The sequence below is a fragment of the Vibrio sp. EJY3 genome, assembly GCF_000241385.1.
Classification (GTDB): Bacteria; Pseudomonadota; Gammaproteobacteria; order Enterobacterales; family Vibrionaceae; genus Vibrio; species Vibrio natriegens.
The window spans coordinates 1,208,951-1,266,621 of the sequence record NC_016614.1; the positions used below are offsets into that span (position 1 = coordinate 1,208,951).

At 42.9% G+C, this 57,671-nt stretch carries 49 protein-coding genes and 1 tRNA gene (2 of these 50 running past the window's edge); 13 read left to right on the forward strand and 37 right to left on the reverse strand.

Annotated elements, in window-relative coordinates; translation table 11 throughout:
- Positions 1-263, reverse strand: partial view of a hydrogen gas-evolving membrane-bound hydrogenase subunit E gene (gene mbhE, locus VEJY3_RS21290; RefSeq protein ID WP_041170488.1) — the start only. The gene continues 2,344 nt to the left of window position 1, outside the view; the window shows 263 of its 2,607 coding nt (coding positions 1-263); the start codon lies at positions 261-263; its stop codon lies off the left edge, out of view.
- Between the two features lie 560 nt (positions 264-823).
- Positions 824-1,759, reverse strand: a complete 936-nt coding sequence (locus tag VEJY3_RS21295) for a universal stress protein (RefSeq protein ID WP_014234496.1) — start codon at positions 1,757-1,759, stop codon at positions 824-826.
- A 377-nt stretch (positions 1,760-2,136) separates the two neighbouring features.
- Here VEJY3_RS21295 and rnb point away from each other — a divergent pair, with 377 nt between their 5' ends.
- Positions 2,137-4,137 carry an exoribonuclease II gene (gene rnb / locus VEJY3_RS21300; protein ID WP_014234497.1) on the forward strand — a complete coding sequence of 667 codons (2,001 nt, stop codon included), beginning with the start codon at positions 2,137-2,139 and terminating at the stop codon, positions 4,135-4,137.
- 76 nt (positions 4,138-4,213) lie between these two features.
- On the opposite strand, the gene VEJY3_RS21305 is transcribed toward rnb, so the two are convergent.
- Entirely contained in the window at positions 4,214-4,567 is a 354-nt protein-coding gene (locus VEJY3_RS21305; RefSeq protein WP_014234498.1) for a DUF3024 domain-containing protein, read from the reverse strand.
- Positions 4,568-4,793: 226 nt separating this feature from the next.
- On the opposite strand from VEJY3_RS21305, the gene VEJY3_RS21310 reads away from it, so the two are divergent.
- On the forward strand, positions 4,794-5,621 hold the full coding sequence (locus VEJY3_RS21310) for a phosphate ABC transporter substrate-binding protein (protein WP_014234499.1): 828 nt from the start codon (positions 4,794-4,796) through the stop codon (positions 5,619-5,621).
- Positions 5,622-5,680: 59 nt separating this feature from the next.
- Here VEJY3_RS21310 and VEJY3_RS21315 read toward each other — a convergent pair whose 3' ends face one another.
- Positions 5,681-6,361: a MaoC family dehydratase gene (locus VEJY3_RS21315; protein ID WP_014234500.1), complete on the reverse strand. Its 681-nt coding sequence runs from the start codon at positions 6,359-6,361 to the stop codon at positions 5,681-5,683.
- Positions 6,362-6,687: 326 nt separating this feature from the next.
- Here VEJY3_RS21315 and VEJY3_RS21320 point away from each other — a divergent pair.
- A tRNA-Ser gene (locus VEJY3_RS21320) sits at positions 6,688-6,778 on the forward strand.
- 760 nt (positions 6,779-7,538) lie between these two features.
- Here VEJY3_RS21320 and VEJY3_RS21330 read toward each other — a convergent pair.
- The 12 genes from VEJY3_RS21330 to VEJY3_RS21385 form a co-directional block, all read right to left on the reverse strand.
- Positions 7,539-8,669 carry an AI-2E family transporter gene (locus tag VEJY3_RS21330; protein WP_014234502.1) on the reverse strand — a complete coding sequence of 377 codons (1,131 nt, stop codon included), beginning with the start codon at positions 8,667-8,669 and terminating at the stop codon, positions 7,539-7,541.
- 287 nt (positions 8,670-8,956) lie between these two features.
- A complete protein-coding gene (locus VEJY3_RS25755) occupies positions 8,957-9,094 on the reverse strand; it encodes a hypothetical protein (protein ID WP_014234503.1) in 138 nt (45 codons plus the stop codon).
- A 151-nt stretch (positions 9,095-9,245) separates the two neighbouring features.
- On the reverse strand, positions 9,246-9,695 hold the full coding sequence (locus VEJY3_RS21340) for a copper resistance protein NlpE N-terminal domain-containing protein (protein ID WP_014234504.1): 450 nt from the start codon (positions 9,693-9,695) through the stop codon (positions 9,246-9,248).
- Between the two features lie 271 nt (positions 9,696-9,966).
- Positions 9,967-10,866: a LysR family transcriptional regulator gene (locus VEJY3_RS21345; RefSeq protein ID WP_014234505.1), complete on the reverse strand. Its 900-nt coding sequence runs from the start codon at positions 10,864-10,866 to the stop codon at positions 9,967-9,969.
- Between the two features lie 121 nt (positions 10,867-10,987).
- Complete coding sequence (gene pdxY, locus VEJY3_RS21350) at positions 10,988-11,851, reverse strand: pyridoxal kinase (RefSeq protein ID WP_014234506.1); 864 nt, start codon at positions 11,849-11,851, stop codon at positions 10,988-10,990.
- 410 nt (positions 11,852-12,261) lie between these two features.
- Positions 12,262-13,272, reverse strand: a complete 1,011-nt coding sequence (locus VEJY3_RS21355) for a DUF2955 domain-containing protein (protein WP_014234507.1) — start codon at positions 13,270-13,272, stop codon at positions 12,262-12,264.
- Positions 13,262-14,320, reverse strand: coding sequence for an HlyD family secretion protein (locus VEJY3_RS21360; protein ID WP_014234508.1), 1,059 nt, complete (start codon positions 14,318-14,320; stop codon positions 13,262-13,264). Before VEJY3_RS21360 ends, VEJY3_RS21355 begins: the two co-directional genes overlap by 11 nt.
- A gap of 412 nt (positions 14,321-14,732) precedes the next feature.
- The gene (locus VEJY3_RS21365) at positions 14,733-17,264 is read right to left on the reverse strand and encodes a mechanosensitive ion channel domain-containing protein (RefSeq protein ID WP_014234509.1); all 2,532 of its coding nucleotides are present in this window, start codon (positions 17,262-17,264) and stop codon (positions 14,733-14,735) included.
- A gap of 68 nt (positions 17,265-17,332) precedes the next feature.
- Positions 17,333-17,932 carry a hypothetical protein gene (locus tag VEJY3_RS21370; RefSeq protein ID WP_014234510.1) on the reverse strand — a complete coding sequence of 200 codons (600 nt, stop codon included), beginning with the start codon at positions 17,930-17,932 and terminating at the stop codon, positions 17,333-17,335.
- 38 nt (positions 17,933-17,970) lie between these two features.
- Positions 17,971-18,942 carry an MlaD family protein gene (locus VEJY3_RS21375; protein WP_014234511.1) on the reverse strand — a complete coding sequence of 324 codons (972 nt, stop codon included), beginning with the start codon at positions 18,940-18,942 and terminating at the stop codon, positions 17,971-17,973.
- Complete coding sequence (locus VEJY3_RS21380; RefSeq protein ID WP_014234512.1) at positions 18,935-19,741, reverse strand: ABC transporter ATP-binding protein; 807 nt, start codon at positions 19,739-19,741, stop codon at positions 18,935-18,937. The genes VEJY3_RS21375 and VEJY3_RS21380 overlap by 8 nt, the downstream gene beginning before the upstream one ends.
- A gap of 9 nt (positions 19,742-19,750) precedes the next feature.
- Complete coding sequence (locus tag VEJY3_RS21385) at positions 19,751-20,824, reverse strand: MlaE family lipid ABC transporter permease subunit (RefSeq protein WP_014234513.1); 1,074 nt, start codon at positions 20,822-20,824, stop codon at positions 19,751-19,753.
- Positions 20,825-21,207: 383 nt separating this feature from the next.
- Between VEJY3_RS21385 and VEJY3_RS21390 the strand changes: the two genes are divergently transcribed.
- From VEJY3_RS21390 to VEJY3_RS21415, 6 genes are all read left to right on the forward strand, one after another.
- The gene (locus tag VEJY3_RS21390) at positions 21,208-21,420 is read left to right on the forward strand and encodes a DUF1656 domain-containing protein (protein ID WP_014234514.1); all 213 of its coding nucleotides are present in this window, start codon (positions 21,208-21,210) and stop codon (positions 21,418-21,420) included.
- A gap of 12 nt (positions 21,421-21,432) precedes the next feature.
- Positions 21,433-22,296, forward strand: a complete 864-nt coding sequence (locus VEJY3_RS21395) for an HlyD family secretion protein (protein WP_014234515.1) — start codon at positions 21,433-21,435, stop codon at positions 22,294-22,296.
- Positions 22,297-22,308: 12 nt separating this feature from the next.
- Entirely contained in the window at positions 22,309-23,667 is a 1,359-nt protein-coding gene (locus VEJY3_RS21400; RefSeq protein ID WP_014234516.1) for an FUSC family protein, read from the forward strand.
- A 74-nt stretch (positions 23,668-23,741) separates the two neighbouring features.
- A complete protein-coding gene (locus tag VEJY3_RS21405; protein WP_014234517.1) occupies positions 23,742-24,644 on the forward strand; it encodes a hypothetical protein in 903 nt (300 codons plus the stop codon).
- Between the two features lie 12 nt (positions 24,645-24,656).
- On the forward strand, positions 24,657-25,838 hold the full coding sequence (locus VEJY3_RS21410; RefSeq protein WP_014234518.1) for a BamA/TamA family outer membrane protein: 1,182 nt from the start codon (positions 24,657-24,659) through the stop codon (positions 25,836-25,838).
- A 95-nt stretch (positions 25,839-25,933) separates the two neighbouring features.
- A complete protein-coding gene (locus VEJY3_RS21415; RefSeq protein WP_014234519.1) occupies positions 25,934-27,103 on the forward strand; it encodes a DUF4056 domain-containing protein in 1,170 nt (389 codons plus the stop codon).
- A 454-nt stretch (positions 27,104-27,557) separates the two neighbouring features.
- Here VEJY3_RS21415 and VEJY3_RS21420 read toward each other — a convergent pair whose 3' ends face one another.
- From VEJY3_RS21420 to iolE, 6 genes are all read right to left on the reverse strand, one after another.
- Complete coding sequence (locus VEJY3_RS21420) at positions 27,558-28,709, reverse strand: GGDEF domain-containing protein (RefSeq protein ID WP_237708185.1); 1,152 nt, start codon at positions 28,707-28,709, stop codon at positions 27,558-27,560.
- Positions 28,710-29,428: 719 nt separating this feature from the next.
- A complete protein-coding gene (locus VEJY3_RS21425) occupies positions 29,429-30,154 on the reverse strand; it encodes an exonuclease domain-containing protein (RefSeq protein WP_014234521.1) in 726 nt (241 codons plus the stop codon).
- Positions 30,151-32,013: a DUF294 nucleotidyltransferase-like domain-containing protein gene (locus VEJY3_RS21430; protein ID WP_014234522.1), complete on the reverse strand. Its 1,863-nt coding sequence runs from the start codon at positions 32,011-32,013 to the stop codon at positions 30,151-30,153. Before VEJY3_RS21430 ends, VEJY3_RS21425 begins: the two co-directional genes overlap by 4 nt.
- A gap of 205 nt (positions 32,014-32,218) precedes the next feature.
- The gene (locus VEJY3_RS21435) at positions 32,219-33,919 is read right to left on the reverse strand and encodes a solute:sodium symporter family transporter (protein ID WP_014234523.1); all 1,701 of its coding nucleotides are present in this window, start codon (positions 33,917-33,919) and stop codon (positions 32,219-32,221) included.
- Between the two features lie 92 nt (positions 33,920-34,011).
- Positions 34,012-34,998 carry an inositol 2-dehydrogenase gene (gene iolG, locus VEJY3_RS21440; RefSeq protein WP_014234524.1) on the reverse strand — a complete coding sequence of 329 codons (987 nt, stop codon included), beginning with the start codon at positions 34,996-34,998 and terminating at the stop codon, positions 34,012-34,014.
- Between the two features lie 285 nt (positions 34,999-35,283).
- Positions 35,284-36,180 (reverse strand): myo-inosose-2 dehydratase, encoded by an 897-nt coding sequence (gene iolE / locus VEJY3_RS21445; protein ID WP_014234525.1) that lies wholly within the window; start codon positions 36,178-36,180, stop codon positions 35,284-35,286.
- Between the two features lie 567 nt (positions 36,181-36,747).
- Between iolE and VEJY3_RS21450 the strand changes: the two genes are divergently transcribed.
- A complete protein-coding gene (locus tag VEJY3_RS21450; RefSeq protein WP_014234526.1) occupies positions 36,748-37,578 on the forward strand; it encodes an AraC family transcriptional regulator in 831 nt (276 codons plus the stop codon).
- 27 nt (positions 37,579-37,605) lie between these two features.
- Here the strand turns inward: VEJY3_RS21450 and VEJY3_RS21455 are convergent, their stop codons facing one another.
- Complete coding sequence (locus tag VEJY3_RS21455; RefSeq protein WP_014234527.1) at positions 37,606-38,418, reverse strand: helix-turn-helix domain-containing protein; 813 nt, start codon at positions 38,416-38,418, stop codon at positions 37,606-37,608.
- A gap of 116 nt (positions 38,419-38,534) precedes the next feature.
- On the opposite strand from VEJY3_RS21455, the gene VEJY3_RS21460 reads away from it, so the two are divergent.
- Positions 38,535-39,656, forward strand: coding sequence for a Gfo/Idh/MocA family protein (locus tag VEJY3_RS21460; RefSeq protein ID WP_014234528.1), 1,122 nt, complete (start codon positions 38,535-38,537; stop codon positions 39,654-39,656).
- Between the two features lie 161 nt (positions 39,657-39,817).
- Here VEJY3_RS21460 and hxpB read toward each other — a convergent pair whose 3' ends face one another.
- From hxpB to dalD, 4 genes are all read right to left on the reverse strand, one after another.
- Positions 39,818-40,522 carry a hexitol phosphatase HxpB gene (gene hxpB / locus VEJY3_RS21465; protein WP_014234529.1) on the reverse strand — a complete coding sequence of 235 codons (705 nt, stop codon included), beginning with the start codon at positions 40,520-40,522 and terminating at the stop codon, positions 39,818-39,820.
- Between the two features lie 59 nt (positions 40,523-40,581).
- Positions 40,582-41,856, reverse strand: a complete 1,275-nt coding sequence (locus VEJY3_RS21470; RefSeq protein WP_014234530.1) for an MFS transporter — start codon at positions 41,854-41,856, stop codon at positions 40,582-40,584.
- 116 nt (positions 41,857-41,972) lie between these two features.
- Entirely contained in the window at positions 41,973-43,433 is a 1,461-nt protein-coding gene (gene xylB, locus VEJY3_RS21475) for a xylulokinase (protein ID WP_014234531.1), read from the reverse strand.
- A gap of 9 nt (positions 43,434-43,442) precedes the next feature.
- Positions 43,443-44,810: a D-arabinitol 4-dehydrogenase gene (dalD, locus tag VEJY3_RS21480; RefSeq protein ID WP_014234532.1), complete on the reverse strand. Its 1,368-nt coding sequence runs from the start codon at positions 44,808-44,810 to the stop codon at positions 43,443-43,445.
- 234 nt (positions 44,811-45,044) lie between these two features.
- On the opposite strand from dalD, the gene VEJY3_RS21485 reads away from it, so the two are divergent.
- Positions 45,045-45,986 carry a sugar-binding transcriptional regulator gene (locus tag VEJY3_RS21485; RefSeq protein ID WP_014234533.1) on the forward strand — a complete coding sequence of 314 codons (942 nt, stop codon included), beginning with the start codon at positions 45,045-45,047 and terminating at the stop codon, positions 45,984-45,986.
- Positions 45,987-46,178: 192 nt separating this feature from the next.
- On the opposite strand, the gene VEJY3_RS21490 is transcribed toward VEJY3_RS21485, so the two are convergent.
- From VEJY3_RS21490 to VEJY3_RS21520, 7 genes are all read right to left on the reverse strand, one after another.
- On the reverse strand, positions 46,179-46,790 hold the full coding sequence (locus VEJY3_RS21490; RefSeq protein ID WP_014234534.1) for an NAD(P)H-dependent oxidoreductase: 612 nt from the start codon (positions 46,788-46,790) through the stop codon (positions 46,179-46,181).
- A 90-nt stretch (positions 46,791-46,880) separates the two neighbouring features.
- Positions 46,881-47,378: a cupin domain-containing protein gene (locus tag VEJY3_RS21495; protein WP_014234535.1), complete on the reverse strand. Its 498-nt coding sequence runs from the start codon at positions 47,376-47,378 to the stop codon at positions 46,881-46,883.
- Between the two features lie 14 nt (positions 47,379-47,392).
- Entirely contained in the window at positions 47,393-48,109 is a 717-nt protein-coding gene (locus tag VEJY3_RS21500; protein ID WP_014234536.1) for a carboxymuconolactone decarboxylase family protein, read from the reverse strand.
- A 408-nt stretch (positions 48,110-48,517) separates the two neighbouring features.
- The gene (locus VEJY3_RS21505) at positions 48,518-48,868 is read right to left on the reverse strand and encodes a cyclophilin-like fold protein (protein ID WP_014234537.1); all 351 of its coding nucleotides are present in this window, start codon (positions 48,866-48,868) and stop codon (positions 48,518-48,520) included.
- A 161-nt stretch (positions 48,869-49,029) separates the two neighbouring features.
- On the reverse strand, positions 49,030-50,196 hold the full coding sequence (locus tag VEJY3_RS21510) for a MalY/PatB family protein (protein ID WP_014234538.1): 1,167 nt from the start codon (positions 50,194-50,196) through the stop codon (positions 49,030-49,032).
- Complete coding sequence (locus VEJY3_RS21515) at positions 50,196-51,089, reverse strand: DUF3737 family protein (RefSeq protein ID WP_014234539.1); 894 nt, start codon at positions 51,087-51,089, stop codon at positions 50,196-50,198. Before VEJY3_RS21515 ends, VEJY3_RS21510 begins: the two co-directional genes overlap by 1 nt.
- A 366-nt stretch (positions 51,090-51,455) precedes the next feature.
- Positions 51,456-52,085, reverse strand: coding sequence for a carboxymuconolactone decarboxylase family protein (locus tag VEJY3_RS21520; RefSeq protein WP_041170493.1), 630 nt, complete (start codon positions 52,083-52,085; stop codon positions 51,456-51,458).
- Between the two features lie 425 nt (positions 52,086-52,510).
- Here VEJY3_RS21520 and VEJY3_RS21525 point away from each other — a divergent pair, with 425 nt between their 5' ends.
- Positions 52,511-53,422 (forward strand): AraC family transcriptional regulator, encoded by a 912-nt coding sequence (locus VEJY3_RS21525; protein ID WP_014234541.1) that lies wholly within the window; start codon positions 52,511-52,513, stop codon positions 53,420-53,422.
- A 148-nt stretch (positions 53,423-53,570) separates the two neighbouring features.
- Here VEJY3_RS21525 and VEJY3_RS21530 read toward each other — a convergent pair whose 3' ends face one another.
- The 3 genes from VEJY3_RS21530 to VEJY3_RS21540 form a co-directional block, all read right to left on the reverse strand.
- Positions 53,571-55,022: a glycoside hydrolase family 32 protein gene (locus VEJY3_RS21530; RefSeq protein WP_014234542.1), complete on the reverse strand. Its 1,452-nt coding sequence runs from the start codon at positions 55,020-55,022 to the stop codon at positions 53,571-53,573.
- A 176-nt stretch (positions 55,023-55,198) separates the two neighbouring features.
- Positions 55,199-56,854 carry an ABC transporter ATP-binding protein gene (locus VEJY3_RS21535; RefSeq protein ID WP_014234543.1) on the reverse strand — a complete coding sequence of 552 codons (1,656 nt, stop codon included), beginning with the start codon at positions 56,852-56,854 and terminating at the stop codon, positions 55,199-55,201.
- Positions 56,855-56,876: 22 nt separating this feature from the next.
- Positions 56,877-57,671, reverse strand: the 3' portion of a protein-coding gene (locus VEJY3_RS21540; protein WP_014234544.1) for an ABC transporter permease. It continues 285 nt past the right edge of the window; 795 of the gene's 1,080 nt are visible here — the last part of the coding sequence; its start codon lies beyond the right edge, outside the window — the gene reads right to left on this strand; the stop codon is at positions 56,877-56,879.

Consider the following 57,671-nt stretch of genomic DNA (forward strand, 5'->3'; position numbering starts at 1 on the left):
AACATGGAAAGCATGAACAACGTCAGATAGACATGAAAGGAAACACGCGCTGGATGGCTGCGCATGTATGCAAGCGAATAGACTTGTATCAGTGCACCGATCCCACAGATCAAACACACAAATAGGAATGACAAACCATCAAGACGTAAACTTAAATTGACATCAAGACCCGGTACCCAACTGCCCTGCCAACTCACGCCTTCGGGGCGATACCAACTCATAACAACGAGCAAGATGAAGATCGGCATCAAAGGAAATAGCATCAAAAGCGGGTTATGCTTTTTTGATGGGTGAACCTGATTTCTACCGTTAACGTTATTCAATGTCGCCATCCATACTTTAAATGTGTTCGACACAATCAAGTTGCTTGACTACTCACGACATCAAAGCTTTATCGACCTCTAAAAATTCAAACCGGTTGAGGATAGAATGCAGTCCGAGCAATTCAGGTGAACGGACTGGATGGAACTAAGCGATGAACAAAACTCATGAACATCAAGCTACGATTGTCTACTTCAAAAATAGACTTAGATTGCTATTAATTCGAACTACTTAGTGTCGGGAACAACGTAACTACGCGTATCGCTGAATGGATTTGTGTGGTTTAACGTTGCGGTATAGTCGTCCTGCGGTATGTTGAGCGGATCATAACAACAATCCCCGATATCATTTCTCGGACATACAAAAATGTGCGCACGTTCAACCATCTCGGTTTGGCAGATGGGACAAAAAGCTTTCATATCATCCTCCTTTAAGCACTTAAAGCTTCGTGGTAACAACGTAGACGTTAGCAATTCTCCTTGATGTTTTAATGAATATTGAGTTACTTAATCGGTGAAACAAAACCTTCCGGTTTCATCGCAACTAACGAGCAACTGATGGATTGCAGGATATTTTCTGCGGTATTACCAATGACGAACCCAGATATGCCGGTACGAGCAAGCGTGCCCATAACAAGCACATCAATTTCTAGCTCATCAACACAATCAGGAATCTGGTCATCCGGTTTACCGTGAAGAAGGTGAAGCACCATTTCACCAGAAATACCAGACTCTTCAATGAGACTTTGCAATGCTTGCTTATGCTTCACTTTGGCGTGGGAAACTTCATTCTCCAGTTCGGTCTCATCGACTTGTATCCAAGTATTGTCGTCTAAATAGTTCTCCAAGTAGTATTCCCAGCAAGAAATAATATGGAGCCGACTGTCACACGTGTCAGCGATCGAACGGGACAGCGCTAATAATCGTATTGACATAGCGTGTTGCTCGTCACTGGTCCTCATTGGATCAATCGCCACCGCAATACGTCGTTTGTTTCTCGGCTTATTGATTGGTCGATGTAACCAAACCGCACACGGACATTTTCGCAGTAGCGTCATATCAAGTGCTTTAAAACCTTCTGACCCTTCATCAATAGGTTCAGCCTCTTTGATGATCAAATCATGCTCATGAGCAATGGCTTCTTGAATAATACAAACAGCGGGTTGCACGCTGCTTTTAACAGAAAGAGGAAACGGCACTTGCTCTTTAGAGGCACCATATTCGATGCGCAAGGCTTCTACCCTTGCCAGTAAAGAGTCATACAGAGACTGTTCATACCTTTGCTGATATTGAACCAAGTGGCTCGGAAAGTCAGGACAAGCAATAAGACCAGACACTTGAACGTGATCATTGGATGCGATTCTAATGGCTTGCCCTAGCGCGTCACTATGCCCAGGAAGTCCTTGGGTCGCAAAAAGTATGTTCTCAAACCTTTTCATATACGCCTCCTTGGTTGATTAAATCTTAACCAATGGGTGCTTTTTTTCTAGTTAACGATTGTAACGACGAGTAAATATAAACATCCATTCCATCGTTGAGCCTAGTACAGGCTTGTTTTCCATGTGTTACGTTTTTTGGAAGAAAGAACATACTTGGATGTCTTAACCAGAAAAGCGCGGCTCAATACCTTTATGAACACAATGATCACTATACAATCATTCCTATGCCAAGTAACATGTGTCGCAGTAACTCTTTCGGTAAATTTATTGCGATCGCCGAATGCCTTCTTACGTTCGCTCTCTTGTTAGGAAAGAATGGTAAAGAGGCTTGGGGAAAGAAAATAAATTTATTAAAAACAATCAGATAGAAAATCAAGATGTTTCAAGATAACCCGCTATTAGCCCAACTTAAGCAGCAAATCCAAGAAAACCTTCCTAAAAAAGAAGGGTCAATCAAAGCAACAGATAAAGGCTTTGGTTTCCTTGAAGTGGACAGCAAAACCAGTTTCTTCATTCCACCTGCGTACATGAAAAAGTGCATTCATGGCGATAAAGTAGTCGCCATTATTCGTACAGAGAATGAACGTGAAGTTGCAGAGCCACAAGAGCTGCTAGAACAGTCACTTACTCGCTTTATTGGCCGTGTAAAAATGTTCAAAGGTAAGCTGAATGTTGTTCCTGACCACCCTCAACTGAAAAAGTTGTCGCTAAAAGCAAAACTAAAGAAAGGCCAAAAGCCAGATAACTTCAATGAAGGTGATTGGGTTGTCGGCCATCTTATTCGCCACCCTCTTAAAGGTGACAACTCTTTCTTCGTAGAAATCTCTGAAAAAATCACGGATGCTGACGATAAAATCGCACCATGGTGGGTAACCTTGGCACAAAACGATCTTCCAAACTCTGAGCCTGCTGGTATTGAGAACTGGGAGTTAAAAGACGACGCAGAATTAGACCGCGTTGATTTAACTCACGTTCCATTCGTAACTATCGATGGCGAGTCCACCAAAGATATGGACGATGCGCTGCATGCGAAGAAAACAGAATCTGGTGATTTTGAACTGACCATCGCGATTGCCGATCCTACCGCATACATTACGCCAGAAGATGAAATGGACAAAGTCGCTCGTGAGCGTGGCTACACGATCTACTTGCCAGGGCGCAACATCCCAATGCTGCCTCGCGATCTTGCTGATGACCTATGTTCTCTTATTGAAGGTGAAACTCGCCCTGCCCTTTGCTGTACCGTAAGCGTAAGTAAAGATGGTGTGATTGGTGATAACATCAACTTCTTTGCTGCGAACATTAAGTCTCACGCTCGTCTTGCTTATGACCACGTATCAGACTGGATCGAAAATGGCAGCTCTGATAAATGGCAGCCATCGGAAGATATCGCAACTATCGTACGTGACCTGTACGACTTCTCCGTTGCTCGTGCCGACTGGCGTGAAAAGAACGCGGTTGTATTCCCGGACCGTCCGGACTACCGTTTCGAACTGAGCGAAGACAATGACGTTATTGCCATTCATGCAGACATGCGTCGCAGTGCAAACCGTCTTGTAGAAGAGTCGATGATCACAGCGAATATCTGTGCTGGCCGCACGCTTCGCGATAAGTTTGAAACTGGCGTGTTCAACACTCACTCTGGTCTCAAAGCAGAGAAGATTGAAGAAGTTGTGCAATTAGTTGACCCAGAAGGTACACATGGCTTCACCGCGGACACTATCGCGACACTGGAAGGCTTTGCAGCATTACGTCGTTGGTTGTCTACTCAGGAAACTTCATACTTGGATAACCGCATCCGCAAGTTCCAGGCGTACAGTGAAGTCGGCAATCAGCCACTTCCTCACTACGCGATGGGCCTAGATATTTACGCGACTTGGACATCTCCAATTCGTAAATACGGCGATATGATCAACCACCGTATGCTAAAAGCGGTGATTCTTGACAAAGAACCGGTTCAAAAGCCAGATGATCAAGTCGGTGAAGAACTGGCATTACACCGTAAGCACCACAAAATTGCGGAGCGCAATGTGTCTGACTGGCTTTACGCTCGTACTCTTGCTGAGGAGCCAAGCAAACAAACTCGCTACATCGGTGAAATTTTCGATATCAATCGTGCTGGTGCGCGTGTTCGCCTGCTTGAAAACGGCGCCGCAGCGTTTATTCCTGGCTCACTCATTGTTGACAATAAAGAACGCATTGAGTGCAACGGTGACAACGGTACTATCTCCATCGATAAAGAAGTGGTGTACAAGCTGGGCGATACGCTAGAAGTTGTCTTGGCAGATGTGAACCAGGAAAACCGCAGTTTAGTTGCTAAACCGACGCAAGTGTTCGCTGAGCCGCCAAAAGCACAGACGGAACAAACGGTTGAATAACACTGAATAAACCGAAACGAAAAAGGCGCTATCAAAGCGCCTTTTTTAATGTTCAGCGGAAAAAATATTTAAAACACTACTCCCAGAAACACGCCTGAGGGTCGCTTTCTAGTTCACCCAGTAACACTTCAAGGGACTGGCTGTATGGCAGAGTTTCATAAGGTACCCATTTCAAGTCACCGGTTTGGTAACTCGGCACATAAAAACGCCAAAGTTGCGTTTGCACATCAAACAAAATTTTTGCTACTGGAGACGTATATTCACTGTGCTGTGAATCTAGCAGGAAATGTGCGCGATGAAGCTCCACACCATTTTCTACAGGCTCATACAAACACTTGCCCTGCTCTACGGGTAAATTCGCATTACGGGCAGAACAGAGTGAATGAACTAACTTGTATAAACGGCTGGTTGCCATTTGAGACACTGACATGAAAGATCTCCTGATAGGTAGTTCTTAGTATACACCTTACCCCAACGAAAAGAGGCACTCTAGCCCTTTTGTTTCTTCACGCGCGAGTGAGTAACATCTGATGTTCGCAAAAATAAAGCGCATTGAAAAGAAGGCATTTCCCTACTTCTGGACCGGTAAATTCACAAAAGTGTAACCTCAACGAAATATCATGTGCGCTGCTTGATACCATTTTTTGGAGTTTAATATGTTACGTTTTACTGTGGCGACTCTGCTAGCCATGGCCATCGCTCTTCCTTCCGCTATGGCGAAAGAGGTGAATATCTCTGGCTCGACTTCCGTTGCTCGCGTTATGGATGTTCTTGCCGAGAAATATAATAAAACGCACCCTGATGACTACATCGCTGTCCAAGGCATTGGCTCGAGTGCGGGCATCACCATGGTGAACAAAGGTGTGGTTAAAATTGGGATGAGCTCCCGATACCTGACAGAAAGCGAAAAAGGAGAAGACCTGAACGTTATTCCTATCGCTTATGATGGTTTGGCAATCGTGGTAAACCGTGCAAACTCTATAGCAAACCTGTCTCAACAGCAGGTATTTGATATTTACAAAGGCAAAATTAAAAACTGGAAAGAAGTCGGTGGTGACGATCAACCAATCGCAGTTGTGACTCGTGAAGCATCTTCAGGCTCACGTTACAGTTTCGAAAGCCTAATGGGTCTTACCAAAATCGTAAACGACCGTTTAGTGTCTGATATCAGCCCTAATAATCTGGTAGTAAACAGCAACAGCATGGTGAAAACGATCGTAAACCATAACACGCGTGCAATTGGGTTTATTTCGGTAGGCTCGGTCGACCGCTCAGTGAAAGCTATCCAGTTTGAAGGTATTGAGCCAACCTCTGAAAACATCGCGAACCACAAATACACGTTGGCGCGACCTTTCTTAGTTCTATACAAAGTCGACGCACTGGACCAAGCAGGTAAAGATTTCGTGGCATTTTTGAAATCAGAAGAAGGCCAACAAGCCGTGGCTGAATACGGCTACACGCCTGTGAAAAAGTTTGATCAATAGATAATCAATAAATAAAAAGAGAGCATTAATATGCTCTCTTTTTTTATTCTTTCTGTTGTTTAGAAATGCAGTTGAATAACTGAAACGACAACCGCTCCCGGACGACGGATACCTTCAATTTCCACTTTGATTTCACGCTCAATCTCAAGGCCTTTCTTAATTGGCGTTACTTTGGTCAGTGTACTTACAGCACGAACGTTGTTGCCCGCTTTTACTGGATAAGGGAAACGAACCTGGTTCAGACCAAGATTGACAACTAACTTCGCCGTCGGGAACAATGGCTTGTCTGGATCAACCGAGTCTGTCAGCTTTGGTAGCAACGCCAAAGTCAGGAACCCATGGGCAATAGTCGTCTTAAACGGTGACTCTGCAGATGCACGCTCAGGATCAGTATGAATCCACTGCATATCTTCAGTGACTGCACCGAACTGATTAATGCGCTCTTGAGACACATGTACCCAATCACCAACGTGAATGACTTCACCGACTTTCTCACTGAGCTCTTGGTATAACTTTTGAGCTTCCGGTGCCATGACGATTGGTTCAGGTTGAGGCGCAACTTCTTCGTTAATCGCCGGCTGCTGGTGATCGCGCACTTTCGAGAATAAGAAACTGTGCTGGGCTCTATCCAAAAAGTCACTCCAATAATCGCGTAGCGTTGGAGACATCCAATTCATAAACTCGGATTGATGTGCAGAAATCGCATCAACTTTGTCTTTAAATAGATTTGTGACCTTCATAAACACCCTTAGAAATTTAAGCTCAACTGGCTATACCAGTTAATTTTGAATTAGTTCACAAACTGATGCAAACACTTTCGGGCGAACACATGTATACTCAAAGGTGATTATTTCTTTATTTTCATAAAGATAGCAATAAAACACCATTTTATTGAAAAGTAGTGAGATAAAGTAAAAACTCTATAAAATGCCCCATTTTAATAGATATTTCTTTATCACGACCTATCACAGCATAGACCTATGATTACAAAACAACCAAACAGTTCTTTTTCGTTAGTTCAAGGCTTTACAAGTTTTGTTACTCTCACTATCATACGCCACACAACGGAGAGATGGCTGAGTGGTTGAAAGCACCGGTCTTGAAAACCGGCATACGTTAATAGCGTATCTAGGGTTCAAATCCCTATCTCTCCGCCACTTATTCTTAGAAAAAAGCCTTTTATTATCAAAGGCTTTTTTCATTTCTGACCCACGTAGTTTTTCTTGCTCATGTCTTCCTACAGCAATGAAGTGAAGTAAGACAGAACCGATCTAGACGTATAACTCTCAATCTTTGCTCCCAGATTAGAAGATGTATATTGAAACACCTCCACCGTTTGCTATGTATATTTTCCAAAAGCAGCTTCCTGCCTGTACTTTCAGCTACCATTCAAAATTTGACAATTAAATGAATACGTTAATACTGTTGGTATCTTATTAGCCAACAAAAGGATTTAATTGTGAAGGGAAAAATTAGTATTTTTTTGAGTAAAAACCTAAGCGTTATTGGATTTACATCTGGTGTTTTATTTTACCTGATGATCAGATAGGAGCGCGAAATGGGACACATCATAATTGGAGCAATAATCTTCTCACTATATCTTATAGGGAACATGGTGGCTGGTTACTACTTAGGGAAGCGTAAGTTATCTCGTGCAAAGCTTGCAGCATTATTCTCATTGATCTTCGCATTTTTCCCTCCTGTTAACTTTGTCTTTTTTGCCGCACTAGTGTTTAAGAAAGATATCAATTTTTCCTTAACTAATAACGCTTAGGTTCGCTATTGGTATCAATCTAAATGAAAAAAAGACACAAACGAGTCAACTCAGATCTCGCTGACTCGAATTGGACTAGACAATTTTATTACCTTAAAACTTCGGATTAATAACCTGCCACCAGAAGGACACTAAATGGCACATTATTCACTAGAGCCTTTATATTGGGATTCCGTTTTTTCCATAATTTCTGAAACTTGCGTGTTTTCATCCTCTACCCATTGCATAAATACCTGATATCCTGCTGCTAAAAATGCCGCACCAACGAACATACCCAGTATTCCACCAGACATAACCCCGCCAACAGCACCGATGAGTATTATTGGCATTGGTACATCTAACCCTCTTCCAAGAATGATCGGTTTTAAGAAATTATCTATCAGACTCGAAGCAATCAGTAATATCGTGAAAATAACATTATGTGCCGTTCCACTATCCCCTGACCACAATACCGCAACAGCGACCAGAGCTATGACGGTCACAGGAAGCTGAACGATAGCAAGAATTAAAGCTATTAAGGTAAACAGAGCAGCCGCTGGAACACCTGCTAACGCAACAACAGCGCCAAATACCATCGCTGTTAAAAATGCAATGCCTATAATACCAATAGCGACCTGCCTGAGCGTTGCGGTTGTTAACTTATGAAGCTTGGGGCCTTTGACTGGATCAGTAAAACTAATGAAAATCTTACTTATTGATGCCGATGCGGGTTCAGCCCAAGCTAACATTATCCCAGCAATGATCACCGCACCTATCAATACAAATACGTTCTTAGCTGCCCCTGCAGCACTATCAAAGACCCAACCAAAGATGCTTTTTACTTGAGGCTGATGTTTTTCAATAAAGTCTGGCAGGTTGACTGCAGCTTCGTCCCAGGCTTCATATACTTTTTCCCCGACCAAAGGCCATTCTTTCACGCTGTCAGTTGGCGTCGGCACGACTAGTGTGCCATTTCGATAAGAATCGACTGTCTCCAACGTTTTAGACGCAAATGAGTTACCAACCATAGCGGTCGGAGTTCCAAGGACCAGCACTCCAATTACAGCGACTAAAGTCGCTGCCCGACTGGACCTTAAACCCAACTTATGCTCAATACCCAACTTAATCGGGTAAAGTGCAATCGCCAATACCAGAGCCCAAAGCAAAATAGGTAAAAATGGTAAAAACGCCCACCAGCAAACTATGACAATAAGCGTAATCGCTGAAAATCGTATCAATGAAGTACTGAATGCCTTCACTAGTACCTTTTCTAGGTTCTCATTTGAATTGTTCACATTGTAGCCCCTTATTTTTAAAACTTTTATTGCAACCACTAATTAAACGGTTTGCGTTCTTACAGCCCCCGATAGCTCAGAAGAAGTCAGTCAACCCAGAGCTGAGCGGGAGTGATTTTCTACGGCTCCGTTTTCTAACCATTAAGCCCAATGAACAGTACAAGGACAAACTCGCTTATAGTTAACATCAATCCCTTCTCGCCTCAGAAGGCGGTGGATATGACGAGAACCGACGTCGCTCCAATGCTGGCTCTTATATACGAGTCTGAAGCGTAATATCCTAGTGGTTAGCCTGACGTTGATATCTCATCGACGCGCGTTGTATCCGATATCCGGTATTTGCCGCCTAGCTCTCGGGAGGGAATCCCCGCTTGCACTTCCTTTAAAATGGTAATGATTTTTTGTTCATTGAATTGCTTTTTCATGTTCATCATCTCCTTGGTTGGATGAACATTACTAAGTGTAGACTGGACTAGATTAAGGGGAGAAGGTGGGTTAAATTTTAGTTGTAGTAATTTATTTGAGTACAGACTCATTTTTATAGTAAATAAGTCTGTATCAAAACCTAGTTAGATATTAATGAATTTGTTTATCAAGCTCGTACGAATTTCCGTCTTCGTCTAGTGTAAACTTTCCATTTTTATCAACCAGTGAAAGTTTATTCGCCGTAACGAGGAATAGATACTCACCTATTTGAATAATATTACCTTGTTTATTCCAGTGAATTTCACCCTCTTCCATCACTGTAGCGCTCATTTTATCAATGTAACTGCGAGACAGTAAGTATTGGCCATCCTGCTTTATTTCCAGAAATAAATTAGTAACAGCACAGTCATCACATGGAACGCTACCTTTATAGATGCCATTCCATTCTAGAGAGTGACGAGCATTATGCTTTTCATTGGCGAAAACCGTTTGCTGTTGATGTTCAAGAGCTTGTTCTGACTGAAAATTTGAGACACTTTTGCCCACACATCCAGTGCCGACAGCTAAGGATAAAACAGCAATTGAAATATATTTTAACATTATTATTTCCTACAAATTAAAAGCAATATTTATATAAACGAGATGGTAATGATCACAGGCATTCATTAAATATATAAAACGCCGGACGTAGATATATACACAAAGACAGCCAAATACTTTACTATCAAAGCAATCATTTTATCACCCTAAAAATATACAATGAAACAACTTACGTGACTAACTTAAACGTGCCAAGTATATATTTACAAAACAGACAAGTACAAAAATAGCAGTTAGAAGAATATATATTCTCTCCTACTCACTAAACTCGCTAATAATTGTATGACTCAACGTGCTCATGTATCGCGTTCATTATTGACGCTTTAATTTCTTTTAGATATTTAGCGTGCGGGCACCACATTGACAGAGGCAGTTTCATGCCCTCCAGCATCAAGTCGAGAGTGACAGGTTCAATACCTTCAACTTTGAACTGCGGCTTTGTTAGAGCTTTAGGTAACCATGCCCATCCTAGCCCTTCCTTGACCATCTGTGTCACAACCGAGAGTTGATCCACTTGCTCATTATTAGCTGAAAATACGAATTTCTCTTTCAATCCCTCATCGACGAGAGACTTTAATATGAATTGACGCTCCGTAACCAACGCATCCACGACAGATGTTTTATTCATCTTTGCCAGTCTGCCACCCGTTTGGACATAAGGAACAAATTCAACATGACCTAAAAAGACCGCGTCCATACTATGGATCGCACTGCTTTCGTGTACGTTGACCAGCCCAAAATGAATAGAGCCCTCTACAATGCCCTGCTTAATTTCCGAACGATCTCGCACCAGTAATTCCACGCTCATTGTCGGAAAATCTTGAGCCAGTTGTTTTCGGATCATGTATAAAGCTTCAGGAGGCATAAAACTAGAATAGGCGATAACAACACGCTCCAAACCACCGTATGACAAGCTTAACGCTATATTTTCAAATACTCGTGCCTGTTCAACCGTCTTCTTAGCATAATGATAAAGCAAATGACCATCTTCAGTAGGTTCAACCGAACGTCCGAGACGTTCAAACAGCGTTATGGCTAATTGATCTTCAAGGTTAGCGATAACTTGGCTCATTGTAGTGCGGTGTTTACCTAGTTTGACAGCTGCTTTGCTAAATGACAGCTCTTCGTACACAGTGACAAAGGCCAACAGTTGCTCATGGTTAAAAGTCATATCATTTCCCAGTCAGTGTCATACATACTAAAAGATAACACTAATTGACGTTACTTTTGCATTAATTTCAGGAGGATGCATTATTCCTTCTAAGGCACCGACTCCCTCTTCTCATTATTCGCTATAACACCGCGAGCTTTGTAATTTCTAAGTCGTAGGTTGGCTCAATAAACTCCCACTGTCCCGCTATGGTTTCCATCTCCAAGCTGCCAATTTCACCAGTTAATTCAAGAACACCGTAGATGGCGTTGTTGGTATGACGAAATGCAGCGACTGGAGACATACGTTTGACAAGACAAGCAGCAAACACTGCTGTGATTAGATCCCCGATGCCCTTCATGTCACCTTCAAAGTCCATCATCGGTCTTTGACACAGATAAATGGCTTTTGGCGTCGCCAGCATCATGTTGATAACTGGATTACTCGAAAGCTGTAGATTTCTTACAAGGATAATCTTAGGGCCAATGGAGAGCGCTTTTTTACAGGCCTCAACAGCATCCTCGACACTGTGGATCGATACTTCAGTAAATTTCTCCAATGCAAATTGGTCCGGAACAAGTACATCTGCCATTGGCATCAGTTCACCCATCAATTTATCTTGAACAGACTTGTCGACTGCACCACTCATTGCAGGATCGTTTAGGCCAGGATCGCAAACATAAAGTGCCTGTCGATTCTTATTCTTCACTCGAATAACCGCTTCAGAAATTGAATCGCAATCCATTGAGCGAGCTTGATGCCCCGATATCACTGCACTACATTCTGATAATTGCCCGATACTGTCCAACCCATCAATCAATGCTTGAATATTATCGGTGGGTGAAGTACTACCCAAGCTCACTTGTCCACTGCGTGTATTGTCAGAATACTGAACAGTATGGATTGGCCACATATCTATACCCATTCGCTGAACAGGAAATACCGCAGAACTGTTGCCTGAATGCCCATACACAACATGAGCTTGAATGGAGATAATACCTTTCATAAATAAACCTGAATTATTAATTAATAGCCGCTACCAGATTAATTCTTACAATTTCACATGCACTAAAACTGATTAATTAGCTTCGTATACTAGAACTTGCGAAGCGTTAATAACGTAACCCGCCTCAACCGGCTGATTGCCATCAATCAACTCAACTCAACTAAACTCAACTCAACTCAACTCAACTCAACTCAGTATTATAGAAAAGAGCTCCCTCGACCAATCGCTTATGTAGGACTCCATCCTACATAAGTCGATTCGGTACTCAAAAACTTTAACTCGTGGAATTTTATGTTAATTAGCTCGTTGCAATAGAAGTTAGTTAGTAGCACTCCCTCTCTCGCTCAAACTTACTCCTGATACCGACCCATTTATGAACGGCAACATCCATCACCGTGGATGAATACACGTCAATTAAGTTTCTCTGTTGGATCTGGGTCTTTTGGGCTGTGATTTATTAGCCTCAATATCAACGCACCTATGAAAATGGCGATACTTATCGATACTAAACGCTTGAAACCTGAAGAAAGTGAATCCACGCCTTCATGATTAATGATTTGATAAGTGATAACCACAAAGTTGGTGAACAATAATTGATAAATCGTAGAATGACTTTGACGACGAATTGCGTAGCAAGCTAATTGGATACCCAAAAACAACGTGAAGCCTAGTACAACCCAATAAGGTGCTCCAAAACCATATAACAGCATGATAGGTAAGGTAAATAAAATTCCTGCTGCTGTGGTTACTAACCTTTGAGAGCTAAAATCCCTTTGATGAAAAGACATAGGAAGTTTAATCATGCTGCTAACGGTAATCGCAATAAGCATTGTCTGAGAGCTTCCAATACCTATCAAAATCGCCAGAGCGATACTCATCGCAGTAGCCTTAAACATTGCAATCCCTAAATGCGCTTCACTCCCTTTGATGCCTTCATCGGGCAAGATATCTTCCTGCTCACCAGGAAATAAGAAGTGAGATAACCAGAAGACAACTATCGCGATCAAAAACGCTTTAAAGATAACTAACGGTACTCCGCTAATTGCAAAGTCCATCTGTTTACTTACTACCGTTGCAATAATCAAGACAATCAAAGTTAATGTTGAAATGATGTCTTGTGGATTCTTATGACTACGATAGTAACTCCAACAAAATAGAGACCAGCAAAACAAAGCATAACCCGTTGGGGTATCGGACAAAATTCGCGCAAAGAAAACCACAACAAAGCTAACAAATAAAATAACAACAACAACCTGTAGAATCATTTTAATTGGTGGCTTTGCAGGTAACGTGGTCAACAGTATGACCACGAACATAGGGGCTAAAATAGGTAAAGGCTGACCAATGTACTTTAAATAGAAAAGTAGCAAAATTGGCGCAAATACTATTTTTATTACTGGGTTAACGCTGCTACGAAACATAAGTCCATACACTAACAATTCTCATCCATAGTCCCGCTAACCACTCCCCTAGCGAACTTTGTTCGGTGTAAAACGCTACCGTTGCTTGAGAGCCATAACGAATGTTTGGCGGCACACCCTTAAACACAATATTCACTGGGTATCGCTGAGCATTTAGCGAGGTCGTGTCAGCACGAATGAACCCGGTGTTTGCATCTATATTATTACTGTCTCCTGTACCCCATCCAACGTTATACACTTCGCCTTCTAATACCCTGCCCGGCAGTGAATCCAATACAACTTTGACAGTTTGCCCAACTTTTATGTATTCCAAGGAGTTTTCGCGAACTAAAGCTGAAATCCAAATCTCTCTGGGATCAATAAATGTCAGCATCGGCGTGCCGACAGAAGCTGGCTGTCCTAAAGTAAGTTGAAGGTTGGTAACAATACCGTCAGAGGGTGCGACAACAGACGTTTTTTGTAGATTCAGCTGTGCCTTTTCAAGCCTAGCCATTGCCGCCAATATTTGAGGGTTGTTGTTACCCTCGGGGCCAAGATTTTGTTTAGCCTGAACAAGAGACGCTTCAGCGGCTTCCAATGAGGCTTGCGCTCGTGATTTCGCTTCAATGGCGTTGTCTCGCTCGGACTGACTAAGAACGCCACGTGATGCCAATTCAGAAATACGTGCAGCTTGCTCTCTGGCATTATTTCTAGCCGCAAGCGCATCGACGACCTTCGCCTGTGCGACCTCGACGGCAGCAGTACTCGCCCCAATACTTTGCCCGGCGATCGCCAAATTAGCCTGAGCTTCACGCACTGCGAGTTCATAGTTTCTCGCGTCAATCTTAAAGAGCACATCGCCAGCTCGCACTACTTGATTGTTCTTAATATTAACGTCAACAATGTTTCCTGCTACTTCCGGAGCGATACGCACTAAATACGAATGTACTCTCGCAATGCTGGTAATTGGCGTAACTCGATCAGACCAAAGGCTATACAACCAGATAAACAACACCAATGTAATAATGTATATGCTTAGTTTTCTTGACGATTTTTCTGTGTTTGACATTTGCTACTTCTTTTTATTTTGGTAGGTTTCGTAAACTGAAGAGTGGCTCATAATAAGCGTTAGACAAAGTCTTCAATTAACAAATACACTAGAGTTAAACAAGTTAACTGAGCTGTTGTTAATAAGATAAAACAATATACCACCGCGTTTTTTCATACTCCCCCCTCGAAGATTTGACGCACTAAACCGTATTTGAAAACTCTATTTTGTCTTACCACCAACATTTCTAGTTTATCAGAAACTTAACCGTATTAGCTCGACATGCATTTATTAAACACCTATTTGGAATGAAATACTTAGAACTTAGTAGTCAGAATCCTCCAAAGAGCTAACTATGATAAATTCGAACGCTAAACCACCCTCTTACTGAATATAATTCGACACTCGTGTAAGAAAGGTGAATGAAAATTCATTATTTTTCCTTTATATGCAGATCAAGTTGAGGGTAAGAGATTTCCACCTCATTCTCTTTGAATAACTGATTAATTTTCTTGTTAACCAGGTGAAGTGTTGGCAAGCGGTCATCAATTGAATTGATATAAAGTCTAAGCTCAAATTCCAAACTGCTATCACCAAATTTCAGAAAATAAACTTGTGGTGCGGGAACGCTCAACACAAGCGGAGTATCAGCCACGGCTCTATATAGTAAGTCTTCAACAAGGTCTATATCTGAGCCATAGGCAACACCAACAGGGATCACTACCCTAGTAACAGAATCCGTTAAGGACCAGTTGATAAGCTTGTCTGTGATAAATACTTTGTTGGGGACGACAATCTCTTTATTGTCCCAATCAATAATGGTTGTTGAACGCGTTTGAATCTTGCTTACCGTTCCAGAGAGCTCGTTAATCGTCACTGTATCGCCAATCCTTATTGGCCTCTCAAACAGCAAAATCAAGCCTGAGATGAAATTGGCAAAAATTTCCTGTAATCCGAAACCCAACCCAACACCAATTGCCGCGATCAGCCATTGCAGGCGCTCCCACTCGACTCCGATTGTCGTAAAGGCAATAGTTATGCCGAGCATCAGGATCACATAGCGGAGTAATGTAGTGATCGTGTAGCCAGTTCCCGGTGCCAAACTCATCCTGCGTAAAACCAACAACTCTAAAAGACCAGGGATGTTACGAATACTCACAAAAGCTACAACTAAAGTCAGTAACGCATAGACTAAGGACTTCATAGTGATATCTATCGCTTCAGCATCGCCCCCCGAAGATTGAGTCCCCTGCCATAAAACAACGTTGTCCATCCAGTTGGTTAACTCCAGCTGGCTGGACCATACTGTCGAAAGCACAGTAACGAGCAAGACCAGACTCAGCCCTTTCAATAACGCCATTGACTGCTCGCTGATGGATGCCTTGTCCAAACCCTGGTCTTCAGCATCAAAAGCCATGACATCTTCAGGTAACCCCTCGCTTTCCCGGGCAATTTTTTCCTCTCGTTTGGCAAGAAAACGCTGATAACTTAACTGTCGTTGCTCTAGAATCAACCAACGCTCACCCAGCTGATAAACCAATAATACCCCGGTTAACGCAAATATATTGAGCTGCTGAAGAACAAGTATCTTCCACGACCCAATATACAAACCCAGTATGGCCATAACAATAACCACAAAAAATGAACCAAGTATTGAATAATAAACAACAAAGAGCCCCATTCCAGATTGGAAAAAAGCAGGCAGGTGAGCATTAACATCGCCTAAATTTAACGCGCTCTTGTAAAGCACAAAAAGCAGAATGACCACCAGCAGATAGAGTATGCGTAGAATTTCGGCATCATTTTGTTGAGCGATCAAACGGAAAAAATGGAAGAAAACCAGAATGACCAGTAAGGGAAACATTATCACTCGTATTCGATGATGAATCGTATGGCACACCTCCGTTGACCACCGAAAATGCAACTCAAGCACCCCTTTCTTTCTGCTCAAGTGATAGAGAAAACCAACACTCCATAAGAGAATAAAGCTGGCAACCATGACCTCATCGAACAGAATTGACGGATGGCGTGCCCATATGAAATCTATAAACCACACACAGGTAAAGAAAAATATCGGTAGAATTGACGACGCAACAAATGTTATCAACAACACAACGATGCTGTTTGAAAAGCTGTCTTTTAACGGATTTCCAAATACCTTTTCTTGCCGCTGAGAAACAAGATCAAGTTTTAACCTCGACCACCAATTTAAAAACAGCAATAGCAGTGAGAGTCCAACAAAATAGACTAATGAAAGACGCGCCTTAGACCAGTCGATACTCTGAACACTTGAACTGATCACTTCTCTTACGCCAAAAAGTTTTCGGCTATCGAGCTTAAAAACGTTTTGCCAAATCGGTGAGTTACTGTATGTCCAAACTTGGCGCTCTTTAAAGAAAGATCTGGCGTCTTCGAGGACTAGAGAATAGTCACTAGACACTGCTATTAACGAGTCTATCGCCGTTGAAAGCGTTTTATATAATGCAATCAATTCCTGGAGCTTGTCCGACTCCAAAACCCTTTCCGCTTTGCTTATCTCATATAGTCGAATGTTAACCTGTGCCCGATAATCCTGAAGACTTTCAAGGTCGACGTTTTGGGGCAACTCTTGCAGCATTTTTCTGGTGTAAGCTCCGAATTCCGTTGTTTTATTAAGCCAATCCAGATTACTTTTTATCACCTCCAACTCTTCTGTAAGCTCGGCGTACTCCAGACTGACTCTTTCCAAATCTGAGGACATTTTGGCGATTTCGAGCTTAACCTTATCAAGCTCGATTTCGAGCTTATGAGTATCGGTGAAGTTCTCTTGGTCATACTCGATTTCTCTCTCTATAAAGTTTTCCCTGTTGAAAACTTTAGAGTAGGCGGTTTGCTCCTCATAGGTAAGAACGTAGATGGAAATCGACATGACCACCATGATCGTAAATGCAACGACATACGAAAAAATTTCCTTTTTTCTAATCACAGCCACCCCTTACCAATACGAAGAATCAGGGAACACATTTGTCACAAATGATTATAGACTTACCACGGTTAACCCTGGCTAATCTCCGCTGACAAAACTTCGAGAATCTGCGTGAGCGCAACGCCCAAACCTCTCGCGTATGCTTCAGGCGTTCTCTCTGACAAATCCACTTGTCTCAAAATCTTTTTATCAAAGATGATCGTTGGTCGAACACTCGAACTGTCTACCAATATGAACTGAATTTCCATTACGGCTGTTGGTGTTTGGTCCTTTCTGAAATCACCGTACAATTGCGTCACGATGGTCTTTAAAACCAACGGAGTAGAAACCCCAGAACTGTATGGAACCGCATGTTCAACTAGACCAGAACGAGTAAGTGTGGTTGGTAAGTGACTTTCGATCAAAGTGCTCGGCTCGGATATATAGCGATTGTAATAATCCGTCTCGAAACTCACGTCCGATAACCTGAAAACCATCTGAGTATTATTGAAAGGGCTGTCTACGCGAACGCTATCAATGAGTAAAAACTCAAACTTTGGGGAAAAGGTTTTGTCAGAATCATCAAGCATGATGGTGTAGTGCTTGGGGCTTTCCAACGGCTCACTGATACTGCAACCGGCTAATGCAATAGAACACAAAATCAAAGGGAGTAATTTATTAATATTCATAACTGACCACACTTGTTTGATTATGTATGTTTAAATTATCAATCCAGCTTCAACTTCTCGGGCTCAGCACTAAATATGATGCTAGATGGCTGACTCTTCAAAGTCTCCGAAAAGTCCTTTAGATTTTCCACCGTGACCCTGAGGTCTTTTATTACATAATTAATATCTGACTGATTGTCGGCCATAATGACGTCTAGCCTGACAGCAGCTCGGTCTAAATCATTGATTAATCGATTCAGCTCTCCCCCATTATTGAGGGTCGTATTTAACTTTTTACTGATCTGCGCAACGGATGAAATGATCGCTTTAATTTCAGCGTCTGAAACCACGCCATCAACACTTTTTACCATTTGGTTCGTGTTCTTCAGTAGCTCTATCAACTGCACATTCAGACTTTCAACATCTATCTGCCCAATGCTGCCGTCGAGAGTCTCAATTAGCATATTGATATTGCTTACCAGTGTATTGATATCTGCCTCGTCCAAACGGTCAATGAGGTTCTGTATGCCGGAAACAATTTTACCTGTAGAGCTCTTTGTCGATGGTACATAGGGGTATTCTGGAGTCCAATCAAAGCTCAAGCCTTTCTCTGTTGATATAAAGTCAAACGATAGGAACTGTTGGCCAGTGATACCAGCTAACTGAGTTGTCGCTCTCAGCCCACGATCGATGGCCACTTGAACACTCATGTCCCACTCAGCAACTGTCTTTTTAGCGCCGGTAATTTCACTACGAACCACAACATATGACCTTCTGTTTTCTCTTGGTACATCCGATTCATAGATAGCATCGGAGAGCTCAATCGATACCACCTCCCCTGCCGTAATCCCTCTAAACCTCACGGGCGCGCCTACATCAAGTCCTGAGACTGACTCATCAAAGTAAGTCTCGACTATCATCTTGGGCTCAAATAAGCTCCTTCCTTCCAAAATGAACAGGACAACAAATAGCGAGATTAACGCCGAAACCACAAACAGCCCTAATTTATAACTGCCTTTTGAATCATCCATTACTTAGCTCACTCTCTTGTTTTAGTGCATCTGGCTGCCGATTGAAAAACTGGCGAACCCGCGTATCTTTACTGTTATCTCGCAAATCTTTAGGGCTGCCCTCTGCGATAATGCTTCTCGATATAGGGTCGAGCATGATTGCCCTATCGGCGATAGAAAAAATACTTTGCAGCTCATGCGTCACGATGATGAATGTGTATCCCAAACTCTCTCTCAAATTTAAAATGGTTTGATCTAAGTTCGCCGCGGTGATTGGGTCTAAGCCTGCCGACGGTTCATCCAAAATCAAAATATCCGCCCCAATCGCCATGGCCCTAGCAATACCGGCTCGCTTGAGCATCCCTCCAGAGAGCTGACTTGGCATGAGTTCCGCTGAATGCCCCATCTCTAATAACTCTAATAATGTCCGCGCAATTTTATTTTTCTCTGGCAGACCGAGATCGGTAAATTCATCTAAAGGGAAACGAACATTTTCTAATATGTTTAATGACCCAAATAACGCGCCGCTCTGATACATAACACCCAGCTCGCGCTGAATGGATGACTTCTCCGACTGTCCCGCATGAACGATACTCTTGCCATTAATGGATATGTCGCCAGACATTGGCTCGTACAAACCAATAATGTGTTTCATGAGGCTGGATTTTCCGCAGCCCGAACCACCTAAGATAACGAGAACCTCACCACGCCTTACATTAAAGCTGGCGTCTTCTAGCAGGATTTTATCGCCGTACCCCATTTTTAAGCCCGTGACCACGACTGCATCATCTTTATCTGGATCATTGAATGCCGAATTCATTGGACACCCTCAGGTTAGTAATACGGTAAAGAAGCCATCAATCACGACTATCCATATGATGCTGCTCACCACTGCGCTTGTTGCCGCCAAGCCGACCGAAGTCGAACCTTGGCCAGTGGCTAGCCCCCGCTCACAACCGATGACTGCAATAATGAACCCAAAAGTGGTCGCCTTTACCAAGCCAAATATCAAGTCCCAAGCAGAAAGTGCATTTAAAAGTTGGTTGTAATATTGGACGAAACTTATATCGAACTTCAGTAAGACAAGGGCACCACCGAAAACACCGACAATGTCGGCAAGTATGGTCAATAGAGGGAGCACGATAACGGAGGCATAGATGCGAGGTATGACGAGAAACTCCACAGGACTTATCCCAAAGGTGCGCAGCGCGTTTATCTCTTCATTGACTTTCTGTGTCCCAATCTCCGCAGCGAATGCCGCACCAGTACGACCTGCGAAAACGATCGCCGTCATCAATGGGCCTAACTCTCTGAACATGGATATCCCAATCCCATCCGCTACGAACAGAACTGCACCAAATTGTTGAGCAACTAAGCCAATTTCAAAGGCAATGATGACTCCCATTAGAAAGCCAATTAACAGAATGATAGGGACCGCATCCGCCCCTGCCCTTGTCGAAATATTCGAAACGGTCGCCCAGTTGACGTTTTTCCTCCCACGTATTCCTATCTTAAAAACCAGTACGCACTCTTTGATAAACTTAACGACAGAACCGACATAAACGAGCATTTCCATCGTTGCTTGCCCGACACGCTCGAAAAAAACACTTTTTCTTTTAACGTTGGCAGACGTACTCCTCGTGGGTACAGGGGGGACAAGCTCTGCCAAACTAGGTTTGAGGCCAATTATGGAAATTTCAGCGCCAGGAGCACGAAATCGGGTCTGTAAATCCGATAAGAATGCGACACCAGAGATGTCAATAAAGGTGAGATTGCTCGCGTCTACCACGATGGGAGAATTTGGGTGTGATTCGAGAAGCTTGTTCGCTTTATCCCAAAGCTCTCCAACAACAGCAGAAGTAATGCTATCAGCCAACTCAATTTCTAAATTGCTTTCATTCATAGACTTCCACTCACCAATAAACACACACCCACATTGCGAAAAATCACTCAATACAGAGTAAAAACTGCGGATACTTACCTCGATTAAGCTTAGCCAACGTTTCAAGGTTTCATTTGTCGTGATGAGTCTCATTGATTAATTAATCATGTTAAGCCCGGAGAATATGATCTTTGTCATAAGTTCACCTCGCAATTCAAAACGCACTAATGGCCAAAGAAATGCACCAAAAGTTCCTCTTCAACATCAAGGCATCGACCTCTGAATGAAAAACGAGTGATGGTTGCACGCCCCAAACATGATGGATGTCATCCTACATAAGCGATTATTTGAAGTAGATCACTTCCTTTATATTTGTCCCATCAAATAACTCTGAGGCACAACCCATGAACCCAATGCCGCATGAACTCGTGTGGGGCGAGATTTACTTCCCCCCATTGTTGCTGGTGATCGGATTGGCTTACGTTCTGACCACACTAGTTACATCCTTCGCTGTTCGTTTGGGCCTACACAAACATGTGGCGTTCCCAGCGATAGCGGAGCTGAGTTTAATTGTTATTTTCACTGGCGTTATCGGCCAATTTATTACGATATTCTGAGGTAAGTTCACCGTGATTAAACGTTATTTAATTAGTCTTTTATTGCTTTGTGGGGCAGGAGCTGTGGCCTATTCCTACTACGAAACATACGCGAATAATCCGTGGACAAGAGACGGTCAAGTCAGTGCTTATGTCATCTCGGTAACACCGCGCGTCACAGGACAGGTAACAAACGTATACGTAGCTGATAACTCAAAAGTTAAAAAAGGCGATTTGCTGTTTGAGATTGACCCAAGCATCTACCAAGCGACATACAACAAAGCGTTGGCGAGTAAGAAGCAAGCCTCTGCACTCCTGGCTAAAGCGAAAAATGAAGAGCTACGCGCCATTAATCTCGCAAAGCGTAGTCCTGGTGCCGTACCGGCCTTAACGCTAAGCAATTTAGCAAACGCCGTCGAAACCTCAGCAGCAAACGTAGAACTGGCCAAAGCAACGATCGAGGAAGCACAACTTAACCTCGATTACACCAAAATTTACGCGCCAACTGACGGATTCATTACCAACTTAAATGTTCAGGCAGGTTCACAAGTGGTGGCCAACTCTCCAGTCGTTGCTCTTATTGATGAGAACAGCTTTTGGATTGAAGGCTACTTTAAAGAAACTGACTTAGCGGGTATTAATCCAGACGACCGAGCCTACGTGACGTTACTGATGCGCGATGATGTGCTGTTAGAAGGCAAGATTAAAAGTATTGGTTTCGGCATCGCTAAAAAAGATGGTACTACGGGCAACGATCTCCTGCCTAATGTAAACCCTAACTTTCAGTGGATACGCCTGGCTCAACGAATTCCGGTCAAGGTAACACTGGACGAGATCCCTGAGGGTCTACAGCTACGTGTCGGCATGACAGCATCCATCAAAATCATGAAACACTAATAGGTAAATACCATGCTCAATGCCTCTACCAAAGAAGCCATTAAAGTCGCGCTATCTATCGTGATTGCGCTCAGTCTTGCGCTATGGTTCCAGTGGGAAAAACCGTACTGGGCTGCAATTGCAGTTGTGGTTATGGCATTGAACGAGAGCTATGCCCATTCCATTCATAAAGGACACAACCGTGTGTGGGGAACGCTAGTGGGTATCGCTTATGCGCTGTTCTTAATTGGTACGTTTCCCCAGGATCCTTTCTTGTTCCTGAGTTTTCTAACCATGTTTCTTGGGTTATGTATTTTTATGTCAAGCGACGAGAAATATGGATACATATTTTCGATGGCTTTTACAGTATGCTCCATCGTCGCTTGCATGGGTCAATTTGATGATCAAACTATATTTCACTTCGCAATATTACGACTTCAAGAAACGGTACTAGGTGTAATAACGTTTTCTGTTGTTTATAGAATTTTTTGGCCTATTAATACCGAACAAAGTTTTATCCAGAATTTTGAAAATAGTCGAACTCTGTTACTTGAAGCATTAAAAAATAAGCACGACTTTAACATTGAAGCGCTTGAAGCTAATGCGGGAAATATTAATAAGCTATATCAGCTACTAAACTTGCCGTTAAAGGACAGCTATCAACTAAGGCAGCACAGACGAGTCTGGCTTGATCGAGTCAATGAAATGACTCATATCCAAGAAAGACTACTGAGTCGAGTGAATAACTCGAATGAAAACAGCGCTGAATGGAAAGTGTTGGCAGAAAAATTAGAAAACTTTTATGTAGATAAGCCTCAAACGTCTCTTATCGGCTATAGAAACAGCAATAAAACTGAAAGTGTCAAAGTATCAATTCATCAGAAGAAACGGACACTTAGCCAACATATCAAAGACGATAGACGTAAAGTTTTTCATGGTGTGTCGATGTTCGTAACATCATTACTCGTTTGGATTTATCTCCCGGTACCTGGTGGTTCTATTTTCCCACTGATTGCGGCTGCTTTTTCTTGCATCTTGCCGACAATGCCGCCGAGTGTACTCAAAGATGCCTTCTTCGGCGTAATAGGTACTGGAACGGTAATTTTACTGGAGTATGTGTTTTTGATGCCCCTAATGACCGAACTATGGCAGTTAGCACTATTCTACTTCATTAACACAATAGTGATTTGGGAGGTTTTTTCAGCACCAAAAATGATGATTCATCGAATACTAGGAATCAATCTATTGGTCGTACTTACCTCTGGCGCTTTAAACCTGACTCCAACATATAAAATTGAAACGCCAATTCTTATGCTGACGAATATTTTAATTTTTCTTCTGATTGGGAAGTTATTTTCAGATCTATTTTGTAAACCTCAAAATTTAAAATAACAGACCATTAAACATAATAAATTTACTGATTTCCTCAAGGAAGAGGTATTTGACTAACTTGAGGAGATGCTATTGTGAAAATAAACTTCGTACTGGCTTTTTTGACAGTTTTATTTACCCCATTGGGCTTTGCTCAAGAATCATTTTTCCCTATTTGGGGTGATGAAGCTGAAAAGAGAGGCTATTCACTACCTAAGCCTTACGGCCTTTCTCTTTCCTATATGGATATGAGCAACCCTATTACAGTCAACAGCATTGATTTGACAGGACACCCTGTACTTGACGCGCTTGATATTGATGCCAACCACGCCGATTTTACAGGCTCAAATATTACTCTGAGGGGAGATGTCTGGATTTTCCCGTTTATGAATATCTACGGCATTATTGGTTATACCCAAGGTACCAGTACGGCAAAAATTAACTCACTCGGCTGTGATGCTTCCTCTGTGAACGGTATCGGAAACAAAGCTCTGTGCTCGTTGCTGGATGCTGCAGGCGACGAGTTACCGGACAATGCCGTATTTGAGCTGGATATGGACGGCGGAACCTATGGCGCAGGTACCACGTTGGCGGGAGGCATAGGAAATTGGTTTGCTTTACTCGATATGAACTACACCTACACCAGCATTGCCGCTATTGATGGCAATATTAAAACCTTCGTTGCCGCACCTCGTGTCGGGTATCGCTGGCAATATGATGGCGGACGCGAGCTACGTGTATTTGCTGGTGCCATGTATCAAAATGTTCAACAAGAACTGTCTGGTGATCTAAAGAGCTTAAATCTACCAAAAGAAATCCATGAACTTGTCGATCACCTAAGTCCAGATGCCGGCTTCAATGTCAGCCAAACTGCTGATGAGAACTGGAACGGTGTAGTTGGATTCCAATATGCTTTTAACAAAGACTGGGAAATCTTGATGGAGGCAGGATTTGGCGAACGTGAGACCCTGTTCTTTTCACTAGGACGTCGATTCTAGGCATTGAAAATCATGAAAAAAACACTCCCTCTTGTTTGCCTGTTTATATCTGGGGTACCCCTCGCCGAGCAGACAGAGCCAAAACCAGAACAGCATGAGCAGACCATGTATCAGCAATATCAAGCTTGGCTTGAGGATCTATTGCTGGAGCTCGGTGCTGATGGACAATTCGATCCTGAAAAAGGCATTGACTGGAGTGTCATGCCCGGCCCCTTTTATACTCCGGAGAAAAAATTTGGTATTGGCGTGTCGGCAGTTGGCCTCTATAAGCCAGATATCAACGATATGGACTCACAGCCAAGCTCGATTACCATTAACGGTTTTGGGTCGATAAACGGCGCTTATGGAGTATCACTCAAAAATGCCAACTACCTAAAAAACGACCAATACCGTTTATTTGTTGACGCTGAATTAACGGATTCTCCCGATGTATTTCATGGCTTTGGGGTTGATGCAGGAATGCACAATGAACGGGTCGATTATAACCGACGCAGTTATTCCGCCTCCATCACTGGTATGACGCGTATATTACCTAACACCTACTTAGGCATGGGCCTCTCGTTTTCCCATAATGAAGCGTCCAACGCCAAACAAGAAAACACAAACACACCTTGGATTGGTGATGATTTTGCGGAATTTCCTGAAACGCAGCGTAACATTGGCGGCTTGCTCAGTGTGACTTATGACTCGCGGGACTTTGCCCTTAATGCATCAAAAGGAAGGCTGATTGAGCTTGAATATCAGAACTTCAGTACTGAATTAGGCTCAGACAATGATTTTGAACGTGTAAGGTTCAATTACAGTGACTACCACGCTCTATCGTTAATTCCTGGGGTTCTGGCCTGGCAGGTGCGTGCCGAATCTAATTTCGGTGACGTGAGCTGGGATCAAATGGCGATGCTCGGAGGCGCTGAGGCGCTGCGTGGCTACGAACAAGGTCAATATCGCGACAGAAACATGCTGATTTCCCAAGTGGAGTACCGGCAGCCACTATCTGGTCGCCATGGCATGGTGTACTGGTTAGGAGCCGGCACATTGGCTGAGGAATTTGATCAACTGGGTCAAGACAGGTGGCTTTACTCTGTCGGCGTTGGCTACCGATTTGAAATCAAGCAGCGAGTTAACCTGCGTTTAGATATGGGCTTTGGTAACGATCAAAGCGGTTTTTACTTTGCAATTAATGAAGCGTTTTAACTGAAATGAACCGTTTACTTTTTAAACCCTTTTGTACGATCGCCCTATGTACCCTCCTGGCTGGATGCTCATCGACTGATTGGGAAACCCATGCTGTGCCAACTTCGAATCAGGCCGCAGATATGCTAGCAGGCAATGTGACGACCGGTCAGAATTGGTATTTGGATGAGTCTCGCTTCCCTCAATTGACGGTACCGCAGAACGTTCGCCCGTGCTGTGCATTTGGGGATATGCAGAAAGTTAAATTCGGGCCAGTCCCAGTGCCTTTTTTCCGACTGAACAACATTGTCGAACTTGAGGAGATAGGTCCGCACAAGTTTGCCAGCGGGATATATCACTACACACCTTCATCCTCTTCTTCATTAGGTCATGGCGGCAGCGAAAATAACGGTATCTTATACACGCAGAAAGGTGGCTTTATAGACCTCGCCCATGTGCGCGATACCGCCGATGACACCATGGGATTATTTTTTGAGATACTCGCCAACCTGGGCCAAGCCCACCGCATTGATTTACCAGCCGAATTAGGGCCAAGATATATCGAGATGACCCCGTTCGACGCGTCTTTACTAACCGAGGAGCAAAGGTGGTCGGTTGCTGCTCACCTTGCAGCACGCTTAGCCTACTTCAAGGCTGAATCCCACGAGATTGCCCAGTGGCACGGCTACGCGAGTTTTTCTGGATGGCCAGAGACGATTTCAGCCTACTCGCTCGAAGATCTCTATTCCAATATGTTGGGCGCGAAAATAGTACTTAGCCTCATTCAACAGCATAAGGTGTTGAACGAAAGAGACTATAACCAAAACGTCAGCTTGCTTCTCAATGCAAGCCTGCGAGAACTTGGTATCGTCGATAAGTCGAAAGCAAAATTGGTCTTAGCCGCTGTCGACGGCAAATGGTGGAACTCTCAAGAGTCGATCCCAAACAAGTACATGGTTCTGCAGCGTCATTACGACCTTGGCGACCGACAAACGCCTCATCTGCTGACACCAGAGTTATTAGGCGAACAGAATCCAAGTTTGCTAGTTCCTGCGCAATCTTCCGCCACAGTGCTGACATTACCCGCATCCGCTGAATCACTAGAACTGGATAGCATTGCCAGACTAGTACTTGAAATAGCACCGAGCTACGCTGACACCTTTAACCATATTCCGAAACGTATCTGGTCAGAGCGTATTGATCATACTCAGTTTCCAGTTATTGCGCAGTATGCAGAACGACAGGATAACCAGGATTTGAAACAATTAGGTATTACTCATGAGTAACGTCCATTCTTTCCTAAAAGTGATTCGATTATTTATCGTCCCTCTCCTGTTTACGGGTTTATACGGATACGCTAGCGGTAATCAGTATAAACTGCACTGGACCACTTTATCTCTTGTACACCGTTGCTTTCCTTCAAATTGTATGCCGGATAGTTAGCAGTGACACCAAACTCAAATCAAATTTCATGTAATCTCTTTGGGCGTTGGATAAACAAATTCGATATTCTTGAGATAACCTCTGTGGACTGCCCCAGTATGTCAAATCACGACTCGGTGCTACAGTGGATCAGTTAGGTGTAACATTGATAAGCAATGTGCAAATTTTTCACATTAGCTAGTTCTATAGCCAAAACGACGCGCTCTGAAACGGTTTGGGGCTCAAACGTGCTAACCACGGTCGTGCTAGCACGCCTATAGACAATTTCAATATATAGAAGCTATGGGAACGGCGAGGTTACTGGCCAACAATACAGTTACGACCTTGGTTTTTCGCCATATACAGTGCTGAATCAGCTCTGGTGAAAGCACTTTGTAATGTGTCTTGAGAAGTTAAGTTACAGTAACCAATGCTCACTGTAATGGGAATGCTCATAGCTGATAAACGGCTCTGTGATTCAACTGATGAATGGATTGTATGCAATGTCGCCAGAGCTTGTTTGGAATCATTATCCGCAATAAAGATCACAAACTCCTCCCCTCCGTAGCGGCTAACCAAATCGCCCTTTTTAAGACTACCAGACAGAATTTTAGAGACATAAACGAGCGCGTTATCACCAACGTCGTGACCAAAGCGATCATTTACTTTTTTGAAATGGTCAATGTCTACAACTGCAAGCGTTCCCTGAATAGGCAAATCACCTTGAAACAAATGGGCAATACGCTCATTAATGTAACGGCGGTTGAACAATCCTGTCAGCTCATCCCGAATGGATCTTTCGTAGTGCCAGTCAATCTGATTAAAAAGAAATAACGACAATAATCCGCCTAATAAGAAGAAGCAAACTATGTTTTGAGTCACCACGACTGCGACACGGTAATACTCTACTTGACCTGTTACAGCCAATGCAAAAGTAGGAAAACCAGCAGCAACAAGGCAAACCAATGCAGCTAAAGCGAGCATACGCTCGCCCTTACCATTTGAAGTTCTATGTTTGTGACAAAGTAAAAAAGTGGAAGCATACACCAGAGCAAAATTGACGAACGCAATCTGAACACGCAATTCAAGTGTATTTGGTACGAAGTGATAAATAAGAGTTTGTATCGCTGTATATGAGCAGACATGAACAATTGCTAGCTTCCATAACCACGGCTTAATATCGCGTTGATACCAACTTATAGAGCCAAATAGCAACAAATACGCAACTGTCATATACATAAAATTGTTTAATAAAACAGAATAAATAAGCGGAAGCCAGGAGCGAATAGCCATTGCTGCAAACGCAAAACCAAACAGCAGGAAAAAGTAAAAGAAATAAAGTGCTGATCGTCGTTGATAGTGAGTCAAGCCAGAACGAATCTGAGATAAAAATATGCAGCCAACAGCACTACAAACAATATTGTTTATTACGATGGCAAAATCGATGAGGCTTGAGCTTGAATTAATCACTACTTTTTTGCTTAGGCTAAGTGGGTCAAATGAACCGCTGATAATGTATAGGTGACACAAAACACTCAAACATGTTAACCAATCACTCGATAAGAATCCATTAAAGTTAGATGAGATAAATCGGGTCGAGATGAAAGAAATGAGAATGCCTAGAGTATAACACCTAATCTAAGCTAGGAGATGTCGAATTTACGGGTGGCACCCAGCATAGAATCAGTGGAAATATTCGTGCCAGTAGCTTTACTGAATTAGTGACTTACGGATAACTTCAAGTATAGAAAGTTAGCTAAGCGCAGCGGCTAAAATTGCTGGATATAAATTGACATCGTTCAGTCCAAGTTTGTGCCTTAACCCTTTTACATTTGGAGTGAAAACCTAACTCTTTCCTCAAACCCCTATCTCTACCCCTCATATAGCAAAAAGGCCGCTAAGAATTTAACGGCCTCTTTCGTTTCTGCAATTTTAATTGGCAGCGACTGAAAGGTGCGACTTAGCCACGAATTTACCCAGAGTTTTTGTCGAAGTCGATTGCAATTAAAGGCTGTCTTCCAATTCTGACCTACCTATTAGGCAGAGGCTTTGAGGTAATCTCTTTACGGTTAATACTGAAGTTTTGAACGACCGTAATATGATTCGTGTCAGCCTAGGATCTATACTTTTTGCTTAATTGCTGCGCCTAATCCTAGCTCAAGCAACTAATCGTTAAATAAGCACATGATCTAGCGATAACCGCAGGATCTTGCATAGAGTTGCGACAACGTCGGCTCGCTGGCTGAGGCAAAAATTTCCTGCATTAACACTAGCAATAACTCTCCGGTCGCCACAGCATCAGCAAGGGCGTTATGCGCCAGATAAGCTGGCAATTGGCGCTTTTCTCGGATCTTACACAGGCGATAATCGTTAAGAAAACTGAGTTTGTTGACGTATAGCGAACTTTCCAGGACTAAGGTATCTATCCAGATAACTGGGAGCTCAACACCTTGTGGCAACTGTAACAACCTCGCCAAAAAGCGTTTTTCGATAATGGCACAGTGGACCACTACCACCTTTCTGCAGATTGCCCTCAGGATTTTTTCCGCAAATTCCTGCGTTTCCAAACCGCCATGCAACGTCTCAGGCACTATATGATTGATCACAGCAGTCTCAGGTTTAACTCCGGCCAACGATAACTGGTAATAGTGCTTTGCACTAGATAAAGATAAAACACTTTCATTGATGTCAACTAAACCGACCGACAAGATCTCATCGCTCTCTGGATCCAGCCCTGTGGTTTCAAAATCCATCACCACCAAGGGTAACGCAGTAAATACACTATCTACGGATGCGACAGGCGATACGAACCAGCGTCTTATTGCGTTAGGTATATCACTGCGCTGTATAAACTGCTGGCGTTGCTTCTCCAATCTCTCGAGAGAACTAATCTTATGTTTCCTAAATTTGATCAACTTCTAATCTCCAGAGTTTTAAAGTTCTGCTCTGCTGCTTCTTGATACCTAGATATTATCCGAAATGCGTCTTTTAGATGATTTTTCTCAAATTGGGTTAAGACCTCTGGAGTTATGTTGTTACTCAAAGCGAGGTTACGCTCAGACGTATTACACTGATGGTTAAAACGAACTTGATTAATAAAATCAAATGCCTCTAGGATCTCTCTCCCGCCTTCTTCACTCAACAGAGAAGCATTAATTGCTGCGCGTAGCCGCTCCTCCATACTGGTCTCTTTACTCTTGGCCGTTAATGCATAGATCCGTGCTAACTCAACCAGCAAATTCACAGCATGACGCTTAATATTAAAAGACTTAGTATTGGTGCCATTCCGTTCAAACACAAACTGCCTGAACATACCAAGCGGCGGGCACACTCTAAGTGAGTTCGCCAACATGATAGATATAAAACGCCGATTCCCGTTGAGATACCGGTTAATGTTGTCCTTTAATTCTTCCGCTAACTCAAAATCTCCATATAGCGGCCGAATATCAAAATAGACACAGGAGTTTAACAATGCTTCTGCTTCGGGGTATTTGATCCAACGGCCAAAATAGCCAGTCCACGTCGAAAGGTCGGTACACCAGCTCGGATTAGATGCCATCATGTCTCCTTTACACAAGGAGTAGCCGCATTGATCTAGGCCTTGGCATACATAATTCGACAATTTGCCAAAATACTCCCGCTCTTTAACATCAACCTTACGTTTAAGGATGATACCGTTATCCTGATCCGACAGGTTATGGATCTCGTACCGAGCCTGTGACCCAGCCACAAACCAGACGTAGTCAACAGGAGCAGGTCCCAACAGCTTCTCTGCCAGTTGTAACAGACGCTTATTATAAGCATCGGCTATAAGGGTCATCATATGCTGGATAGTTCTAGGATGCGTGCGATTCTCAACTAAGGTTCTGAAGACGGTAGTACGCTGACTCGTAAGGGCAACCAGTTCTTCCAGAGACTCTTTGCGATAGATGCGACTAATTAAAAACACAGCCTGTACTTGGCTGCGCTCAACCATACTTGTTGCCGTTACTATTCCCTGAACCCTCCCAGCATTTACAACAGGAAGACTCCTCACATTATGCTGCATCATGGTTTCAATAGCCTCTAACATCGAGGTGCCACTGGTGATTGTTAGCGGGTTACTGGTCATAACAGTGGAGATAGGCTGGCTATAATTCATGCATTGAGCGATGACACGTTTTGTCATATCGCGTTCAGTCACAATGCCCAACAACTCGTGTCCCTGCATTATTAAGGCACTTGACCTGTGCTCTTTGACCATTACTCTAGCCGTTTCGTCTATCGAGGTGTCAGCCGAAACGATGGCCATGTCTCTATTCATAACAGAATCTACCGGACGCAAGTAAACAGCATCATCGCCTCTGGTCATAACCTCAGTTGACTTAGCCAATCTCACCGATTCATGTTCGGAAAAATAATCACCAAGTGATGGAGTGCAGCGAATAAGCTCAGAGAGAACCGCTTTCGGGATACGGTATAACAAGGTATTTTCTATGGCCTTAACCGTATATGAGCACGTTTGTTTCTGATACAGATGGCTGAAACCAAATAGATCACCACAGCCCAAACGAGCTCTGAGAGATTGATCTAGATGATACTGCTCTACAGCCCCTACCCTTAAAATGTAAAGCCCTTTACCAACTAGTTGATCCTCCTCCAGCGCTTTGCCTTTATGGAGATACAGGATATCTATTTTAGAAGCCATAGCGTTGGCTTCACGGTAAGGTAGCTGATCAAAAGGTGGCAGTTTAGACAGAAAACCAAAGATATTAGGAAGTAATGATTGTTCCATGTCGTCACGTTTCCAAAACAATTTTCTCGGTCATCACCTGAGAGGAATTTGAAGGTAAACTATCACCCACAAAAAAGTGGGATTTTCTTAAGTCCCGAGAAGGGAGCTTTGTCTTTAGGCTAACTCAACCTACTTAATGTTAACCACCTACTTCAGTAGGTGGTTTAAGTCTAAAAATCAAAAAACTCGTAGTTTTCTAAGCTAGCTATTCAGATACTGGCGCCACTTTTTTAGACTGCGATACACGCATCAGTTCTTTGGCGATTGACCAAAAAACAAAACCCAAGATAGCAATAGCCAACACGTAATATCCATTCATCACCCAGCCCGGTACATTGTGAGCTAAGAAGATGTACATAGAGATAGACGCCAAACAAATAAGTGATGCGGCAGCCTTACCAAAGGCCCAAGGAGTTATATCTACCTGTTCTGTGTATTCTTCTTCGTACGCGTCTTGTGGATAGAAGTGTCCAACAATTAGCATGAATACAACGTTTGCTACAAACAGAAGACCGACAAGGTGGAAGAAGTGGATATCGACTTTAATCACAAAGTTAAACAGAATGTATGCCGCCATACCAAACACCAAGCCAAGCTTAGCTGCGATAGCCGGTACTCTCTTAGTCAGTAGGCCAACCAACACTACACTCAGGATTGGCGAATTAAAGATCCCCTGCAACTGCTGAATTAGGTAAAATAGGCCATCCGGTGCATTTGCGACCAGTGGTGCAACCAGCATAGAAGTTACCGCAAGCCCCATTCCCAATAGTTTTCCTACACGAACGGATTGTGCTTCAGTGGCATCCGGACGCAGAGTTTTCTTGTAGATGTTTACCGTAAACAGAGTCACCGAAGAGCTAAGTCCGCCACTAAAGGTCGAGAATACCGCTCCAACTACAACTGCGGCGAAGAAACCAACCAGTACTTCTGGTAGCACAAGGTGAACCAAGTTCGGATAGGCATTGTCTGGGTTGTCTATTTGGCCATTGAACACATGGAAAGCAATGATACCCGGCAAGATAATAATCATTGGAATCATTAGCTTAAAGAATGCACACAGCAGCACACCTTTCTGACCTTCAGCCAAGTTTTTAGCACCCAGTGCTTTCTGAACAATCGACTGGTTGGTACACCAGAAGAACATGTTAGAGACAATTAGACCAGTAAACAGTGTAGAAAATGGGACTAAAGAATCACTGTCACCGATGGAGTTGAACTTATCAGGGTGGCTTTGGTAAACCTCCACCAAACCGCTCCACATATTGCCATCACCAACATAGGCTAGTGCAAATCCAGTTACCATCAGTCCACCAGTAATAAGGCCGACACCGTTAATTGTATCCGCAGCAGCGATAGCTTTAATGCCACCGAATACAGCGTAGATAGCACCTAGGCCACCCACTCCCCAGACCATGAGCCACATCGCCGCTGATTTATCGATTGCAAAAACATTGGATACATCAAATAAACTCTCGAGAGCGATCGCTCCAGTATAGAGCACGATAGGTAGTAAAGAGATGACATACATGCTGAGGAAAAGGATCGATGTGATCGTCAGTGTCTGCTTATCGAAGCGCTTTTCTAGATACTCAGGAATCGTGGAGATGCCGAGTTTGAGATAACGAGGCAGGAAGTACATCGCAAACAATACGATAGTGATTGCAGCCATAACCTCCCAGGCCATAACGATAAAACCAGTTCGGAAAGACAGGCCATTTAGACCCACCAAGTGTTCAGTTGACATATTCATCAACAACATGGAACCACCGATATAAACACCGGTCAGAGAACGCCCCCCAAGAAAGTAACCTTCCGATGACTCTTCCAGATGAGCCGCACGTGTTTTGTAGTATGCGAACCCAGCTACGAACAGGGTGAACGCAAGAAAGGATAATAGAGCTAACATGTAGCCTCCAAATTGTGTTTGCACGTTGCCATGACGCCAACACAGAATTGGCGCCAGACTACTATTGGAATGTTAAAAAATTTATAGCGTTATTATAATTTGACTTCTTTGCCAGTCTGCAGGGACTCGAGGGCTTTATCAGCCATCACCAAAGCCTGCTCACCGTCATAACCGCTACATTCTGGTTTAGCGCGGCCTGCGAGCACATCAACAAAATGTTCCCATTCAGCTTTGTAAGCCGCATCGTAACGCTGCAGGAAGAAGTGTTCTGGTTTTGCTGCAGTGCAACCAGCGTCGTTCCACTGCTCAACTGCATCTTCTTTGATGTTGTTGGCAGTCAGCAGACCTTTTTCACCATGCAGTTCGATACGCTGATCATAACCATAGCCAGAACGGCGTGTGTTTGAGATAGTCGCCAGGGCGCCAGATGGGAACTTCATAACAACGAATGCGGTATCTATGTCACCAGCTTCACCGATGGCCGGATCAACCAGATTACTCCCCTGTGCATAGATAGATACAGGATCTTCACCCATGATAAAACGCGCCATATCAAAGTCATGGATAGTCATATCACGGAACATGCCACCAGATACTTTTACGTACTCTGCTGGTGGTGGTGATGGATCACGTGAAGTAATGATCAGAGATTCAGCTTTACCTATACTGCCTGAACTTAGCATTTCACGAATCTTGCGAAACTGTGGGTCATAGCGGCGGTTAAAAGCCACAAAAAGCGGCACCTGATTGTCGTTCACCGTCTTCAGACACGCGCGTACACGATCAATATCAAGATGGACCGGCTTTTCACAGAAGATAGCTTTGCCTGCCATTGCTGCCAATTCAATTAACTCAGCATGTGTATCTGTAGCAGAAGCAATCAGTACACCATCAACATTGGCGTCTGCGAGCGCTTCTTCAATAGACTGAACTTTAGCGCCATATTTAGTTGCTAAGTTCTCTGCATTTTCTGCGAATGGGTCAATAACTGAATAAAGGTTGGTATCTTTATGTGCATCTACATTTACAGAATGGACTTGTCCAATTCGTCCAGCGCCGAAAAGTGCGATATTATACATTGTCGTCTCCTAGTTCATAAATCAGTAATAGCAAATTTTCTTAATTATCAATTCTTAATTTATGCATCAGTTTCAAAATTATTTTTTATATCCAATATCAAATGACATAATATTAACTATCACTTTATTACAGATATATATTTCACAAAATTAAACTTTAAATCAGAGATATTACCTACAAAAAGGCCCATTAAACGGGATAAAGTAGCATCAATAATATTTCTGACATTCTAATAGTTACTTTTTAGTAACTACTAGAACAAAAATTTATTCCTAACGAGCAAATCAAATATTTGCAATATCTTTAATATATTGACGTGCTTTTAGTGCATACTCTAACGGATCCGCTGTAGCAGGATCTTGCTCCGCTTCTACAACCATCCAACCTTCATAACCACTTTTATCCAAGATTTCGAATACAGGTGCGAAATCTATTACACCATCACCAGGTACAGTAAATGCTCCTAATCTCACACCATCAAGAAAACTACGATGCTCATCAATAACTTGATGTCGCTTCTCATCCCGAATATCTTTAAGATGAACATGAGGAATACGATCAACATATTTTGTTAATACATTAATGATTGCCTGCTGACTTCCCTCTGAATAATAAATATGTCCGGTATCTAGCAACAACCCTACCGATTGGTCAGTGATTCCCATAAACTTATCAATTTCTTCAGGCGTTTGGATAGCTGTCCCCATATGATGATGAAGACAAACTTTCATTCCTTTTTCGGCAGCAAGTTCAGATAACTGATTGTAACCAGATGCAACCTTTTTCCATTGTTCTTCATTAAATGAAGGCTTTTCATCGAACACTGCTTTATCTGTACCCTGAATACTGCCACTTTGCTCAGAGCAGCCGATAACCTTCGCTCCCATTTCATGTAGAAAGTTCATATGCGATAGGAAACCCGTAATAGTCTCATCTTCTTTTCCATCTGCGAAAAAAGTACTGAACCAAGCGTTACAAATTTGAATACCTCGCAAATCTAATTTCTCTTTTAATACAGCAGTATCTTTCGGATATTTATTACCTACTTCACTTCCAGTAAATCCTGCAAGAGCCATTTCACTAACACATTGTTCAAAGGTATTATCACCACCTAAACTAGGTAAATCATCGTTTGTCCAAGCTATAGGAGCGATACCTAATTTTACTTTATTCTTATCCATTGATGTTCTCCACGTTATTGTCTTTTCTCCAGAGAGAGCACATTCTCTCTGGAATTTAATTTCGATTTATTGTTTATTATTTTTACATGATCATTAAATTCCAGCCTGCACAAACGGTCAGCAATTATATAGTTATAGTTTTAATTATTTACTGGTTTTTAACGATTCGTGTAGTTCAGAATTAAAATAAAGCAATGTTATACATGATGCACCTCAAAGTTATTAAAGATGTAATATCTGCATTTCATGTTGTGGAAATACTTTAACAGGAGTAAAAATTGTTCCCAACATATATATAAAAAATCTAACCTGACCACTGATCCTATTTTCTTACGCCAATAATTACACCATTAGCCAGATTAATACCCCAGACAGTAGATTAGACATGCTAGCTATTATCCTGGGCCACATTGACTTTTATCACAAAAATACGCTTAACTTGCGTTATGTCACATTTTATCCATAATTGTGATCGCTAATAAATTTTTCAATCAATCACAAAGCATTTATCTTCACCAGCCCTGATAATATAATGCCTAAATAACATAAAGGTACATATCTGAAACTATGAAAAAATTGTCTGAAATCACTATAGAAGAGTTAAAGGAAGTTTATTTTGGGAGTATAAAATACCCTATAAATGGTACCCAAGGACCACGTATTCAAAGGGGTATACAGTTTTTTCACCTACATAGCGGGCAGGTCACCTTTGAAATAGAAGAATTTACATTAACACTCAATGCAGGAGATTTTTGTATTCTCTTACCTGGGCGTCATGAATTTCATCGATTCAGTCAAACACAAGAAAGTTACCATACCTGGTGCCAGTTAGACTTTCTTGGAAATACAGATCATCTCCGGCTTCAGCTCGAGCCAATTCCACCCGTTGTTGAAGCAAATAGTGAAATCATCCGTTATATGGACTTAGGTTTAGCACTTACTCAGTCTCCTGAACTTGATACCTACGATGCACTTTTGGAACTAGGAAAATCGCTACTGCGCTATTTTATTAATTATTCTCACAGACTATCTTCTACTGACCATGATCAACCCCCATTACCCAAAAGTGTATTGCTAGCATGTGATTATATAAGCCAACACATAGCACGGCCTTTGACTCTACCTCAAATAGCAGAAGCAGCACACGTATCCGTTAATCACTTGATACACCTATTTAGAACTCATTTATCAGTCACTCCAATGCGTTATCTTTGGCGACTCCGGTGTGAGCGGGCAAGTGTTATCTTGAACAATACAAATAATATACCTATCGCCCACATAGCAGAGCAGACGGGATTTAGTTCCCCATATCACTTTTCCCGGGTATTCAAACAGAATTTTGGCATATCTCCTTTACAATTCAGGAAGCAAAAACACAGCCACGCGAAGAACGCCTGAACAACTAACTTGAAACTCCTAAATATCTTAATTTTTCCTGTAAATAGAGGGGGCAACGCCATAATACTGCTTAAACAATCTTGAGAAATGGTACTGCGTACTAAAACCAAATTGATCCGAAATATTGCCAATAGGAATGCTTGTTCCTTTAAGAAGCAGCGCAGCCTGCTGACAGCGTAATCGCCATAAATATTTCATTGGTGTGATAGATAGGTACTTATTGAAAATAACCACCAGATGATTAGCTGTTATATTCGAATTTTCAGCAATTTGAGTTAACGTAATAGATTCTGCAAGGTGCTCACTCATATAATCGCAGGCTTTTGTAATAGCCCTAGGTACTTTTGTCTCAGAAGATTCTGACGTAAACCCATGCGCATAATTAATGTAGTAACGAATTAATGCAGGCCCCAACAACATTAACGATTGAACAGTAGGAGTAACCGGATTTCTTGTTAAAGATAACCCCAATTCCATAAAACGCAGTAAGTCCATATTCTGTTCCGTAACTAACGGGGCATTGGGAATAATATTGTTGTAGTAATCAGGCCGTTCATGAAAGTCTAACTGACACCAAGTATGGTGGCTTTCTTGATGCTGACTAAAGTGGTGTGTTTCCTTGTTACCAGGAAGTAAAAGACAAAATTCACCTGGTTTTATATTGACTTCAGTATCTTCAACATAAAAAGTCACCTCACCGGATAACAAATGAAAAAGCTGTAATCCACGTTGAACTCTGGGACCGTGATAACCACCAGGCGGATACTTTACGCTGCCAAAGTAGACTTCTTTCAAACCATCGAAATTAATTTCAGACAAATTGTCGAATATTTCAGACATGTACTACTGACCTCCGCTGATTTTATGATTGTTTCCTGAGAACAAAGAATTATGTGAAACATAAATATGTAATTCTTCCCCACAAAAATAACATGATTTTTAAAAAGGATTAAACTATGAAAAGTCTAAGTATCGGTATGATAGGTACTGGCTATATGGGTAAGGCTCATGCAATTGCGTATCGAAATGCAGGGGCAGTGTTCCCTCTAAGTGCATCCATTAAATGCGAATTTCTCGCCGATATCAACCTTACTCAAGCGAAAGTCAAAGCAGAAGAATTTGGTTTCAATCGCTATACAGATGATTGGCAACTGTTGGTGAGCGATCCCTTGATCGATATCGTAGATATTTGTGCCCCTAACTTCTTACATAAAGACATTGCTCTTCTAGCAATTAAAAATGGAAAGCACGTTTATTCAGAAAAGCCCTTAGCCCTTAACTCCGAAGACGCAAAAATAATGACACTAGCAGCAGAAGCAGCCGGTGTGAAAACACTAGTTGGGTTTAACTACATTAAAAACCCAACCATCCAGCTGGCAAAACAAATCATAGAAAATGGAGAAATTGGTGATGTTGTGCATTTCAGAGGTACATTTAACGAAGATTATCTAGCAGATGAAAATACTTCCTTTAGTTGGCGTTTACAGCGCGAATTTTCCGGTACAGGAGCTTTAGGTGATATGGGATCACATATTATTAATATGGCGCAGTTCTTAGTATCTCCTATCTCTTCACTTTGCGCAGACATGAGCACAATCTACACAACTAGATATGAGCCAAACGATCCTATCCCAAAAAACGTAGAAAATGATGATCAAGTCCATATGATGGTACGTTTTAAGAGTGGGGCTATCGGAACAATAGAATCTTCAAGAATTGCTTGGGGACGAAAAAATGGTCTTTGGTTTGAAGTAACCGGAACCAAAGGAACCATAATATATGATCAGGAGAGATTATCTGAACTACAGTTATTTACTGCCGAAGACAAAAAATCTAGACAAGGGTTCAGAACCATTTTAACAGGGCCAGAACATCCTGATTATGAAAACTTCTGTGTCTCAGCAGGTCATGGTCTCGGATATAACGACATGAAATCGGTTGAGATACGTGACCTTATTGACGGCATTACAAGTAATTCACCGATGTATCCCGATTTCAGAGCAGCTTGGGAGGTAACTAAAGTTATCGATGCAGCAGAAGTCTCTTTTAAAAATGGAACATGGGTTACGGTAGACTAAGTAAACCACATACAGCACATGTTAGCATGTGCTGTATGTTGACTTGCTTTTTCATATTATTCACGTCATTGGCTAGATGATCGCTCATATGTTTAGATTGAATTGGATAAAGATGAGCAGGTCATTCAGCAGAAACCTCCTTTAATCAATATAAAGACCAGCTAAATCCTACTGTAAGGCTGCATTAACAAGTCAATATTTTTAATGTGCAATTTAGACACGAACTTATCGTGGTTTTGTATCACGGACTCTAAATCGGCATAACATTCATCTGCGATAGAAAACTTACGTTGTTCATAATTTGGCGAAACTAAGTAAGTCGTCATGTTCGCTCTTTTGGCCGCCGTCAGGCCTGTAAAGCTATCTTCAATAACTAAACATTCTGCAACACCGATTTGGAGTTTACGGGCAGCGGTTAAATAAACATCTGGATGGGGTTTACCATATTCTTCATCTTCAGCGCTGCAGACAACACTGAACTTGTCCCACAACTGAAGGCGATCGAAGACTGCGTTAATGACTACATGGTTAGAAGATGTTGCCAATGCGATCTTTAAACCTTGGTTGGCAAAGTAGTCTAATGCCTCGTAAACGCCGGTCATCGCCTCACCCAAAGTAGAAATACGATGACACAACTTCGAAAGAATCATTGCTTCCAGCTCTTTCGTTGGAACGGTCAATGAATATGCCTCACACCAAATTTGCGCTATTTCATCAACACGCTTCCCCATTGTCATTTTTTCGCAGTCGTCACGTGTAATACACACACCAAAACAGTCGAGTGATTCCATCTGCGCCTCTTGCCACAGAGGCTCAGAATCAATGAGTACACCATCCATATCAAAAATAACCGCTTTTATATTCATGCTTACCTCAAAATTAGAAAAGGTATGACAACCAAAACCGTTGCCATACCCTAAGTCTTTTAAACGACAGACACTTTATCTGACTCAACAAATGTTGTTTCAAACCCTGGTTGTTCAACATTAATCAAGTAGGTAAAGAAAAACGCCAGCACGTACAACGTAGTGTAGGCAATGACCACACCGATTGTGCTGAAGTACGGTAGTAATACCACCGCAATGGCTGGCGCAAGGAAGTTAGACAATCCGGCAGATAAGTTATAAACCGAAATCGCCGCGCCTTTGTGGTTTGGTTCCAGTGCAGGAAACACTGCCGCCATTGGTACAAAGGCTGCTACAAAGATCCCCAGAGAAATGGCCGGGATCAACGCCATGTAAAAGTTATTACCGAAATGCTGAGGAATGTAATAGAACGCTAGGCTAGAGAGTGCCATTCCCACACAACCGAACCAACGCACTACTTTCATCCAGCCCAGTTTTTCGCCCAAGATTCCCCAGAAGACGTTAGAAAAGATGGTGGTAAAGAAGAACACTGCCCAAACCTGAAGCCACTCCGACGTAGTAAAGCCAAGATCATCGACAAACATCATCGGCATGATGACCGCAAAACCGAAAAGCGACAGCGTGTTGATAATGCGTACAAAGCTTGAGAAAAGTATGTTTTTGTTGGTGTAAAGAAGCGTTACTGCTCGGCTTAATTCGGTCAGTTTCTGCTTGTTAGTCAGGTTATGCATGTGCGTCGGCGTTTTAACATTACGCAGAGCGACCATGGCGATTAGACCACCCGCGGCACAAAATGCCAGCGATAACCACAAGGTACCAAACTCGCCAATCCAAGGAATAGTAAAGCTAGGAATGTAGCTACCCGCAACACCAATACCGATGGAATATACCGTCCAGAACCAGCCGAGTGCCGAACTTACCCCATCACTGCGAACGTTGTGTACAATCACCACAATAAATGAGTAAAGGAACAGTGGGTAAGCAAGGCCACGAATGCCGTAAAACAGTAAAATGAGTCCGTAGTTTGACTGGCTCAACCCAAGGGTTAAGAACAGTACGTGGAATACACACCAGAGTAGAAAACCAATTTTCATCGTTTTCTGTGGAGTAATGATTTCCGCGACCACACCGGATACCCAAGCGGCCAACGCCGCAGCCAGACCATAAAGTGTAAATGCAAAAGATGACTGAGCCGGACTAAAGCCAAGCTCGGTAATGTAGTGCGACAGAAACGCCAGTTCAAAGCCATCACCAGTCATAAAGATTGCGATAGCGACGTATCCCCATATCAGATTGAGCGGCAATCCAAGCCACTGTTTGCTTACGTTTTCCATATATTCCTCGTTTCGTAGGGTAAAGGAATCCCACGCCCCCTCCTTTTTCTTTTTTGGGGGGCGTAGTCCATTTTTAGTTGTGATGTTCTTTCTAAGGAAGCTCTTAACGGCCAGTGTTACGACCGAAGGGACAAGTCGTTTTGGTAAAGAGAGCGAAAACGTGAATAACGCTCAGACAGCCCTGCTTCACGCTCGACATTCGGTTGATAAACGCGGTGAATTTCCGGCTTCTTACATACTTCATCCACCGATTTCCCTGACGCCAGGCAAGCAAGTCGAGCCGCCCCTAACGCCCCACCCGTTTCACCACCTTTGTGAGTAATCGTTGGCAAGTGAAGAATATCTGCGAGTAACTGCGCCCAGAACGAGCTACGTGCACCACCACCAACCAATGAGCACTGTTCGATGTGCGTACCGCTTTCTTGCAACACACGCAGACCATCAGCAATACCAAAGCTCACCCCTTCGATCACCGCATAACCAAGTAACGCACGGTTGGTGGAATGGGTCATGCTGTGGAACATACCCATCGCTTCCGGATCGTTATGTGGCGTACGCTCACCAGACAGATACGGTAAGAAAATTGGCGCTTTTGCTTTCTCTTCTTCACTAAGCTGCTCAATTTCAGCCAACAACTCCACTTCCGTTGTGCCTACTATGCGGCAGAACCATTGAAGGCAGCTGGCAGCACTTAGCATGACACTCATCTGATGCCATCGTTGTGGCAACACATGACAGAAAGCGTGTACGGCAGACTCAGGTGCGGGGCGATATTTCTCGTTGACCACAAACAGTACGCCAGAAGTGCCAAGGGAAATAAACGCATCACCCGGACTGACCGCACCAACACCGATTGCGCTTACGGCATTATCACCACCGCCACCAGCGACGATTACCGAAGGACTTAGCCCCCATTTGTAGGCTAAGTCAGCGGACAAAGAACCCGATACTTCACAGCCCTCGACCAGTTCGGGCATTTGTTCCCGCGTTAGCTGGCATTTGTCGAGCAGAGAATCTGACCAATCACGCTTAGCGACATCCAACCATAACGTGCCTGCAGAATCCGACATGTCGGAAACTTTTTTGCCAGTCATTTTGAAGCGAAGATAATCTTTCGGCAGCAGCACTGTGCTAATGCGGGAAAAGTTTTCAGGTTCATGCTTGCGAACCCAAATTAACTTGGGAGCCGTAAATCCTGGCATCGCAAGGTTACCCGCAATTTCATGCAGATCCGGAGCAGCCGCTTCAAATTCGGTGCACTCTTCGTGACAACGTGTGTCGTTCCACAAAATAGCTGGACGAATCACATCATTGGCCTCATCCAGAAGCACTGCACCATGCATCTGTCCAGACAAACCAATGGCTTTAATTGCTCCCCAGTGCTCAGTGCATTTCTCACGCAGAGCCCCGATCAAATAGTTCGTTGCTTCCCACCACTCTTGCGGTGCCTGTTCCGACCAATGAAGATGCGGGCGTTGAATCGTCAGTGGCGCGCTGTGTGAAGCGACCGTTTCACCGTGTTCATCAATCACTAACGCTTTCACTTCTGAGGTGCCGAGATCTATACCTAGATACATGCCCATTCCTTATTGAATCATTGAGTAAGCTGCTGCAATTTTTTCTCGCAGCAATGTTTCAAAATCCGCGCGACCAGCCAGTTCACCAAATAAAGCGACATCCTGCGCGTAAGCGGCGATTGGGTCTTCAGAATCAAACATGCTGTGTACGGCATTTTCATCAAGAATCCCATCCTGATACTCATAAGGCAGTAAACCTTTGTGCCACTGGTGCATAAAGACAAAGAACAGCGCAGGCAGCATCGCAGTCGCATCTGGTGTAACACCTCGCTGATAGCATTCAATCATCGTCGGCGTAATCATGGCCGGGATTTTAGAAAACCCATCCGCAGCGACACGCTGGTTGGTGTCTTTAATGTATGGGTTGGTAAAGCGCTCTAACACCACCTCAAGATAGGTCGGCAGATCGATACCATTGTCACCAAGGCAAGGAATCACATCCTGACTGACGTAATCGTGCGCAATCTTGTAGATATAATCCGTCAAAGTACTTTCGTGAATAAATGACTGACCAACCAATGTTCCGGCCCAAGCGATACAGCTGTGTGAAGCATTCAAGATTCGGATTTTCGCCTCTTCGTAAGGAATAACCGACTCCACCATTTCCACGCCTACGTTTTCCAGTGCAGGTCGAACGTCTTTGAAACTGTCTTCAATTACCCACTGAATGAAAGTTTCACCCATCACTGGCGCGTTATCTTCAATACCTGTTTGTGCTTTAATCCGATATGGCAGGTCTTCAGCGGGACGAGGTGTAATACGATCCACCATGGTGTTCGGACTTGTCGTATTTTCCTTCACCCATTGCAACACGTCAGCCTTACCAGTCAGAGTCAGGAACTCCATTAGACCATCTCGGAACCGCTCACCATTGTGACGCACGTTGTCACAGTTCAGCAGTGTCACTGGTCCAGTATTATCCGCCATACGGCGCTCAAGGATTTTCGTCACCGTGCCGTAAATTGTTTGGTGGCCACCGCTCAGATCAGCTTTTAGGACTGCGTTATCAATATCCAGTGAGTGATCGGTTTTTAAGTAATACCCGCCTTCTGTGACCGTAAAGGCGATCACTTTTGTCTGCGCTTTTGCACCTTCTTCAATCAGCGGCGCCAAATCTTCCTGCCACGGGAGCAACGTCTGAATAGATTTGATCACCTCATATTCACGCTCCCCTGCTGGACTGACCGTCTCTAACACATACTCACCATTCTGCGCATGGAGAGTTTCAACGGTTGATTCTGCATCATTGCGAATGTTACCTGCCGCGATATGCCAGCTTTGGTCACCCGTTTCTAGCAATTTGTGCAGATACCAGGCTTGGTGCGCACGGTGAAATGAACCCAGACCGATGTGAAGCCACGTATATTGGTTTTTCATTATATTTCCTCGTTTTTGTTTGATGGTCTAACTCTAATCGATCAAATTACCAAATAAAGAGCCATAGATCACATATGAATAATTGACCATCAAAAGATTTTTTGTTCATTTTTGAGTAATTGATTGCTATTGCACTCACGAGGAGTTAGAGAGAAGATAGGTGTTCTAGATACGATGACGAACTAAATATTGTCATCAAAAGAAACGCAATAAGCTGAATAATAAGGATAAAACGTGGCTAGAGACGATAGTTTTAAAACCGATCAGATGGTTCGCGCAGCTTGGATGTACTACATCTCTGGTCGAAACCAGCGCGATATAGCATCTGAACTTGGCTTATCACGTCCAGTTGTCCAGCGCCTGATAGCAGCAGCGAAAGAAGAAGGGATTGTGTCTGTCGGACTTCACCATCCGATCTCCACTTGTTTGGACTACGCAGAACTGCTTAAAGAGAAGTATCAATTGGTAGAGTGTAATATCGTGCCAACCATCAGCGATGATGAGACGCTTGATAACGTATCTTTTGGCTGCTTCCAGCTCATGTCGAAATACATGAAAGACCAGCAGAATCAGATCATTGGTATTGGCTCTGGTCTGACACTTAAAAAAGCCATTAACCGAATTGATTTTGAAGCACCAAACAGTAAATGTGTCGCATTAATAAGTGCTATGGGCATAGATGGCCAGTGTAATTACTATGATGATGTGCCACTGATTCTGGCGCGAAAAATTCAGGCAAATTACTTCCAATTGCCCGCCCCACGTTACGCGACCTCTACCGACGAATTCAAAACTTGGGCAAGTATGCGTGTATTCAAAGAGGTATCCAGCGTTGCCGACAGTGCGAATGTGATTTTCCTCGGTATCGGTTCATTGAGTAAAGCCAGCCCAATCATCAAAGACGGTTTCATCTCTGCAGATAAGGCAGATGAGCTCAATCAGCAAGGAGCGGTAGGCGAAATACTTGGTCGTTTTATCAATGCTGAGGGTGAGGTGATCGACTGCACCATCAACACTTTCATCACCAGTTACGATATACGTAACAATGATTGCCCTCGAATTGGCGCGGCTTGTGGGGAAGATAAACGTCCGGCGATTCTCGCCGCACTGAGAGGACACTGGGTGAATGGTTTAGTTACCGACGAAGCAACAGCGAGATGGTTATTAACGCAATAAGCGAATTTTCAGTTTAAGCCGTAGATCTCTTCAGGTGTCGCCCGCGCCCCGTTAAACCAGACTTTCAATTGTCCGCATAACGCTATCAATTTGCGGCTCAATTGAAAGTCTGCATCAAGACAACAACGTTTTCTCATTAGAAACACGAGAAGTTAATGTGTTTAATTAATACGGTAGAAACGTTTAGCCAAATTAGTGTGTTAGCCTTTCTATCAACGCTTGTTGATATTCAGGTAATTTCGAACGAGAGACGGATTGAAATGCTAATGGCGTTAGGTAGGTCATACCTGCATGTAGCGCACTCGCTTTCATTGGTAAGAACACATCTTCTAGTTTAACGCCTATTCTGCCCGATTCCCCGTAGGTACTTGCTCCCCCAGCCGCAGTCGTCACCAACAGCATTTCTTTTCCCTGCCATAATCCAGGTCCTACACTCCCCCAAACATCATTCATGTAAGCTTTCATCATCGGAGTAATATTGAACCAATGGGTTGGAAACATAAATACAATGCGATCGTGTTCTCTCGTTAGCTCGCGCTCCTTTTGTGCATCGATGGCGCGAGTATCAAAACCATAAATAGTCTCTAGGTTTCGGACTGTGACTCCTTCAACACTTTCAGCAGCTTGCTGCATCCCCTTGGTCATCACTGACCTTTCTGGATAGGGATGTGAGACAATAACCAGCGTTTTTATATCCGTTTTATGAACCTGCTCTGCAGCGGACACAGCATTGATGCATGTAAGCCACAGAACTTGCAAGGCGAGAAAAAATCCAGCCCGCTTAATGACGCTATCCCATTTCATTTGCGCTGTTCCTAAAATTCTATCTTTCCACAGTTGTTGTAAAAAAATTAAGCCCAGCGAGCTGAGCTTAATTTTATTGATGCCAAGATTTTATTGACCAGCAGCGTATTGCTCGTCAGTCACTTTCTCTTTCCAGATAACATTTTTGCCATCTTTCGATGCTGTAACAACAAGGTGTGTCATTGGTGCATCTGGGGTCGCGCCGTGCCAGTGATCAATACCCGGTGGGCACCAAACGCTCTCGTTTTCGCTAAAGCGAATCACTTTACCATCTCGGGTACCAGTAAGTGCCACACCAGAAGTGACAATCATATGCTGGCCTGCAGGATGCATGTGCCACGCGGTACGAGCGCCTTTTTCGAAGGTCACATAAGCAGCGCTGTAATTGGCGACGTCATTTTCAGGGAATAGCATGTCCACTTTTACATTTCCTGTGAACAAATTTTCCGGCCCATTAAAGGATTTAAGATCTTGTGCGCGATACGCTTGCTGGCTGCCTGCCGCATCGTCAGCAGCATTGGCCGTTGAAACCATTACCGTCGATGAAACCATCCCTGCCAGTAACGTTAATATGAGTTTGTTTTTCATAATCAAATTCCCTGTTATTTATTTAGGACCGAGTCCAGAACTTGTTGTGCGTTGTTAGCCACATCTTCACCAACTTGCTTTTCAATGATGGTGATGAATTCTTTTAGCTCATCAACGGTTACATCGTTATTCATACTAATGTTGTAATGAGCTGCCAATTGGCTGTTTACACCTGGTATATTGGATAGGGTCGCAATCGTAGCGACTTCACGTTGTTTCCAAGTCAGCACATCACGAGCAAAAATGTCACCAAACAAATGAGATTTCAGGTATTCATCAATTTGAGGAGAGAAATCAAATAACGGCCCTTTTACTTCAACGCCGATGAGCTTAGTTTGGTTTTCAGCACCAAATTCAAGGCTGGTTTTATCTGTCGGTAGTGGCGATGACTCTGGACCAACGACGTCTTCGATTCCATTGCTCTTTCTTTCTTCAAAAACCTGCATAAATGCAGCCAATGCATTCAGGCTACGAGGGAAACCAGCATATGCGTATAGCTGACCCAGTACTTCCTTGGTTTCATTAATGGTTAAACCTGCGTCCAAGCCTTCGTTTAAGCTTACTTTTAGCTTTTCGATTTCACCACTGGCGGCAAACGCTGCGATCGGAATAATCGCCTTCTCTTTAGTATCAAAACCTTCTGCCGCCGTTGCGGTATTCATAGTCAATACCGCTAGCAAACTCGCCACCAAAATGGACCATTTACTGAAATATCTGTCTATACGAAACATTTGTGTCTCCCTATTCCCTTTGCATTTATGAGTACTTCAATTGCACTCTCTAAATATAAAGTTATCGCAAAATCTGCATACTACTTTGCCTAGAAGAGTTTAATTATTGCCTAATCTTCTATTAGGCAAACTCCACTAGAATTGAGATATAAATAAAAACATCATGTTACATTTGGAAATAATAATAACGCGACCATTTACTTGACTATTAAAATATAAAAACTACTCAATAAACAATTAATCGTTATTTATACTAGCTAGTCATTTAAATGTAGAAGTAAAAATCGTCTATTTAATTAGATAGTAATAATCAGGCGTAATTTCATTTTTATCCCGTCCCACTGATTAACGTATAAAGGCCTGTTAATCTGTTTGATTAACAGGCCTTTATTTACAAAATTCAATGTATTATTCAATAACCTCGATAGTGACTTTCATTGAGCCACCAGAAGTAAAGCGCGATAAGTTGCCGTCAACTTTACCGAGGTTAATCAATCCAGATGCATAGCCAAAGTTTTTATAAAACACGACTAAGTTCCCCCAAGGCGCGTAGTAAGAAATGTCTCCCGCTTTGGAACTCACGCCAGCTGGTGCCCCTTCCTTGGTTAACTTCGATGGTAGGTAGGCTATTTTTTCAGTACTGGCGTAATCTTCCAACTCTAAAGTTAATGGTAGTTGGGCGATAAAATCTTGTGTGCTCGGACTATCATTTAACGTCGCAGTGACGGTGCGATCATCAAATACAAAACGAATCTTCATTGTACTCTCCCCGGAAATAACTCCGCTCTCGGTCACGTTGCCGGAAGCGAAACAAATTTGGCTAATAAGTAATGCGGGCAACACTGTAAGCGTGGATAAAATGGTTTTGTGCCACTTCTTTAACAACATAGTAGTGATTCCCTTTTAGTTAAGTGACAGTTTTAGAGGTTACCTAAAACGCGTGCCATTCTCTGAAGCCCATCGAGTAGTTGCGCTCTCGGGCAAGCCATATTGAGACGAATGTAACCCTCGCCTTGGGTGCCGTAAACCGCGCCCTGATTGAGCATAAGAGCGCCTTCAGTTATCAGTTTTTCGCCGATTTCTGCGGAAGGCATATCTAGCTGACGACAATCAATCCATGCCAAATACGTGGCTTCCTGCTGGATGACACTTAAACGTGGTAAGTGCTGGTTAATAAATTCAACGACAACCAAATAGTTCTGATGTAGATACTCTCTCAGAGCATCTAGCCAAGCTTCACTTTCGTTGTATGCCGCCATTAATGCTGATACGCCAAAAGGATTCACATCACAAACTTCATGAATATTTAATGCGCGATCGATTTTGTCACGTAGCTGTTTATCAGCAGTGATGATATTGGCGATTTGTAGCCCTGCGATATTGAACGACTTACTCGGAGAATTTGTCGTCACTGTGTTAGCAAGAAACTCATCCCCCAAGGCAGCAAAAGGCTGATGTTGAACTCCCGGAAACGTAAGATCACAATGGATTTCGTCGCTAATCACTTTGACACCATGTCTAAAGCAGATCTCACCCAATCTGGTCAGCTCTTCTTGTGTCCACGCACGGCCAACCGGATTGTGGGGGTTGCATAGAATCAAAACCTTCACATCAGATCGAGAAGCTTTTCGTTCAAGATCGTCAAAATCCATCTCGTAATAACCATCACGATTCACCAGCGGATTTTCAACAAGGTGGCATTCCATATTGTGAATCGAACTGAAAAAACAGTTATACGCGGGAGTTTGAACAATAACGCCATCACCCGGATTGGTCAGTGCTTTCAGGATAGCTGATAACGCAGGAACTACGCCTGACGTGTACTGAATCCACTCACGTTGGATGTGAAAGTTGTGTCTTTTACCGAACCAGTTAATAACCGCGGCGTAATAAGCGTCAGGGACTTTGGTGTAACCAAAAACGCCATGCTCAACACGTTGTTTCAATGCACTTACAATAGGTTCGGCAGTGCGGAAATCCATATCCGCGACCCACATCGGAAGAATAGAGCTGTTCCCCATGCTATCCCACTTAACACTGCCAGTCCCTTGTCGTTCAACAATTTGATCAAAGTTGAAAGATGACATTATGTTCTCACCTCAAATTCCGTTTCAATTGTGCATCCTCCTGGGTTCTTGCAGTTCTTATCAAAGATAATTTCTCCGATTGAGCGTGCTTTAATACAGCCAGATAAAGGATTCTTGATACTGATGATGTCGGAAACAATTTCAGCGTTCAATGTCGCGTATTCAAAACACAGATCCGTCTCTTCCATAACGCAATTTTCCATGATTAGATCTTGCGCGTAACACAACGGCTGCTCACCTCGAATGGTGCAATTAACCAAGCGTAAATTTTTTGAGTGCCAACCTAAATATTCACCATCTAAGACGCTGTCGTATACCGTGACATTTTCTGTGCCCCAAAATGCGTCTTTAGAGTCCAAATACGCGTTGCGAATAGTGACGTTTTTAGCGTCTTGGAACGAGTAGTTTCCTTGTAGCTTGAAGCCATCAATTTCTACATTTTCACAGTTCATAAAAACATAGTCTGCGCCGCGCATTTCAACATTTTTTAAATTGACGTTATCACACATCCACAAGGTTTCACCCGCATTCGGGAATCTCGTATTTTCAATAGTAAGATTCGAGACACGGCGAAACATTTTAGGCGCTTCGATCACGCAGTTATTCATCGTTAGGTTCTCTGAGTACCAGATAGCAGCTCGTGCGTATACCGTAAACAGGCTCTGCTCAATCAAGATGTCATTGCTATGCCAGAAGGGATATTTACCCATAAACTCACAGTGTTTAACCATGATATTTTGCGAATGTTTTAACGCTGACTCGCCCGGGTAAAATCGCACTTTATGCAGATATTTGTTTTCTTCAGCGTATAATGGTCTCTCACCTTCAAAGAAGGTGTCGCATAATTTTTCTTGCTGACAGAGTTGGTCTTGGATTGTTTTCGATAGTGTCATGGTACACCTGAACTTAGAAATTAAGGAATTAACGTTGGCAAACATTGCCAGTGCTTACTTATAAATGAACAGTAAATAGCTTGGAAACCAAGCGGGCACATTAATAAAACTCGTCAAATTATTTAATGTAGAGCGAAAGAAAATAAATATATACTCCCAGCCACTCTAATAACTGAATAAAAAGGTAAGGAATACAAAAAGGCAGTGGATCAGTACACCTTACGCGAAACTTTAAAAAGTGATGACTACGTCACTGACAATCTTTCCTAAGATAATCTCCCATCAATTTGTAAAGGGGGAGTATTTCAATGCTGGATTATAATATTTACTACCAAATATAAACGTCGCAAATATTACTCATTTCCTTTAGCCTAAAATATTATCCAGAACTTGATTGGCATTTAATGCAACATCCTCACCACAGTGCTGTTTTAGTTCGCCAATAAACGTTTTTAACAAGGCTGGCGTGATACCATTATTTAAACTGATACCAAAATGTGCCTGAAGCTGGCCATTAACACCCTGCATATTTGCCAAGGCTGCTATCGTCGCAAGCTCTCGTTCTTTCCATGTCAGTACATCACGCTGGAAAATGTCACCAAACAGATGTGCTTTTAGGTACTGGTCAATTTCGGGGGCAAAATCAAACAAAGGGCCAGAGACAACTTGCCCAACTAACTGGGTTTGGTTTTTAGTACCAAAACTTAAACTGCTTTCGTCTGTTGGTAGAGGGCTTGAAGGCTCGCCTTCTGTATCAAAGATTCCTTGCTGCTTGCGCTCTTCTATAACAGACATAAATGTCCCAAGCGCGTTGAGGCTTCTGGGAAAGCCAGTGTATGCGTACATCTGTACCAGTATTTCTTTGGTTTCGCTGATGGTGAGGCCAGCATTCAACCCTTCGACCAAACTCATCTTCAGCTTTTCAAGCTCACCACTTGCAGTGAATGCTGCTATTGGAATGATGGCTTGTTCTTTACCAGAAAAGTGTTCTTGCATGGTTCCTCCGAAGTTTGAATCAAAAGGTGAATCAATGTCCTGATACCCTTTGGATAACAAGACAACAGGTTGTGTTGAAGGTAACAACATGTCTAAATCTACGCCTAAATTTAAAAACCCGTTAGCCTAATGATTGCCAATACTTGCCTAATTATCCAAACACCAATATTAACAAGAGAACTAGAGAGGAGGTTTAGCCAATACTTAACCCTAAGAAAATAAACTGTAATGGATTGTTATATAAAATATTTATACTAACTCAACGAACAATAAGTGCATGATAAGCCGAGAGAACAATCGAAAAAATCGTGATTGAACTATCAATAGCAAATTGCCTAATAATCTTTACATAAGGAAAATAGCTGTTATAACTAAATAGTCGAAGACAGAAGTAGTCCAACCCTTTGGTTGCCCGTGGAGTAGCAATGAACGATTCACAAAACACAAACGTAGCAGCATCAATCCTTGCTGAAAAAATCCAAAAATGGACCGGTGATGCCACACAATTTGATACTGAAATCCCAGGGCTTAGATTAAGTCGCTGGACAACGCCTACACCACCAACCAGCTACACTCACAACCCAAGCATCTGTCTGATTGCCCAAGGAAAAAAGCGTGTTTTTCTGGGTGACGATAGCTTCACGTATGATGCAAATCATTTCCTGATCTCGTCAGTTGATCTCCCTATCACTGCCAACATAATGGAAGCAAGCGAAGATGAACCCTACCTTGGACTGATAATGGAACTGGATTTACAAGAGATTTCCCAACTCATTGTAGATAGTGAGTTTTCTTTTAAGACCAACAAGGAAGCACAGAAAGGTATTGCTGTAGGAGAACTGTCAGGCTCGCTACAAGATGCGTTTATTCGCCTTATGACTCTACTAGACGAGCCTGATAACATTAAGATCTTGGCTCCGGTAATCAAAAGAGAGATTTTTTACCGATTATTAATGACTGAGCAAGGCGCACGATTAAACCAAATCGTGACGACAGGTAGCCATAGTCACCAAATCGCCAAAGCTATTGACTGGCTAAAGAACAACTTTGTCAAACCATTAAGCGTAGGCGATCTTGCAGCGTACAGTGGTATGAGTAAATCTGCTTTTTACACGCATTTCCGTTCAATGACATCGATGACGCCATTACAGTTCCAGAAGAAGTTGCGATTGAGTGAAGCACGTCGATTGATGCTGACAGAAAACTTAGATGCAATGGCAACAACATTTAAAGTTGGATATGAAAGCCCTTCCCAATTTAGCCGCGAATACAGTCGCTTGTTTGGTGCGCCACCTTCAAAAGACATTAAAGCGCTGAAAGAAGCCAACATCTCTTAAGTTTGCTTCTCCTCAACCGGTTATCAAATAACAAAAGCAGGTGACAATTTTAAACCTGTCACCTGCTTCAAGTTATGTTTGATTTATTCTAGATTTTTCGTACAACAATAATTTCCTGTACCATTTATCTATGTCATTGAAGTTCTTTTCATTTAAAGAACGTTAAGCTTTCTACCATTCCCGTACCAAATGAACAGTAAATATCTATCGGTTTAACCTCCATAGGGAAGCTGAGCTCCGTAAAGCAGTATTCACCATCTTGTAGAAGAAGTTCGCTCGAGCAACGATCAACAATTAATGTAAATTGCAAACAGTCACTATCAGGAATAGTTAAACTGGTTTCGTGACTGAACATATTATTATAATTATCTTCACCCTCAACACCCACTTTTCGAATCGTAGTTATAACAATACTTTTTTCGTCACGTTCAATGTTATATGTTAAACATCTATTGCCTAAAGGCGAAATAGAAATGGAACTTCCTCTATGCAAATACAACTTGCCATCTAATATCCCTGCATGATAATTCTGAGATACAACTAAGCAATCTCCCGAATTGAGTGTTTTGTCGTGAGAAATAATATTATCTCTTTCATTGAGCCATGGTTTAGGTAAAGAAGATAAAAGGCGCAAACCCGACTGAGTTCGTGATAGTTTTAAATCTCGAGGAACGCTCATTGCGCTTCGCCATGCCTGAGTTGGAACGTCGTTAGCGTACAACCAATTGCTCATCCAAGCGATTGAGGTACGACGACCATCTGTCACATCAGACCAAGTTTGGGCGGCATAATAATCTCGGCCATAATCAAGCCAGAGTACCGTTTCTGCATCGTGATGGTTGGTAAAGCGCTCTCCATCAAATTGACCGATAAAATATTGTGTGCCTGAGCCACCAGCATGGCTGCAGCGTTGTACACCTACAATCAAAACCCAATAGCAGATATCAGAACCTTCCAATTGGATGGGGAAAAGATCTGGACACTCCCAAGGCATCTCGTCATGTTTACCCTCTTTCAATCCAAAGTTAGACGTTTTCTCCCACTGCTTGAGATCTTTGGAACGATAAAAGCCTATCTCCTGCCCCTCTGTTACCACCATCACCCAGTGCTGGCTTTGCTCGTGCCAAATTACCTTCGGATCGCGGAAATCTTTTAAACCTGGATTAGGTAATATCGGATTGTCAGTAAGTTTATTCCAACTAAAACCACCATCTTTACTGTAAGCGAGGCTCTGCATTTGTTCACTGTCTCTGCCGTCATCATGGGCAATACACGCGGTGTAAAATGCTAGTACACCTGGCTGTGCTTCGTTGTCAAACAGGCCACTGGTATTACGCCAATCCACCACAGCACTGCCTGAAAAACACATACCTTTTTCATCTGGAACCAACGCCGGAGGTAAGTGTTGCCAATTTCGCAGGTCAGCACTCACTGCATGTCCCCAATGCATCGGGCCCCACTTATTCGCATAGGGATAGAACTGATAAAATAAGTGGTATTCATTATTGATGTAAACCAAACCATTTGGGTCGTTCATCCAACCAAACGGTGGCGTAAAGTGCATTGTTGGACGAAAAATATCTTTTGCTAGTTGTTGCATGTTATTTATTTCCGGGGGTTAACCTTTACTATTTAAATAAAATCGAATAGCCATCCAAGTTATTCTTAAATTTATTTAAGAATAACTGTACGTTGAATTTATCTTTTAAATAAATTCAACGTACAGAATAACGATCATCTTGAATATAAAAACAGGATGTAAAATATAATTAATTGTTAAGCCGCTATTTCAAAAGCTGCTTTTATCAGTTTTTGCGTATATTCCATTTGTGAATTTTCTAACACATCGATCGTTAAGCCCTCTTCTACGACTTCACCATGCCTCATCACTAACACTCGGTGACAAAGCGATTTCACTACTCGTAAGTCATGGCTAATGAATAAGTAAGAGATTCCGCGTTTTTGCTGAAGCTGCTTAAGTAACTGGACGATCTGGTTCTGAATGGTTAAATCCAGAGCTGATGTCGGCTCATCTAATAAAATCACTTTTGGATCAAGAACAAGGGCTCTTGCAATCGCAATCCTTTGACGCTGACCACCAGAGAATTCATGTGGGTAGCGGTTGAGAATATTAGCGGATAGCCCTGCATCCAATAGCGCTTTTTCCAGTTTGAGTAAACGTTCACTCGGATCAGGATATAGGCCATTGACGATCAGTCCCTCTTCAAGAATCTGCTTCACCGAGAGACGAGGGTTTAGCGATGAGAATGGGTCCTGAAATACCACTTGCAGCTCTTTGCGCAAAACGCGAAGCTGTTCGTTGGTAATGCTGTTCAGGCACTGCCCGTCATAATTGACTTTACCGTTGATGTCTCCAGAATTGAGTAGCTGGAACATCGCCATTGCGAGGGTCGTTTTGCCTGACCCACTCTCGCCAACAATACCCAGTGTCTCACCCCGTTTCAGGGAAACGGAAATATCATCCACAGCGACCAGTTTTTTCTCTGGTTCACGACTAAACCAACCTTTCTTACCTAATTTAAACTCCACTCGCATCTTTTCAGCATGCAAAATAACCGGAGAAGCCTGAGGCACAGGTGACGCAACGCCTTTTGGTTCAGAGTCGATCAGCATTTTAGTGTAAGGATGCTCAGCTTTGGTAAAGATATTCTCGGTTAATCCGTGCTCCACCACTTCGCCACGCTTCATCACGTAGATGTAGTCCGCAAACTGACGAACAATGGTTAAATCGTGGGTAATTAACAACACACTCATACCCGTTTTTTCTTGCAAGTTCTTAATCAGGCGTAAAATATTGGCCTGAACCGTCACATCCAGTGCAGTCGTAGGTTCATCGGCGATAAGTAAGTCTGGGTTATTGGTCAGCGCCATCGCGATCATGACTCGCTGACGCTGGCCACCAGAAAGCTGATGAGGATATTGGTCAAAACGTTCTTCCGGATGAGGAAGTTGAACTGCTTCAAAAAGCTCAATGGTTCGCTTTTTCGCCTCAGCTTTGGATATTTTCTGGTGGACCAATATCGCTTCACTGACTTGTTCACCAAGCGTATAAAGCGGGTTTAGCGAAGTCATCGGTTCTTGAAAGATCATTGAGATCTTATTTCCGCGTAGCTTCAACAACTGACGCTCGTTTGCTGCTGTGATATCCACATCACGATACGTTACCTTACTCTCGGCTCCGACTTGAGCATGTTTAGGTAATAACCCCATTAGCGATCGGGCTGAGACCGATTTACCCGATCCACTCTCACCAACCAGCGCGACCATTTCACCCGCTTTAATGTTGTAACTCACGCCTTTCAGTGCTTGCACCAAACCATCTTCGGTTTTGAAGCTCACATTAAGGCCTGCCACTCTCGCAATGGTTTGTCTGTTAGCCGCTTGACTATCAGGTGTATTTCTATCTTGCATAATCTTTCCTCAACATCAGCGGTTAATTAGAGTACGGGTCAACGGCGTCACGCAGACCGTCACCAAGTGCGTTAAAACCTAATACAGCAATTAAGATGAAACCAACGGGATAAAGCAGCCATGGATAAGAACCGATGGTTTGGAATTGTCCGGCTGCATTAAGCAATGAACCCCAGCTAAACATGGGTGCTTTTACCCCTACTGCCAAAAAGCTGAAGAAACTTTCGGTCAGTACGATGGTTGGCAGCATAATGGTCGCAAGAACAACTACGTTACTGGTGACGTTAGGCAAAATATGACGAAGTACAATACGCATATCTTTTGCACCTACCGCTTTAGCGGCACGGATGTAGTCCAGGTTTCGCATGGATAGGGCTTGCGCGCGAACCTGACGAGCAACAAATGCCCACTGCAGTGACGACAGGATAACGATGAGCATGATAAAGACACTCAGTGAATCGGCTGTTTTTGGTAACACCGCGATCAGCGCTAGATAGAGTGGCACCGCAGGGAATGCTAAAGCCAGCTCTGCAATACGCTGTACAACGAAATCGAATCGGCCACCATAATAACCAGACAGAATACCGACAACCGTACCGACAGAGACCACAACGAACACAACCGTAATCGCAAAGATCAACGTGATTCGACTACCGAAGAAACAACGAGCAAGCAGATCGCGCCCTAAGTTGTCTGAACCAAGTAGAAAAAGTGGTGAGCCGTCTTCTAACCCAACTAAATGAGTGTTAAAGCTCATACCCAAAAATTCGTATTCCCAGCCCTGATTAAAGAATTCTAAATGAATGCGACTGTCCTT

Coding starts and splice junctions, on each gene's coding strand:
- VEJY3_RS21295 (WP_014234496.1), bottom strand. CDS start 1,759: ATGAAAAGGTTTGAGAACATACTTTTTGCGACCCAAGGACTTCCTGGG.
- rnb (WP_014234497.1), top strand. CDS start 2,137: ATGTTTCAAGATAACCCGCTATTAGCCCAACTTAAGCAGCAAATCCAA.
- VEJY3_RS21305 (WP_014234498.1), bottom strand. CDS start 4,567: ATGTCAGTGTCTCAAATGGCAACCAGCCGTTTATACAAGTTAGTTCAT.
- VEJY3_RS21310 (WP_014234499.1), top strand. CDS start 4,794: ATGTTACGTTTTACTGTGGCGACTCTGCTAGCCATGGCCATCGCTCTT.
- VEJY3_RS21315 (WP_014234500.1), bottom strand. CDS start 6,361: ATGAAGGTCACAAATCTATTTAAAGACAAAGTTGATGCGATTTCTGCA.
- VEJY3_RS25755 (WP_014234503.1), bottom strand. CDS start 9,094: ATGAAAAAGCAATTCAATGAACAAAAAATCATTACCATTTTAAAGGAA.
- VEJY3_RS21340 (WP_014234504.1), bottom strand. CDS start 9,695: ATGTTAAAATATATTTCAATTGCTGTTTTATCCTTAGCTGTCGGCACT.
- VEJY3_RS21345 (WP_014234505.1), bottom strand. CDS start 10,866: ATGACTTTTAACCATGAGCAACTGTTGGCCTTTGTCACTGTGTACGAA.
- pdxY (WP_014234506.1), bottom strand. CDS start 11,851: ATGAAAGGTATTATCTCCATTCAAGCTCATGTTGTGTATGGGCATTCA.
- VEJY3_RS21355 (WP_014234507.1), bottom strand. CDS start 13,272: ATGTTTCGTAGCAGCGTTAACCCAGTAATAAAAATAGTATTTGCGCCA.
- VEJY3_RS21360 (WP_014234508.1), bottom strand. CDS start 14,320: ATGTCAAACACAGAAAAATCGTCAAGAAAACTAAGCATATACATTATT.
- VEJY3_RS21370 (WP_014234510.1), bottom strand. CDS start 17,932: ATGAATATTAATAAATTACTCCCTTTGATTTTGTGTTCTATTGCATTA.
- VEJY3_RS21375 (WP_014234511.1), bottom strand. CDS start 18,942: ATGGATGATTCAAAAGGCAGTTATAAATTAGGGCTGTTTGTGGTTTCG.
- VEJY3_RS21380 (WP_014234512.1), bottom strand. CDS start 19,741: ATGAATTCGGCATTCAATGATCCAGATAAAGATGATGCAGTCGTGGTC.
- VEJY3_RS21385 (WP_014234513.1), bottom strand. CDS start 20,824: ATGAATGAAAGCAATTTAGAAATTGAGTTGGCTGATAGCATTACTTCT.
- VEJY3_RS21390 (WP_014234514.1), top strand. CDS start 21,208: ATGAACCCAATGCCGCATGAACTCGTGTGGGGCGAGATTTACTTCCCC.
- VEJY3_RS21400 (WP_014234516.1), top strand. CDS start 22,309: ATGCTCAATGCCTCTACCAAAGAAGCCATTAAAGTCGCGCTATCTATC.
- VEJY3_RS21410 (WP_014234518.1), top strand. CDS start 24,657: ATGAAAAAAACACTCCCTCTTGTTTGCCTGTTTATATCTGGGGTACCC.
- VEJY3_RS21430 (WP_014234522.1), bottom strand. CDS start 32,013: ATGGAACAATCATTACTTCCTAATATCTTTGGTTTTCTGTCTAAACTG.
- VEJY3_RS21435 (WP_014234523.1), bottom strand. CDS start 33,919: ATGTTAGCTCTATTATCCTTTCTTGCGTTCACCCTGTTCGTAGCTGGG.
- iolG (WP_014234524.1), bottom strand. CDS start 34,998: ATGTATAATATCGCACTTTTCGGCGCTGGACGAATTGGACAAGTCCAT.
- iolE (WP_014234525.1), bottom strand. CDS start 36,180: ATGGATAAGAATAAAGTAAAATTAGGTATCGCTCCTATAGCTTGGACA.
- VEJY3_RS21450 (WP_014234526.1), top strand. CDS start 36,748: ATGAAAAAATTGTCTGAAATCACTATAGAAGAGTTAAAGGAAGTTTAT.
- VEJY3_RS21455 (WP_014234527.1), bottom strand. CDS start 38,418: ATGTCTGAAATATTCGACAATTTGTCTGAAATTAATTTCGATGGTTTG.
- VEJY3_RS21460 (WP_014234528.1), top strand. CDS start 38,535: ATGAAAAGTCTAAGTATCGGTATGATAGGTACTGGCTATATGGGTAAG.
- hxpB (WP_014234529.1), bottom strand. CDS start 40,522: ATGAATATAAAAGCGGTTATTTTTGATATGGATGGTGTACTCATTGAT.
- VEJY3_RS21470 (WP_014234530.1), bottom strand. CDS start 41,856: ATGGAAAACGTAAGCAAACAGTGGCTTGGATTGCCGCTCAATCTGATA.
- xylB (WP_014234531.1), bottom strand. CDS start 43,433: ATGTATCTAGGTATAGATCTCGGCACCTCAGAAGTGAAAGCGTTAGTG.
- dalD (WP_014234532.1), bottom strand. CDS start 44,810: ATGAAAAACCAATATACGTGGCTTCACATCGGTCTGGGTTCATTTCAC.
- VEJY3_RS21490 (WP_014234534.1), bottom strand. CDS start 46,790: ATGAAATGGGATAGCGTCATTAAGCGGGCTGGATTTTTTCTCGCCTTG.
- VEJY3_RS21495 (WP_014234535.1), bottom strand. CDS start 47,378: ATGAAAAACAAACTCATATTAACGTTACTGGCAGGGATGGTTTCATCG.
- VEJY3_RS21500 (WP_014234536.1), bottom strand. CDS start 48,109: ATGTTTCGTATAGACAGATATTTCAGTAAATGGTCCATTTTGGTGGCG.
- VEJY3_RS21505 (WP_014234537.1), bottom strand. CDS start 48,868: ATGAAGATTCGTTTTGTATTTGATGATCGCACCGTCACTGCGACGTTA.
- VEJY3_RS21510 (WP_014234538.1), bottom strand. CDS start 50,196: ATGTCATCTTTCAACTTTGATCAAATTGTTGAACGACAAGGGACTGGC.
- VEJY3_RS21515 (WP_014234539.1), bottom strand. CDS start 51,089: ATGACACTATCGAAAACAATCCAAGACCAACTCTGTCAGCAAGAAAAA.
- VEJY3_RS21520 (WP_041170493.1), bottom strand. CDS start 52,085: ATGCAAGAACACTTTTCTGGTAAAGAACAAGCCATCATTCCAATAGCA.
- VEJY3_RS21525 (WP_014234541.1), top strand. CDS start 52,511: ATGAACGATTCACAAAACACAAACGTAGCAGCATCAATCCTTGCTGAA.
- VEJY3_RS21530 (WP_014234542.1), bottom strand. CDS start 55,022: ATGCAACAACTAGCAAAAGATATTTTTCGTCCAACAATGCACTTTACG.
- VEJY3_RS21535 (WP_014234543.1), bottom strand. CDS start 56,854: ATGCAAGATAGAAATACACCTGATAGTCAAGCGGCTAACAGACAAACC.